Here is a 53,855-nt window from a genome sequence, read left to right as displayed (position 1 = left end):
TTCGGTACGCCCCGCGAGCGTGATCAACCCGAACAGCGCCCGGGTCGCTATTGCGGGCCTCACAGGCAGCTCCACCAGGTCCGGCGCGGCCGCGCGGATCGCGAACAGGATCGCATCGCTGTCGCGCACCACCTCGACCAGGCTCGACAGCTCGTTGCAGCGCAGGCTCACGCACTCGTCGGGATGCCCTTCGGGGCCGTAGGCATCGACCATCTCGCGCACCACTTCGTCGCCCAGCTTGGTCGAGGCGATCGGGTACTCGCGCACGGCATCGAAGCTGAGCGCGCCGCGCTTTCGCGCGAGCGGATGGCCGGCCCGGCACATGAAGGCTCCGCGCATCTCGGCCACCGTCTCCACGTGCAGGTCCGTCGCCGGCCTGAGCGATCGCACCTCCATGAGCACCGCATCCAGTTGGCGGTCGCGAAGTGCCTGCAAGAGCCGGCTGCCTTCGCCGCGCAGGATGTCCACGCGGATCGTCGCACCGCGCCGAGCCATGCCCGCCATCAGTGGCCTGGTCAGCAGCGTGCCGGGCCCGGAGCCCAGGCCGACGCGCAATGTGCCGGTGCGGCCTCCGAGCTTGCGTCCGCCGGACGCCACGAGTTCGTCGGCATCGAACACCAGCTGACGGGCCTGCTGCAGCACATCGCGGCCGAATTGGGTGAGCTCGCTGCGCCGCCCCACGCGATCGAACAGCTTGCGGCCCAACTCTTCCTCGAGTGCGTGGATGCTGCGGCTCAGCGCAGGCTGCGTGAGGAAGAGTGCTTCCGCCGATCGCGTGAAGGAGGCGGTCTCGGCCAGCGAGATCAGGTGCCGCAGTTGTACGAGCGTCATCGTCGAGGCCATGCAGTTGCCATGAGATCAAATTATGGCAACGCAAACAACAATGCATTGGACTTTGGATTGGCCGCTCTCTAGATTCCGGTTTCCGTGCGTCGGGACCGCATACGGCCATTCGAGTCCGCACGGCGTCGCAACCATTTCAAATCAACGAGACATCCGATGCCCCTGCCAACCTTCCGCCGACTTTCTCTTTCTGCTCTCGTCATGTGCGCCGTCGCGCCAGTCGCCTTCGCGGAGAAGCCCACGCCGCGCATCGATGCGCTCGTCGACGGCATGTACCCGCAGCTCGAGACGATCTACAAGGACATCCACGCCAACCCGGAGTTGAGTTTCAGGGAGACTCGCACGGCATCCAGGCTCGCGGCGGAGATGCGTGATCTGGGCTTCGAAGTGACCGAGAAGGTCGGCCGCACCGGTGTTGTCGCGATCTACAAGAACGGCTCGGGACCCACGGTGCTCGTGCGCACGGAGCTCGACGCGCTGCCGATGGAAGAGAAGACAGGCCTGCCTTATGCCAGCAAGGCCAAGGCCGACTGGAATGGCCGCGAGACCTTCGTCGCGCACAGCTGCGGGCATGACATCCACATGGCGAGCTGGGTCGGGACCGCGCGAACGCTGATTGCGCTCAAGGACCAGTGGAAGGGCACGCTGATGTTCATCGGCCAGCCGGCGGAGGAGGCCGGTGGCGGCGCCAAGGCCATGCTGGCCGACGGTCTGTTCAAGCGCTTCCCCAAGCCCGACTTCGCGTTCGCCCTGCACACGAGCCCCTCGCCATATGGTTTCGTGGGGTACCGCGTCGGCGCCATTACCTCCGCCGCCGATGGCCTCGAAATCACGTTCAAGGGGCGTGGTGGTCACGGCTCGGCACCCGACAAGACCATCGACCCCATCGTGATCGCCGCGCACTTCGTGACCGACGTGCAGACAGTGGTCAGTCGCGAGAAGGATCCGGCCGAGTTCGGCGTCGTGACCATCGGCGCGATCCAGGGCGGCACCGCGGGCAACATCATTCCCGACACGGTCTTGCTCCGGGGCACTGTTCGCAGCTACAAGCCCGAAGTGCGCGAGAAGATGCTGGCCGGAATCCGGCGCACCGCGAAGGCGGCAGCCGCGATGGCGGGGGCGCCCGAGCCTGCGATCGAGTTCGGGGACGGTGGCGCGGCGGTCATCAACGACGAGGCCGTTGTCCAGCGCACGGTCGCGGCACTCAAGGCACAACTGGGCGCAGCCAAGGTGGTGCAGGTGCCGCCCATCACGGCAAGCGAAGATTTCTCCGAGTACGTGAACGCAGGCGTGCCGTCGATGTTCTTCTTTGTCGGCGTGAGCGACCCGAAGGACGTCGCCGAATCGCTGAAGCCCGGTGGCAAGCCGCTGCCGTTCAATCACTCGCCCTTCTTCGCTCCGGTTCCGGAGCCTTCCATCAAGATGGGGATCCAGGCCATGACCACGGCCGTGTTGACCGCGATGAACAAGTGACGACTTGGCATCGCGACAGCAGGAGTGATTCACTGCACTCGAATCCGCGTTTGAAGTGAATCATCAATCGGAAGGAGGCTGATCGATGCTGAGAGGAAGCTGTCTCTGCCAAGGCGTGGCGTTCGAGATCGACGGCGCGCTGAAAGACCCGCTGTATTGCCATTGCTCGATGTGCCGCAAGGCGCACGGCACGGCCTTCCGCGCGCGAGCCAAGGCGCTCGCAAAGGAGTTTCGCTGGAGCAGGGGTGAAGAACTGGTCCGGTACTACGAGTCGTCGCCCGGCGAGCACCGTGGGTTCTGCTCGGTGTGCGGCTCCAGCCTCATCAGCAAGTTCGACGCGAAGCCGGCCGTCTATGGCCTTGCGCTCGGCGTGCTCGACGACGATCCGCAGGTCAGGCCTGTCTGCCATGTGTACGTCGGGTCGAAGGCGCCGTGGTTCGAGATCACCGACTCGTTGCCTCGATACGAGACGCTGCCTCCCCGTGTCGGCCAGGGCATCGGGCCTCGCGATCAGACCGACGGGTAAGTCCCCGTGCCCCCGGGCCATGGCGTAAGCACTGCGTAGCCATCCGGCGTCACGGCCACCATGTGTTCCCACTGGGCGGACAGCGACCTGTCCTTCGTCACCACCGTCCATCCATCGGGCAACTGCCTGGTCTCGAGCCTGCCTGCGTTCAGCATCGGTTCGATGGTGAAGATCATTCCCGGCACCAGCCTGAGCCCTTCGCCGCGCCGCCCGAAGTGCAGCACCTGCAGGTCCTCGTGATAGACCTGCCCGATGCCGTGTCCGCAGTATTCGCGCACCACGCTGAAATGCTCGCGGTGAGCGACCGACTGGATGGCATGGCCGACATCGCCCAGCGTCGCTCCGGGCCTGACCTCGCGAATGCCTGCCAGCATGGCTTCGTACGTGGTCTCCACAAGGCGACGGGCCAACACACTGGGCTCTCCCACGAAGAACATCCGGCTGGTGTCGCCGAACCAGCCGTCCTTGATGACGGCGACGTCGATGTTGACGATGTCGCCCTTCTTCAGGATCTTGTCGGGGGAGGGGATGCCGTGGCAGACCACCTGGTTGACGGATGTGAGGATGGTCTTGGGATAGCCGAGATAGCCCACGTTGGCCGGGATGGTGCCCTGCACGTTCACGATGTAGTCGTTGCAGATCCGGTCGAGCTCTTCCGTGCTCACCCCGGGCACGACATGGGGCTCGATCATGCCGAGGACCTCCGCCGCAAGCCTGCCGGCCCGCCGCGCCATCTCGATCTGCTCGGGGGACTTGATGACGATGCCGCGTGCCATCAGCGCTTTCCGGCGGAAGACGACCGGGGCGTCGCCGGTTGGGCTGTGGCAGCCGCGAGGATGTCCAGGCCCCCCGAAAGTTCGGCCTGTATCAGCAGCTGGCAGATTTCACGGTGATCCAGCTCCGGGTGCAGCTCGGTCAGCATGCCGACCCGCATCCAGTGCTCGGCCTGGCCGTTGATGGACCTGCCGAGCGCGTTGCCTGCCACGCGCAGGTTCTCGTGCATGAGGTCGGAGATTTTTACGATGCCCATTGGCAGACTCTGTATGAAATGTATGCGAAGTATATATGTTTCGTATAGACCAATGCCATTCGAGCAGACGAGGCTGATGAAGAAGAGCGAGCCGCGGGAAAGAGACTGCGGTTGGAGGGCAAAGGCTTCGATGCCGCGAGGACAGCCGGCTCGGGCGCTGCCACGCTGTATCTGCGATTGGCAGCTTCGGAGCGAGGCGCAAGACGGGTTCGAGTTTTTGCACTGACAGCCTGTCCGGCTACAGTCGACCAATTGCGGACATTCAAAGGAGCTTCATGTTCAGCTTGCTGACGGATTTCGTCGTCGGAATCTTCGAGTTCATCATTGACGTAGTGCTCTTCAGAGGGCAGCGCCGCAAGCGCGGTCACGACGACCGCGCATTCTCCGAGGACGCGCGCGAGATCGCGCGCTTTGACTTCATCACATTGACCTACATTAGTCTCGCATCGGTCGCGTTGATGCTCTTTCTGAGTTTCATCGCCGGTGTTTCGGTGGGCTGGAGCGTGGCAGCTGGTATCGCTGTGGGCGTGGTTTGGGGCGTCTGGCGATACATGCAGTTGGTCAATAGACTATGAGAGCATGGGCGCGACAACCAGCAATAGGATGACGGACTGCGGCCAGAACCGGCCGTTCGCCGAGCCGGCACAACGCGGCCACAAGCGGACATAGCCCTGAGCAAGCGAACTTGAATATCTCGTTCCACTTCAACTCATGAGTGCAACTCATCGCACCGATCAGATCCTCCTCCACGCAGCTGAGCCTCCCTCAGCGGGAAGCCATCGTGTTGTGTCAAGGGTGGAAGTGGAAACTGGGTCTGGCTATGTTCATGTCTTGCAGAACACGGTCGCATCCAAGCATGAACTCGACACCTTTTGGGCATCATGTCTCAGCGCTGATCAGTCCATTGAGCCCGTGCGAGCTCAAATAGAGGCGGCAGACCCGGCCCACCTGCAGGGGATTCTCGAATCCATTAGACGCGATCTTGCTCGAGTGGAAAGTGTCGCGACGATCAATTTGTTGACGCCGGTAGATGAGTGCTTTCACGTCATAAATGGATGCGAGCATTGTTTTGGGCATGTGTTACTGCTGAGCTCACGTGGCAACGCTGTGTTCATTCATTGGCATCGGGAGTCGTAGACTCCACTCGGCCACAACCAGACGATTGCAGATTGCGAAACCCCAACCTCATCAACGCGCTATGACTTTGCGTGCCGATCCTGAATTACTGGCTCTCTTCGAAAAGGTTCAAAAACTTTTGCCTCTTCAGTCGACTGACCTTCGCCAAGCAAACGTTCGCCCGGCTCCGCTTGATCTTGATGCACTAGTCGATCATTCCAACGAGTATTTGGCCGGAATGGCTGAAGCCGAGTTCGAAAGGAAGAAATCCTTTTGGACAGACGCACAACTGATACTTGAGCGCTGGGAGTCTGAATCATCCGCATCGGATCAGATCCTCTGTGAGGAGGGATTTGTTGCGGCCCTAACTGCGTTGGCCGCATTGCCTGAGCAAGCATTCCAAGGCTCGCTTGGAGTCAGTCGCCATCTGCCTACGAAGATCGATGATGCTGCCGCCTATGGGTGTCCGGCACTGCTCATGCTCATTAGCCTTCGTTCGATCTGCTTTGGAGAGCGCCGTGGACTCGATCAGGTTGCGGATTTCGTTGAACGTAAGGGATGGCGGTTCACAAGGCTACTGCCAGACCATGTCGGCGCTACTGTCAGCGGATTTCGGGTGCTCTATGGCTTCACGCATAGTCAAGAAGATGCGGGGGCGCTTCTGGATTGGTCTCGAAGTATTCTGGGCGCAAAACAGAATGAAAGCGCTCAAATCTCTCTGCTCGCTGCCATCTATTCGCTCTTGGCGACGGTTGGGAAAACTGCGCAGAAAAGCGATCCCGAAATCCTTCTGCGCTTTGCACAATAGTGCATTTTTGAGACGTTGTTTCTAGACAGGTGAGCTCACGTTTGAATGTCAGCTTCCGAATGAGTTCGATGACTGCAATGGGCCCCATGCCGACGTTCGACCTTGCCGTAAGCAGACTCTCAGCCTCCATCAGAAGTGCGCTCTTCATCACCGTTCCATTCATTCAGGACAAGGCCAAGCGCCCTTCGGGCCTCGGTCTTCAAGATTGCGCCATGACCAACCACCGGCGATCTGCGAAAACAAAGTCAAGCCGCAAGCTGCCCTCAGGCCTGATTGCATTGGCTGTTTTCGTTGCCTTCGCCTTGATGGGAGCGTTGTTTGGATTTGGCAGGAGTGGAAACTCCGGTGGCGCGATAGGGGCCGAAATTTGCCGGGCTACCTGTACTGCGCGAGGCTGGCGAGACGGTTCATTGGTTCCTCCAGAACGCGCTGCGACGGGAACCTCGCATGGCCCCAAGACCTGCCAGTGTCGATGATGGCGTCGCAGACGCTGGCCGCATGGGGCTGACTGCAGGCGGTACATCACTGTTGCAATCAGCGTTTGGTCTCAGCGAGTGCGCAATTCGCCGATTGGCCTGGTGAGTTCAGTGCGACGACCATCGCTTCCAGGCTTGACGGGCTCCATCGACACCGCTTACATTGCCCCCGCCTCGTGATGAGCGGGGCCGGGTTTGACAGCCCGCTGACATCCTGCGACGAAAGCCGCAGCTACCGCACTTGGTCTGCGGCTTTTTCGTTCGTGCCCCTTTTTGGCGGCTCGAACGGGAGGGCTCGCGCCCTGCCGGTTTCCGCAAGGATGTCCCGGTCTGTCAACCCGTTCGAGCTGCCGCCCTCGTTTGACAGCGGGTGCGTCGGTTTCTGCAAATCGACATCCTTGGGAGGCCCATGACGGCCAATGCTTCTTCAAACGGCGCGAGCACCAACGCTCGTTATCGCCCCTCAGCCCAGTTCAAGCCCTTCGAATGGGTGCAAGGCGACCGGCTCGATTCTTCCCGGCAAAGCCAGGCCGCATTCCTGAACGACGCGCGCGACATCGTGCAAGGCGCGCAGACGCTGGTCCAGCTGCTCGGCTGGGACGAAGACCGGCGCGACGCGGCAGCATCCGACGCAGACCCCGCGCCGCTCTTCGATACCTGCCAGCGCGAGTCGCTGCAGCGCCTTCTTTCCGCAACGCTGGGCCTGCTTCACGCCCGGATCGAAGTCCAGTGCGAGGCGCTGGCGGAGTAGGGCCGGTGCATCGGTAGCAGCTTGTCCTGGCCGGGCGACATGAATGACTTTCGTCAGATGGCGCGTCTTGCCTTTTCTTCCAGAATCGCGCGCCGGTGCCGCGGATGCCATCCGCGGACGCGAGCCTCGACGATGAAAGGGAAGCAATGGGTTACGACGTCAGCAACCTTGCCGTGGATGTCCGCCTGATCAGGGAGCGCCTTGTTCCGTACATGCGCCGAGCCACCTCTGACGGGCTGGAGGATCTCGTGCGGGACGCGGCCCGGCGGCAACTCGTGAGCTACCGTGCCAGCCGCTGGTGCGAGCGTGTCGTGAATCTGCAGCACGCCATCTATGCGGATCAGGCGAAGGCAGTGCGCGAGCACGCCGGCGCGCCGCCCGGGGAATTCTCTTCACAGCCGGTGCGCGGCGCCGGCATTCCCGGCTTCAACGCGTATCAGGCGCAGTGGGGGCGCCCCTATTTCATCGAAGCCGACGACGCGGAAGACGCCCTGCGCGAGCTGGCGGCCTACGAGGCTTGCGACATCACCGACGAGTCGGCGATCGATGCGGTCGCGTTGCGGATGCTCGCGAAGCTCGATGCGCGGCGCCATCTTGTCGGGCCCGAAGTCAGGCCCGAGGTTCGTGCCGTGCTGGACGGCTTCTATCCGTTGGCTGCGCACCTGCCGCCCGAGGAGAGCGTCCCGGACGAGGCGATGACTCCCGATGCCTTGATGGCCCGGATGCGGCGCCGCCTGGAACAGTGGCGGCACATCTGGGAATGCCGGGAAGACACCACGACCGAGATCGACGCCGAAGGCTTCATGTGGCCCGAGCCGGCGAGCGAACTCGTGGGCTCGATCTCCTACGAGATCCTCAACCTCGCGGCGCAGGTGCTGCCGAGCTGGCAGAACCGGGGGCGAGTCTGGCCCACCGCATTGTTCGAGCGCATCGGGGTCGACGTGTCGCACGTCTTCGAGACGCCCGCCTCACTGTTCGCCGATCTGCTTCGTGACTTCCCGATGCTTCAGGAGAAGATGCGGACCACCATCCATTTCAACTATTCGCTCGGCGGCTACGTGCCGCCCGAGAAGACAGGGCTGCTGGTTGAGCTGCTGCAGAAGCACCGCCGCGCGCTCATCTTCGCCTGGGACGAAGACCCCGGCGATGACGACATCGAGGCGTTCGCGTCCGACTACCAGATGATTCTCGAACCTGCGCTTCTGGCCGTGCGCAAGGGCTACGGCTTTGTAGAGGCCTCGGAGATCCAGCTGTGGCCTGCGAAGGAAGAGCCGAGCGAGGCAGGCTGACGAGAGCCGGATTCGGCCCGGTCCGATGCCTTGGACGCAGACAACGCGTGGCCTCAGCGCAGAGGGCCGTACTTGCGCTGGAATTCGTTCTTCAGGTCCCTGGCAGCCCTCTCCCTCGGGTCGGCTTCGATGCGCCGCTGCTCCTTCGCGTCCGTTTTCATCTGCTCCTTGAACGCTTGCATCTGCTGCTCCTTCTCTCGCTGACTGCTCTCGCGCCGGCTCTTGTATTCGTCATCCCTGCGCTTTTCCTCCTGCCACTTTTCACGCGCCTCCCTCTCGTTCCACTCGTCGCGCCGGGGACGATTCGCCGCCGATGCGTCGTCGTTCGAGGTACCTCTTGAAGATGCACACCCCGCGACGCTTGCAAGCAGCATCGTCAGCGACAGGGCGCCCAGGCATGCGCGCCTCGACGGCTCTCTGTCTGGATGCATGGCGATGAGTTCCTCCGGGGTCAGCCCCAGACTTGCCATGCCTTCGTTCGTCAAGGCGATGAACTGGGTCGGCGTGTCGAGCGTATAGGTCACCAGCAGGCCGCTGTCGCCGCCCCGTGCCTCGATCTCGTCGAGCATCGGCTCGACTGTCCGGAGAAAGTCCGCTGCCTTGATGCGAGGGTAGACAGACGATGGCGAGGGCGGGTTCGACGACATGGCGGTGCATTGTCGAAACGGCTTCCGCATCGCGATAAGTGCACAAAGTCATGGTGCCGCCGCACGACTGGCGCCTGCCAGGAGGGCCTGCCCTTGCTTACCCCGGCGGCATCCTGTCGAACTTCGTCAGCGCCGGATCCAGAAAATCCCACGCGTGCCCGCGCACGCCGTACGTGACCGCCTGCGGCTTGAACCTGCTCGGGTCGTCGAGGCTTGCGGCATGCACGGTGATGACGTCGGGCATCGCCGCATAGGTCATGTACACGGGCGAGCCGCAGGTCGGGCAGAAGGCGCGTGTCTTGACGTTGCCGCTGTCGCCAACCATGTCCCACAGCGTGGCATTGCCGCTTTGCTTTGTGCCGCCGCGCGGGAAGCTGAGGTACGAGCCGTGGCCGGTGCCGCTCTTGTGCTGGCACTGGAGGCACTGGCAATGGTTCTGGAAGATCGGCTCGGCCGGAATTTCGTAGCGGATTGCGCCGCACGCGCAGCCGCCGGTGTAGGCGTGGTTCATTTGTCCTGTCCTTTCGAGGTTGCATGGCCAGCGGGAAGGGCTGGCTGGAGGCAACAATCTATTTGGACAAGGGCGGGGCAGGTGAGTAACAAGTTCGTCGTGAATCGCGGGTCGGCATGAGCCTCACGCTGCTGCGAAGTCTGAGCTACTTGCCGGTGGTGGTTGCCAGTTCCTTGTTGAGCGCGTACTGCTCGGCAATGCTCACGGCCTTTCGGGCACTGGCTTGCACAGACCCTTCTTTCGTCCACAGGAAGGGGTAGAAGCTGAAACACTGGTCTGCCCCTACGCTTTTCATGTCGGCTTCCCAGCCGCTCCAGCGCAAGTCGGCGTAGAAAGCCTGCAGCCGGTCGGTCGATGCCCACCCTAGGAAGTCGCTGTAGCCGATCTCGAGCGATTCCCACGCCAGGGTATCGGGCGCCCAGTAGTACATGGCGCCGGCATCGTCCCCGAGCCCACCGCCGTTGAGAGCGAAGAAGCCTCCGACCACGTCGTCTGCAACGAGAAGGAAGCCGGAAGAGCGCCCCTTGTTCCAGTCGACGATGTTGCGGGCCAGCTTCGGATGTCCCGAGCCCAGCACCCGCAGCCACCCGTGGTCGATCAGCAGGCCGCCTGTCTCGTATGCAACAGCACCCATGGTCGAGCGCGTCGTGACCTGGAGCGCAAGCAGCACGCGGTTCTGGTCTTCGGAGGGGGCCAGAATCTCGAAGGGGTGGCTGGCGCCTTGCGCCCGTTCCCTGACGAGAGGACGTGCGGCGTCCTTGGTGTCGATCAGGTCTTCAAGCGTGCGCATAGGGGGTGGTTTGAAAAAATTGCTCGCATGTAACGCGAAAGAATTGTTATTTGAGCGGCTCCAGCGTTGAAGTTCTTACAACTTCGGTGCCGTTCATGCCGCTTTCAGACGGTAAAGTTCTCGCTTCCGGTTTCGGATTGTCTCCGCACCTTTTCTCCACCGCCTCCCGCTTCCGTCTCGCTTTCCTCCATGTCCAACCTCATCGTGCACGGCGGTACGCCGCTGCGTGGCCGCGTCACCCCCTCCGCCAACAAGAATGCCGTGCTGCCGGTGCTCTGTGCCACCTTGCTCACCTGGGAGCCGCTGCGCCTGCACGGTGTGCCCGACATCACCGACGTTCGCAAGATCCTCGACATCTTCCGCACCCTGGGCAGCGACGTGCGCATGGACCACGAGACGGGAACGCTCGAGCTGCACCACCGCGAGACGGCCTTCGACGCCTCGCGCCACCGGCTGCCCGAGGAGATGCGTTCGTCGATCATGCTGGTGCCGCCGCTTCTGGCGCGCTTCGGCGTGGCCCGGCTGGAGGACAACGTCAAGGGCTGCACGCTGGGCGTGCGCGAGATCGATCCGCACGTGGAGGTGTTCCAGCGCTTCGGCGGCGAGGTGGAGCGCACCGAAGGCTCGCTGCTGGTTCGCAGCAAGAGCAGGCTCACGCCGACCGACCACTGGCTGGACTACGCCTCGGTCACGACCACCGAGAACTTCGTGCTGTGCGCGGCCGCGACGGACGGCACCTCGACGCTGACCAACGCGGCCTCGGAGCCGCACGTGCAGGAGTTCTGCCGCTTCATGACCATGATCGGCGTGCGCATCGAGGGCATCGGTACCTCGCGGCTCACGGTGCACGGCGGCGGCACGCTCAAGGGCGGGGAGTTCCGCTTCGACGAGGACTTCCACGAGATCACCACCTTCCTTGCGTTGGGCGCCATTACCGGCGGCGACGTGATCGTGCGCAACAGCGCACCCGAAAACTTTCCGCTGCTGGACCGCACCTTCGCCAAGTTCGGCGTGCAGATCGTGCACGAGGACGGCTGGTCGCGCGCCATCCGCAGCGGCCCGCTGAAGGTGCAGACGCCTTTCACGAGCAACGTGCTCACCAAGGTGGAGGCGGCGCCGTGGCCGTACTTTCCGGTCGATCTGCTGCCGATCTTCATCGCGCTGGGCGTGCGCGCCCAGGGCAACGCGATGTTCTGGAACAAGGTGTACGACGGGGCGCTGGGCTGGACGGGCGAGCTGTCGAAGTTCGGCGCGCACGTGTTCTCGTCCGACCCGCACCGGCTCATCACCTTCGGCGGCAATCCGCTGACGCCCGCGGTGGTCGAGAGCCCCTACATCATCCGCGTGGCGATCGCGCTGTTCATGGTGGCGGCGAGCATCGAGGGCCGCTCCGAGATCCGCAACGCCGCGCCTATCCGCCGCGCGCATCCGCGCTTCGTGGAAAACCTGCGCAGCCTGGGCGTGCGCGTGGAGTGGACCAGCGAGGAGTGAGCTGAAGAGGAACGCGGGGCGATGACCCTGCTGCTGCGGCAGCCTCCGGCTTGGCCGGAGAATCACCGGCATTCGACATAAAAGGAGCGCTTTCGAATGACCACGCTGCAACAACTCCTCGGCACCGAACTCCCGCTCATCCAGGCCCCTATGGCCGGCGTGCAAGGCAGCGCGCTGGTCATCGCGGTCAGCAACGCCGGCGGCCTGGGTTCGCTGCCCGGTGCCATGCTGAGCCCCGACGTCATGCGCAGCGAGCTCGCCGCCATCCGCGCGGGCACAGGCAAGCCCTACAACGTCAACTTCTTCTGCCATACGCCGCCCGAGCCGAGTGCCGAACGCGAGGCAACGTGGCGCGCCGCGCTCGCGCCGTACTACGCCGAGTTCGGCATCGATGCGGCGAGCATCCCCGCCGGCCCGGGCCGCAACCCGTTCAGCGCCGAGGTGGCCGACCTGCTGGCCGAGTTCAAGCCGCCGGTGGTGAGCTTTCATTTCGGCCTGCCGCCCGAGGCGCTGATGGCGCGGGTGCACGGCTGGGGCGCGAAGGTGCTGGCCTCGGCCACCACGGTGGAAGAGGCGCAGTGGCTCGAGGCGCGCGGCGTGGATGCGGTCATCGCGCAGGGGCTCGAAGCAGGTGGACATCGGGGCCATTTCCTGTCGCACGACCTGACGAGGCAACTCGGCACCTTCGCGCTGTTGCCGCAGCTGGTGCATGCGGTCAAGGTGCCGGTGATCGCGGCCGGCGGCATCGCGGATGCCAACGGCGTGGCTGCTGCCATGGCGCTGGGTGCGGCGGGTGTGCAGGTCGGCACGGCCTACATGCTGACGCCAGAGGCGACCACCAGCGCGATCCACCGCGCGGCGCTCAAGGGCAAGGCGGCGCGGCACACGGCGCTCACCAATCTCTTTACCGGCCGGCCGGCGCGCGGCATCGTGAACCGCGTGATGCGCGAACTGGGCCCCATCGGCGCGGCGGCGCCGGAGTTTCCGCTGGCTACCTCGGGCATCGCACCCCTGCGTGCCAAGGCCGAGGCGCAGGGCAGCGGCGATTTTTCTCCGCTGTGGTCGGGGCAGAACGCCACGGGCTGCCGCGAGGTGCCTGCAGCCGAAGTCACGCGCGAGCTGGCGCGTGGGTTCCGTTGACGTTCAGCGGGACTTTTTCGAGCCTATCCATCCAGCCTGCTGAACCATGACCCAACTGCATCTGCCCCTGAAGTTCCTCGCGCACGGCGCGCAACCCGATGTCCGCGAGCCCTGGCTGCTGGTGCTGATGCACGGCGTGGGCAGCAACGAGCAAGATTTGTTCGGCCTGGCGAGGCTGATGCCACCGCAGTTCCATGTGCTGAGCCTGCGTGCGCCCTATGTGCTGTCGCCCGACTCCTACGCTTGGTTCGAATTCCAGATGCTGCCCGGTGGCGAGCGCCGCATCGACGAAGAGCAGGAGCGCGAAAGCCGCTTCCTGGTCGGCGAGATGATCGTCTCGGCAGCCAAGCAGCTCGGCGTGCCTGCGGAGCGCGTGGTGGTCGGCGGCTTCAGCCAGGGCGGGATCATGGCGCTGTCGCTGCTGCTGACCAGGCCCGACAGCGTGCGCGCGGCCATGGTGTGGCACAGCCGGCTGCTGCCGCAGGTGTTGCCGCATGTCGCGCAGCCCGAAGCCTTCGAAGGCAAGGCGCTCTGGGTGAGCCATGGCAGCGCCGACAACGTGATTCCGCCGAGCGCCGCGCAGGCCACGCGCGAGTTTGCGCGCACGTTGCCGCTGGCGTTGTCGGGCACCGACTTTCCGGGCGCGCACGAGATCCGTCCGGCAGAGCTGCAGGCCACGCTGGCCTGGCTGCAATCGCTCAGCGCGCAGCCAAGCGCGCCATGACCATCGCTTCCATCTCGGCCACCCATTCGGCGTTGCCCGATTCGGGCTGCACCAGCAGGCGATAGCGGCGGCCACCCCACGCCGCTGTCAGCAGCGCGTGGACCGTGGCGGGCGAGGGGGGCGGCTGCAGGTCGGTGCAGGCGGCAAAGGCCTTGAGCCATCTGTCGGCCAGTTCGTCGTACACGCGGCGGTGGTGCTTGGGCTCGGCCACGCGGTGTTCGAGCATCAGCATCTGGTGGTCGAAAGCGGGTAGTCCTTCGAGCCGGGTGTCGCAGGTGATGCGCACCAGGCGTTTTACGCGGGCCTGCCAGCCGATGTCAGAAGGTGCGACGACTTCCGCATCGAGCCGCGCGAGCAGCGCCTCGATGCAGTGGCGCACGTAGCCCGAGAGCAGGGCTTCCTTGTCGGGAAAGTAGTCGTAGAGCGTGCCGACGGCGATGCCGGTTTCCAGCGCTACGGCGCGGGTGGTCACGCCTTCCCAGCCGTGCGCGGACCAAATCCGAACAAAGGCGTCGTAGATCGCCTGCACGGTGAACTTGCTGCGTGCCTGCGTGGGGCGTTTCAGGGGCTTGGAGCGGGGGGCTTCCGGCATCGACGGTTTTCCGAACCCGCCGCGCGACGGGCCGCCATACAGTTTGCGAATGAACAACGCATTCACTTTAACCCGCCTCCAGACGCGCAAGAACGCCCTCGGAACCACCCGTGTCGTGACCGCGCAGGACAGCGGCGCGCTGCTGCCCGGCGAGGTGCTGATGAAGATCGGCCGCTTCTCGCTGACCACCAACAACATCACCTACGCGGCCTTCGGCGACGCGGTCATGAAGTACTGGCAGTTCTTCCCGACCGGCGACGCCGACTGGGGTCACATGCCGGCCTGGGGCTTCGCCGACGTGGCGGCGTCGAACGTCGAGGGCGTGTCGGTGGGCGAGCGCTTCTACGGCTACTTCCCGATCGCGAGCCACCTGCGCATGCAGCCGGTTCGCGTGACGGCGCGCGGCTTCTACGACGGTGCGCCGCATCGCAGCGAACTGGTGTCGGCCTACAACCAGTACATGCGCTGCAGCAATGACGCAGGCTACGTCGCTGCGCTGGAGGATTACCAGATGCTGGTGCGGCCGCTGTTCATCACCTCGTTCATGCTGGCCGATTTCCTGGAGGACAACGGCTTCTTCGGTGCGAAGCAGGTGGTGGTGTCGAGCGCGTCGAGCAAGACCGCGTTCGGCACGGCCTTCTGCCTGCGCCAGCGCGAAGGGCTGCAATTGATTGCGGCAACGTCCAACGCCAATCGCGCTTTCGTGGAAGGCCTCGGCTGCTACGACCGCACGCTGGCCTATGAGGAAGTGACGACGCTGCCGACCAACGTGCCCACGCTGTACGTCGACTTCTCGGGCAACGACGAGCTGCGCGCCACCATCCACCATCACTTCGGCGAATCGCTGGTGTACGACTGCTACGCGGGCTCCGCGCAGAAGACGGAATTTCTCGGCGACACCACCTCGCTGCCCGGGCCCACGCCACAGCTCTACTTCGCCCCCGTGCAGATCAGGAAGCGCAATGCCGACTGGGGCCCGCAGGAGGTCAACCGCCGCTTCAACGAGGCACAGGGCAGCTTCATTGCGGAACTCAGCAGGCCCGGCAACCGGTGGATGACGCTGGCGCAGGGCGAAGGCTTCGCGCATGCGCAGTCCGTGATCGCCGACCTGCATGCAGGCAAGGTCGATCCGCGACAGGCTCACGTTGTGCGGCTCGCGGATTGAACGGGCGGGTGAACTTCCGCGCCGCGGGCGCGTCACAGGGCGTTACGACGACAAGGCTGGCGTGCAGCCCGTTCTGGGGCACCATAGCCGTTCGCTTCCTCTGACCTTCCCGCACAAGGAGCCGCCCTCATGCCCGATACCGACACCCGCGAAGCCCCCGAGTTCAGACCCCGCCGCGAAGCGCCCATCGGAGCCATCGCCGCCGTCGTGCTGGTGCTGCTCGTGGCGGCCTTCTTCGGCTGGCGCTGGTATCAGGATCAGCAGAAGCCCGTCGAGCCCGTGCCGGTGGCAGCGGCGCCCAACGACGCGCCCGCGCCGCCGCCGCCTGCCGCCGCGCCCACCGGCCCGCAGAACCCGGTCGATGCGCTCGCGCCACCCGATGCAGCGTTGCCCAAGCTGGCCGATTCCGACGCGCGCGTGACGAAGGCGCTGACGGAGCTGATCGGCGGCAAGCACGTCGCCGAATTCCTGCGTTCCGACGGCATCGTGCGGCGCTTCGTCGCCACCGTCGACAACCTCGCGCGCGAACAGGCGCCCGCCAGTGCATGGCCGGTGCAGCCCACGGCGCAGCGCTTCATCACCGAAGGGCCGCAGGGCCAGGTGCAGACCATCGCGGCCAACAATGCCGCGCGCTACAACGGCATCGTGCTGCTGGCCCAGTCGGTCGATCCGGCCAAGGCCGCGGCCGTGTATGCAAAGCTCTATCCGCTGTTCCAGCAGGCGTATGAAGAGCTGGGCTATCCGGGCCGCTACTTCAACGACCGGCTCATCGCAGTCATCGACCACTTGCTGCAGGCTCCCGAGCCAGCGGGCCCGGTGCAAGTGCGGCTGGTCGAGGTGAAGGGCGACGTGCCCTCGACCCGGCCGTGGGTGCGCTACGAGTACGCCGATCCCAAGCTGGAGTCGATGTCTTCAGGCCAGAAGATCATGGTGCGCATGGGGCTGGAGAACGAACGCAAGGTGAAGGCCAGCCTGCGCGGGCTGCGCCAGCAGATCGCCACGGCGGACATCGCGAAGAAGAAGCAGCCGTAGCGGTTCTTGCCCGTGGCCATTGTTCCCGCCGGGACAATGCGCCGCCGCCTTCGTTCCTAGAGTCGCGTGCTTCGAGACACGCAACGAGGAACAGAGGCAATGAAGACGATCATCCGGGCCGCGGCCCTGGGCGCAGCGCTCGTGCTGGGCGCGGCGCAGGCTGCGACGGTGCAGCAACTCTCCGTGCAATCCGCCGTGCCCGACCCGCTGGCGGGCGCGGACGGCGCCGGCAAGGGCACACGCATCGCGTTCACGCTATTCCTGCCCGATCAGAAACCCGATGGCGGCTATCCACTGGTGCTGCATGCAAGCGGCTTCGGCTTGGGGCGCCTGCAGGCGATGCCGCCGCGCGATACCGATCCGGCCGTGAGCTACTGGTCGCGCGTCGACCGGCTCGTGCCGACGCTGGTGGAGCGTGGCTATGCGGTCATCAGCTTCGACCATCGCGGCCACGGCGACAGCGGAGGAGACAGCCGCATCATGGATCCGCAGGCCGAGATCGCCGACATCCGCAGCTTGATCGACTGGGCCGAGCGGGAGCTGCCCCTGCGCAAGGGCACCGACGGCCGCGCGCGCATCGGCAGCATCGGCGGCTCGTATGGCGGCGGCTACCAGATGCAGCTGGCGCAACTGGAGCCGCGAATCACCACCGCGGTTCCGTCGATGACCTGGTACGACCTGCAGCATTCGCTCGCGCCGCAAGGCGTGCTGAAGGGCGGCTATGTGCAGTTCGAATGCTTCATGGCCCAGCGAGGCAAGGTGCGCGATGGCAGCCTGCTGAAGCCCCTTTGCGACACGGCGCCCAGGCCGGGCGCATGGGCATGGAGCGACATCGGCGCCGACGCGCAGCGCCTGCGCGATGCCTACCAGGCGCACGGCCCCTCGGGCGCGAGCTGGGCCGGCCGGCCGGTGCGGCGTGTCGATGCGCTGGTCGTGCAGGCCAGCGAAGACGTGCTGTTCGACATGGGCGAGGGGCTGCGCAACTGGCGCTACCTGAAATCGGGCGGCGGCGATGTGCGGCTGATGGTGCTGCGCTCCGGCCATGTGAACCCGCGTGCGGGCCAGCGCGACAAGCCCGCACGTTGTGGCACCGTCGATGCGATGGACGCGATGCTGGCGTGGCTCGATGCCAAGTTGCGCGATCAGGAGACGGGGCTGGCGTCGGTGCCTTCGTTGTGCATCGCGCTCGATGACGGTACTGCCTATCAAGGGCCGGCACCGGTGCCAGCACAGGTCGGCACGTCGCTATCGTCGACGGAAGTGGCCGCAGGCGCGAAGGGCCTGCAGTTCGTTGCATTGCCTGCCGACGCACTGGCACGTCAGGGCGCGGGCGCGGTGCTGGCTGGCGTGCCCGAAGCGGAGCTGGAAGTGCGGGCCAAGGCTGGCCCCGGCGTGGCACTGGTGGGGCTGGCGCTGCGCCGTCGCGGCGGGGAGGTGACGCTTCTGTCCGACCAGGTCGTGCCAGTTCCTCCGGGCCGTCATCGCGTCGCGCTCGGCGGCGTGGCCGCGCGCATGCAGCCGGGCGATGAACTGGGTGTGGCGCTGTTCTCCACGCATCCGCAATACGTCTGGGCTCCGGCTTCGGGCGCACCCGTGGCCGGCATCACAGGCGACAACGCCTATGCCGTTTCGGGCCGCGTGTGGCTGCCGCTATCTACCGACGCGGCACCGCAGTAATCGCGTAGCGCGTCGAGCTGCAGCAGCGTGACGATCTGGTAGCCGAGTTCGAGCAACCCTTCGGCCTCGAGCCGCCGAAGCGCAGCGTTCAGGCGAGGCCGCGACATGTTGCAGTAGATCGCCAGCTCGGCCTGAGACACCTGCAGTTCCAGCGAGCGCGGCGGAAAGGCCGATGGACTGAACAGCGAGGCCAGGCTCTGCGCCACCTTGGCGACCGGGTCCAGCGTGCGGTCCGACAGCGTGATGGCCATCGACTGCGTGACCCGCTCGCTCATCAGGCGCATCACGAAGCGGTTGAACGCGGGGTTAGTGTCGAGCAGATGGAAGAACGCAGCCTTGGGCAGCTTGATGATCACCGCCTCAGACAGCGCCACCGCGTCGCAGACGCGCGGCCTGTCCTGGATCAGCTCGATCTCGCCGACCCAGCTGAAGGCCTGGCCCATGAAGGTCACCGGCTTGCCCGAGGCCGAGGTGGTGCACAGCTTCATGCTGCCGCGGCCCATGCCGATCCAGTGCTCGGCCGGGTCGCCGCGGTGCCAGATGGACTGGCCCGCCGACAGTTCGGCAAAGCGCAGCTGCGGCAGCAGGGCCGCGCCTTCATCGTCGCTCAGCGTGTGGGCCCAGACGCAGCCGCGCCAGCGGGCCTTGAGCGATTCGACTTCTTCCTGGTTCATGCGCCGCGACGCAGGCGGGCGGCCTCAGGCTTCTTCGGCTTCCTCGTACTCGCTCACGGGCACGCAGCTGCAGAACAGGTTGCGGTCGCCGTACACGTTGTCGACGCGGCCGACCGGCGGCCAGTACTTGGCGCTCTTGAGCGTGGCCAGCGGGAACGCGCCGAGTTCGCGCGAGTAGGGGTGGCTCCACTCGGTGCCGAGCAGGCTGGCGGCCGTGTGCGGCGCGTGCTTGAGCGGGTTGTCCTCCTTCGGCCAGACGCCTTCCTCGATGCGGCGGATCTCGCCGCGGATGGCGATCATCGCGTCGATGAAGCGGTCGAGCTCGGCCAGCGGCTCGCTCTCGGTGGGCTCCACCATCAGCGTGCCGGGCACGGGGAAGCTCAGCGTAGGAGCGTGGAAGCCGTAGTCGATGAGGCGCTTGGCCACGTCTTCGGCGGTGACGCCGCTGGTGTCCTTGAGCGGGCGCAGATCGAGGATGCACTCGTGCGCGACGTGGCCGTTGGGGCTCGCGTACAGCGTGGGGTAGTGGTCCTTCAGGCGTGCGCTGATGTAGTTGGCGCTGAGGATGGCCGTCTCGGTCGCGGCCTGCAGGCCCTTGGCGCCCATCATGCGGCAGTACATCCAGCTGATCGGCAGCACGGCCGCGTTGCCCAGCGGCGCGGCCGACACGGCGCCCACGCCGTTCGACGGCACGCCGGCCGTCGCGTGGCCCGGCAGGTAGGGAACGAGGTCTTCCACCACGCAGACAGGGCCCACGCCCGGGCCGCCACCGCCGTGCGGAATGCAGAAGGTCTTGTGCAGGTTCAGGTGGCTCACGTCGCCGCCGAACTCGCCCGGCGCGGCCACGCCGACCAGCGCGTTCATGTTGGCGCCGTCCACATACACGCGGCCGCCGTGCTCGTGCACCAGCTCGCACAGCTCCTTCACGCGGGTTTCGAACACGCCGTGGGTGCTGGGGTAGGTGATCATCACGGCGGCCAGGTTGGCGCTGTGCTTCTCGCAGGCGCGCTTCAGGTCGTCCATGTCGACGTTGCCCTGCGCGTCGCAGGCCGTCACCACCACCTGCAGGCCCACCATCTGCGCGCTCGCCGGGTTGGTGCCGTGCGCGGAAGACGGGATCAGGCAGATGTTGCGGTGGCCCTGGCCCTTGGCTTCATGGAAGGACTTGATGGCCAGCAGGCCCGCGTACTCGCCCTGCGAGCCCGCGTTGGGCTGCAGGCTGATGCCCGCGTAGCCGGTGGCCTCGCACAGCCATGCGCGCAGCTGCGCGTCGAGCTGGGCGTAGCCCTGCAGCTGGTCGGCCGGTGCGAAGGGGTGGATGTCGGCGAACTCGGGCCAGGTGATGGGGATCATCTCGCTGGTCGCGTTGAGCTTCATGGTGCAGCTGCCCAGCGGGATCATGCTGCGGTCGAGCGCGAGGTCCTTGTCCGACAGGCTGCGGATGTAGCGCAGCATCGCCGTCTCGCTCTTGTGGGTGTTGAACACCGGGTGCGTGAGAAAGGCGCTGGTGCGGCGCAGTTCTTCGGGAATCAGCGGCGTGGTGCTGCCCGAGAGATCGTCGAAGCGCGGCGCCTGCGTGCCGGCGGGCGCGAACAGGCCCCACAGGGTTTCGACGTCGGCGCGGGTGCTGGTCTCGTCCAGCGAGATGCCCAGGTGCTGCTGCAGGCGCTGGCGCAGGTTGACGCCGGCGGCTTGTGCGCGCTCGATGATCGCCTGCGTGTCTTCTGCGGTGCGGATGGTCAGCGAGTCGAAGGCGGTGGCGTTCACCGGCTCGCGGCCCATCTGCGCGAGGCCTTTCGCCAGCACGGCGGTGAGCGCCGCCACGCGCTGCGCGATGCGCGTGAGGCCGTCGGGCCCGTGGTACACGGCGTACATGCTGGCAATCACGGCCGGCAGCACCTGCGCGGTACAGATGTTGGAAGTGGCCTTCTCGCGGCGGATGTGCTGCTCGCGCGTCTGCAGCGCGAGGCGGTAGGCGGGCTGGCCGTGCGTGTCGACGCTCACGCCCACCAGGCGGCCCGGCAGCGAGCGCTTGAACTCGTCGCGGCAGGCCAGGTAGGCGGCGTGCGGGCCGCCGTTGCACAGCGGCATGCCGAAGCGCTGCGTGGTGCCGCAGACGATGTCGGCGCCCCATTCGCCGGGCGGCGCGAGCAGCGTCAGCGCCAGCAGGTCGGCCGCGACGATGAAGGCGGCGTCGCACTGGTGCGCATGACCCGCGAGCGGGCGCAGGTCGTGCACGTGGCCGGTGGTGGCGGGGTATTGCGCGAGCACGCCGAAGAAGGCGCCGCTCACCATCAGGTGCGGCAGCGTTTCCGACACGGTGCTCACCTTGACCTCGATACCCAGCGGCGCGGCGCGCGTCTTGATGACTTCGATGGTCTGCGGATGGCAGTCGCCCGAGACCAGGAACACGTTGCTCTTGCTCTTCACGCTGCGCTTGGCGAGCGTCATGGCCTCGGCGGCGGCCGTGGCTTCGTCGAGCATCGATGCGTTGGCGATGGCCATGCCCGTGAGGTCGCACACCATCGTCTGGAAGTTGAGCAGGGCTTCCATGCGGCCCTGCGAGATCTCGGCCTGGTAGGGCGTGTAGGCGGTGTACCAGGCGGGGTTCTCGAGGATGTTGCGCAAGATCACGCCCGGCGTGTGGTTGCCGTAGTAGCCCTGGCCGATGAAGTTGCGGAACACCTTGTTCTTCGACGCCATTGCCTTCAGTTCGGCCAGCGCGTCGGCTTCGGTCACTGGCGCCGGCAGGCGCATCGGCTTCGCGCGGCGAATGGCCGCCGGCACGATGCCGTCGATGAGCTCGGCGCGCGTCTCCGAGCCGATCGCCGGCAGCATGCGCGCCTCGTCCGCCGCATCGATGCCGATGTGGCGGGCGAGGAATTCCTCGGCGTTCTCGAGTTCTTGCAAAGAAGGAAGGGCGGGCGTCGGCATGGCGGTGAAGGCTCGGAGGGAAAGAACAAAGGTGCTGCTGAAAAATTCAGCGGATCAGGATTCGGCGGCGAACTTGTCGTAGGAGGCCGCGTCCAGCAGGGCGTCGAGCTGGGCAGGTTCGCTCAGCTTGACCTTGAAGAACCAGCCGGCGGCCAGCGGGTCGCTGTTGGCGAGCGATGGGTCGGCGCGCAGGGCTTCGTTCACCTCGGTGATCTCGCCCGACACGGGCATGAACACGTCGGCCGCGGCCTTGACCGATTCGACGACGCCGGCGACTTCGCCCTGGGCGAAGGTCTTGCCGACTTCAGGCAGGTCGACGAAGACCACGTCGCCCAGCGCGTCCTGTGCATGCACGGTGATGCCGACGGTGGCTGCGTCGCCCTCGGCCGACACCCATTCGTGGTCCTTGGTGTACTTGATGCTCATGGTGAAAAACTCCTCGTGGAAAAAGTGGATCGGGGTGCAGAGCCTAGCCGTTCGATACGGGCTCAGCCCCGGTAGTAGCGAGTGGGCACGAAAGGCATCGTCGAAACCTCCATCGGCACCGGCTTGCCGCGCACGATGGCCTGCACGCGCGTGCCCGGCTCGGCGAAGGCGGTGGCCACGTAGCCCATGGCGATGCAGCGGTCGGCCGTGGGGCCGAGCAGTCCGCTGGTGACGACGCCGATGTCATGGCCCTCGAAAGACTGGAGCACCGTGCCGTCGCGCACCGGAATGCGTTCGAGGGCGACGAGGCCCACGCGCTTGCGCTTCAGCGTGTCGTGGTCGGTGTGGCCGGCCGCGCCTGCGGTGGCGGCGGCGAGCTGGGCGAGGATCTTCGCGGCACCCGGAAAGCCGCCTTCGCGTGCCCCGCCCGTGCGGCGCACTTTCTGCATCGCCCAGTTGAGCGAGGCCTCGACCGGCGTGGTGGTGGTGTCGATGTCGTTGCCGTAGAGGCACAGGCCCGCTTCGAGCCGCAGCGAATTGCGCGCACCCAGGCCGATGGGTTTGACCTCTGGCTGTGCCAGCAGCAGGCGGGCGAGGCGTTCGGCGTCGGATGCGGCCACGGAGATCTCGAAGCCGTCTTCGCCGGTGTAGCCGCTGCGGGTGACGAAAGCGGGAATGCCGCCGATCTGCACCGCCCCGCCCGTCATGAACACGAAGCGCTCGATGCCGGGTGACAGCCGCGCCAGCGTGGCGGCGGCCTGCGGGCCCTGCAGCGCGAGCAGCGCGTGGTCTGGCAGGGGGCGCACTTCGCAGCGCGTGCCGATCTTCTGCTGGATGTGGGCGATGTCGGCCACCTTGCAGGCGCCGTTGACGATCACGAAGATCGAGCCGTTGCCCTCGTTGAAGAACATCAGGTCGTCGAGGATGCAGCCTTCATCGTTCAGCAGCAGGCCGTAGCGCTGCTTGCCGGCGGGCAGGTCGACGACGTCGACGGGCATCAGGGTCTCGAAGGCGGCCGCCGCGTCGGGCCCGACCAGGCGCAACTGGCCCATGTGGGAAATGTCGAAGAGGCCGGCCGCGTCGCGCGTGTGCTTGTGCTCGGCCATCAGGCCGGCGGGGTACTGGACCGGCATCGAGTAGCCGGCAAAGGGCACCATGCGGGCGCCGAGCTCCACGTGGAGGTCGTATAGCGGCGTCTTGAGAAGCGGGGCGTCGGAAGCGGAGGAAGAAGCAGCCACGGGGCACTCCAAAGGGGCAGTCGAAATCCATGACGCAAGCCATGGGCCACCCCTGCTGTCCGCTTTACCTGAGAGATTCGCCCCACGATCGGGGTTTGCTCCTTCGGTGGGCCGCCGCCTGCGGGCAACGACCTCTCTCCAGCAAGGAAACGCCGGTGTTCACCGGCGCCTCGTCAGTCCTTTTGCCTGAGCGTTCGGGAAACCCCTGCGCCTTCGGCGGCCCCGGCGTGCGGGGCTCTCTCCTGACCCCGGGGAGTGTAGTGGATAGCGCAGGCCGTTCGCGCTATCCCGACCAAAGACGCCAGGCTGCGAGGCAGGCTGCGGCCCATGCCGCCACGACGAGGGCCGCGCCCCACCGGCTGGTGGGCTTGGCGCCGCGTTCGCGCAGCCAGTCGTCGGCCTTGCTGCGGCACTCCGCGAGAACCGCTTGCGGAATCAGCCGGATCGTCAGCCAGATCAGCCCCGGCAGCAGCAGCACGTCGTCGACGTAGCCCAGGACCGGAATGAAGTCGGGGATGAGGTCGATCGGGCTGAGCGCGTAGGCGACCACGAATGCTCCCAGCGCCTTGGCATGCCACGGTGTGGCCGGGTGCCTGCCGGCGAACCAGAGCGTGACGCCGTCGCGCTTGAGCCGCCCGGCCCAATTGCGAAGGCGTTCGGAGAAAGGGGGTGCGGGGAGCCGGGCGCTCATCCGGCGATGGTGTCACAGGCCCGGCCGGGCGCTTTTTCTTTCTTCTTCTTCTTCTTCTTTAATGAACGATCTCGGCCGGCGGCAGCAGTCGGTCGATGCGCTCGCGCAGCGATTCGGCGCGCTCGGGTCCGGCCGTCTTCTCGATCTCGGTGAGCATCAGCGCGGCGATGGTCAGCATCGCCTGGCGGTCGCGGGCTTCGCGCAGGGCGTCGCGCATCTGCAGCGCGAACTTGGGGTCGCGGCGCACGAACATGCGCTCGCAGATGTCGAACAGGAACATGCGCGTGGTGGCCAGCGAACGCTTGCCGTCGAATGTGTCGGCCGAGGTGGCGACGCTGATCGGCTCGGCGGCGGGAATGGGCGCGGGGGCGGAGGGCGCTGCAGCGGGCGGCGTTGCGGGCGCGGCCGCAGTTGCAGCCTTCGGGGTCTGCAGATAACCCTTGTCGATCAGCCCCTGGATCGCGAGTTCGGCCTCACCCCGGTTGGCGAACAGCGGACTGAAATCGGTCAGGGAGCGCCGGCCGTCGGCCATCAGGAGCAGGGCGCGTTCGCGCTGGCTGAGCGTGCGCTGTCCGCCCTGGAGTTCGTCGCGCGCCTTGTCGGTCTTGGTGGGAAACATGGCAGCCACAGCTTTCGGGAATCGAGGGCTGCAGCATCGTTGCAAGTGGTGACATCTCTGTGAACCGTTTGCCTTACAGGGGCAATTCCTGCGGCGGTTTTCAGCCCGCGCTTTCCTTGCGTATGAGCCAGCGGTTGCCCACGCGCTGCAGCTCCAGTGTCTTGCGGCCTTTTTCGCGCAGCTTGTCCGCGCTGTAGGTCTGCTGGAAGGTGGCGGTGGCCGACTGCCCCTGAACGCTGATGACGAGGCTGTCGATTCCCACGCTGATGACGGCCTTGTCCTCGATGCGCGCGCGGCGGTCTGCCTCCCAGGCCTTGCGGTCCTGGCCGCGTGGCGGTGCGAAGTCGGGTGCATAGGCGGCCAGGTAGCGCGCCACGTCCCGCGCGGACCATGCCGCGGCCCATGCGCGCACCGCGGCTTCGACTTCGCGGATGCCGGCTGCGGGATCGGCTGGTGCGGCTGCCACCGATGCAGGGGCTGCCGGTGCGGCAGGCGCTGCGGGCGGGGCGCCGAAGGCCGCCGGTGCCAGCAATGCGCTACCCAGCAGGCAGCTCAGGAATCGATTCATGGCGCAGTCCCCTCCTTGTCGGTTGTCGGCCCTTGGCCCTTCGCCCGATTCTGGCAGCGAACATGCGCCGGGCCGGTCAGGCCCCCGGAGCCGCCAGGGTTCAGGCGGCGGCCCCTTCGGCTTCGGCCGGCACGGCCTGCACCGTGCGGTTGCGCAGCCGCAGTGCCATCACCGCCGCGGCGCACAGCACGCACAGCACCGCCGTCAGCGTGACGCCGAGTCCGCGCGCGTCCGACAGCATGCCGAACAGCGGCGACACCAGCCCGCCCACCGACAGCGCCAATCCGAGCGCGATGCCGCTCGCCGTGGCCGGGTTGCGCGGCAGATAGTCCTGCGCCAGCGTCACCTGCGCGGCGAAGGGCAGGAACATGCACATGCCGAGCAGCGCGGTGCAGGCGAGCGCCCAGCCGGCGGTCGGCGCGAGCACGAGACCCGCGAGCGACGGCAGCGCGAGCAGGTAGCCGGCGCGGATCGTGCCCATGCGCCCGATGCGGTCGCCCAGCCAGCCGCCGAGCAGCGTGCCCACCGCGCCTGCGGCAGTGAATGCCGTGAGCGCAGCCGCACCCTGGAAGGCCGAGCCCTGCAGGTCGCGCGTGATGCGCAGCGACAGCATCGACAGCACCGTGACGTACGGAATCGACCAGCCCACGATGGTCGCGACCAGCAGCCCGAAGGCGCGCCAGTCGTTGTGCGGCTTCAGCACCTGCGCGCCTGGCTTCGGGGCAGACGCGGCTGCCGCGCCCGGGGCCGCGCCGCGCCGCGCGTTCGCGATGAACCAGACCGCGCCCATCGCCATTGCCGGCAGGCCCAGCAAATAGCTGCGCGACAGGCTCCCGCCGCCGACCGCCGTGGCGGCCAGCACCGGCGCGAACGAGGCGCCGATGGTGCCGCCCACCGAGAACACGCTCATCGCCTTCTGCGAGGCGCCGCCGGCCGCGCGTGCCGCCACGGTGGCCGGCGGGTGGTAGGCCGCGATGCCCAGCCCGCACAGCACCATGGCGATCCAGGTCAGCAGGTAGCTCTGGCTGAGGCCCGCGAGCACCACGCCCAGCGCGGCCACGAGAAAGCCGGTGGGCACCAGCCAGCTGCGCGGGTGGCGGTCGGCGTAAAGGCCGAACAGCGGCTGCACCACGCTCGACAGGCCTGTGGCCGCCAGCATCAGCCCGCTGACGGCCGTGTAGCTGTAGCCGCGCTCCAGCACCATGAAGGGCAGCAGCGCGGGCACGAGGCCCTGGTAGAGGTCGTTGACGGCATGGGTGCCGGTGAGCAGCCCGAGTCGGCGCTTGTTCATGACGTTTGCTTCTTTCGTTTGCAGGGGGAGGTGAAAAAAGCATCGTAGGAAGCCGTGAGAAGATGTTCTTGCTACGAATCCTCAAGCGTCGTCGAGAAATGGACAACCCGATCAACCTGCGCCCGGAAGAGGGCGAGTCGACCCCGCGAGCCGTCGCGGTGCTGGCGACCGACCCGGCCGGCGACGCCTTCATCCCGCCGCACACGCACCGGCGCGGGCAGCTCATCCATGCGATCTCGGGCGTGATGCTGGTGAGCGCCGCGGCCGGCAGCTGGGTGGTGCCGACCGGGCGGGGCGTGTGGGTGCCGGGCGGCATGGAGCACCAGATCCGCATGGCGGGCGAGGTGCGGATGCGCACCGTGTTCGTCGAACCCGGCATGCGCGCCGATCTGGGCGGCGAGTGCCGGGTGATCCAGGTGAGCGAACTGCTGCGCGCGCTGATCGTCGCGGCCGTGTCGCTGCCGCTGGACTATGCGCCGGGCGGCCGCGACGAGCGCGTGATGGAACTGCTGCTCGACGAGATGGAGGCCGCGCCTGCGCTTTCGCTGCATGTTCCGATGCCGCGCCATGCACGGCTGGCCGCGTTGTGCGAGGAGCTGGTGCGCGATCCGTCGTTGCCCGCCACGCTGGACGACTGGGCCGGGCGCCTGCACATGAACACCCGCACCCTCGCGCGCCTGTTCCAGCGCGAGACGGGCATCAACTTCGGTGCCTGGTGCCGGCAGGCCCGGCTGCTGCTGAGCCTGCCCCGGCTCGCGGCGGGTGCGTCGATCCTCGAGGTGGCGCTGGCGCACGGCTACGAGAGCCCGAGCGCCTTCACCGCCATGTTCCGGCGCACGCTGGGCGTGCCGCCCAGCGTGTACCTGCGCCGTACGCCCTGAAGCAGCGTGCCGGCTACCTGGCGTAGACCAGGTCGCGCAGCGCCAGCGAGACCCAGGGCACGTAGGTGATCACCATCAGGCACGCCAGGATCACCAGCACGAAAGGCACCAGGTGCTTCACGATGCGATCCAGCGATATCCGCGCCACGGTACAGGCCGCGAACAGGTTCACGCCGAAGGGCGGCGTGATCATGCCCAGCGCGAGGTTCACCACCATGATCAGGCCGAAGTGCACCGGGTCGATGCCGAAGTGCACCGCGACAGGTGCCAGGATCGGCGCGAGCACGATGATCGCCGCGCTGGTCTCGATGAACATGCCGATCACGAAGAGCGCCGCGTTCACCCCCAGCAGGAACATCGCCGGCGACTTCAGCACCTCCTGCAGCCAGTGGCCGATGGCGTCGGGAACGCCCGCACGGGTGATCAGGAACGCGAACAGCCCCGCGTTGGCGATGATGAACATGATCACCGCCGACGACATCACCGACTTGCGCAGGATGACGTACAGATCCTTCGGCCTGATCTCGCGGTAGATCACCATGCCCACCACCAGCGCGTAGAACACCGCCACGGCGGAGGCTTCGGTCGGCGTGAAGATACCGCCGTAGATGCCGCCGAGGATGATCACCGGCATCAGCAGCGCCCAGCCCGCCTGCCACAGCGCGCGGCCGAAGGGCATGCGGCCCTCGCCGTCGTTCTTGCCCCAGCCCTTCCACTTGCAGTAGACCCACACGAAGAGCATCAGCGCCAGGCTGATCAGGATGCCGGGGCCGAAGCCCGCGATGAACAGCTCGCCGATGGACACTTCGGCGCTCACGCCGTACAGGATCATCGGGATCGACGGCGGAATGATCACGCCCAGCTCCGCGCTGGTGGCCTGCAGGGCCGCCGCGTACGAAGTGGGATAGCCGTGCTTGATGAGCGCGGGGATCAGGATGGCGCCGATAGCGAAGGTGGTTGCCACCGACGAGCCCGACACCGCCGCGAAGATCATGCAGGTGAGCACGCAGGTCATCGGCAGGCCGCCCTGCACGCCGCCCACGATGCTCTTGGCGAACTCCACCAGCCGGCGCGAGATGCCGCCGGTTTCCATCAGGTTGCCCGCCAGGATGAAGAACGGGATGGCAGCCAGCGGAAACTTGTTGATCGAGTTGAACATCTCCTTCACGGAGATCAGCATGTTGGCGTTGGTCACCTGGATGCCCAGGATCGACGCCAGCCCGATGGACACCGCCACCGAAATCGACAGTGCGAAGCACAGCACCATCGTCGCGACCATCACGGTGCTCATGATGTAGCCCCCACGCTCGGCACTTCGTGTCCTCGCCGCCCCCCGAGGGGGCCGTTCGCTTGCTTGGGGCGGCCCGGCGCGGCGCTCATTGCGCGGTCTCCAGTTCGAGCCGCTTGGGATCGAGAAAATTGCCGACGATGCCGAACAGGCAGAAAAGCGAGCCGACGGGCAGCGCCAGGTATGACCACAGCATCGAGACGCTCTCGAGCCCGGCCATCGACTGCACGCGCCCGCGTATCGCGTAGTCCCAGCCCCACCACAGCACGACCAGCATCAGCGCCAGCGCGGCGAGGCTCACCACGGCGTCGAGCACGCGGCGGATGCGCGGCGGGCTCCAGCGATAGAGGACGTCCACGCTCACCATCGCGCCCTGGCGGAACGCGGTGGGGATGCCGAGGAACACCATCCAGATGAGGCTCACGCGGATGAGGATCTCGCTCCACTCGGCCGGCTGCTCCAGCACGAAGCGGGTGATGATCTGGAACATGCCCAGGCTCGCCGCGACGACCAGCATCGCGCAGGCCATCAGCATCGAGAAGCCGGTGGTCAGGCGCTCGATGCTCAGGAATTTATCTTTCACTTGTAGTCGCGGATCTTGTCGAGGTTGGCCTTGCCGAATTCCTTCTCGAACTGGGCATTGACCGGCGCGAGCGCGGCCACGAACTTCGCCTTGTCGACGTTGTCGATCACCGTCATGCCCTTGGCGCGCAGGTCGGCCACGCCCTTGGCGTCGTCCTCGTCGACGCGCGCGCGGTTGGCCTTGGTGCCTTCCTTGGCGGCATCGATGAAGGCCTGCTTGTCGGCCGCGCTGAGCTTGTCGAAGCTCGCCTTGTTCATCAGGAAGATGCAGGGCGAGTAGACGTGGCCCGTGAGCGACAGGTGCTTCTGCACCTGGTCGAACTTGGCCGAGATGATGACCGGCAGCGGGTTCTCCTGGCCATCGACCGTGCCCTGCTGCAGCGCGGTGAACACCTCGGGGAAGGCCATGGGCGTGGTGATGATGCCGAAGCCCTTGTAGGCCGCGATGTGCACCGGGTTCTCCATCGTGCGCATCTTCAAGCCCTTGAGGTCTTCAGGTGCCTTCACGTCGCGCTTGCTGTTGGTCATGTGGCGGAAGCCGTTCTCGGCCCATGCCAGCGCCTTGAAGCCCTTGGCGTCGAACTTGGTCAGCAGGTCCTGCCCGATGGGGCCGTCGAGCACCGCGCGCGCATGGGCCTTGTCGCGGAACAGGAAGGGCACGTCGAGGATCTTCGTTTCGGGCACGAAGTTCGGCACCGGGCCGGTCGAGGAGAACGCGAGCTCCTGCGTGCCCAGCTGCACGGCCTCGATCGACTCGCGTTCCCCGCCGAGAGCGCCGTTGTAGAAGGTTTGCACCTTGTACCGGCCGCCGGTGCGCTTCTCGACTTCCTTGGCGAAGGTGTCGATGGCAACGCCCTGGTGCGAGTTCTGCGCGGTCGAGATGCTGATCTTCATGGTCGTCTGCGCGAAGGCGACCGAGCTCAGGGCGAGCGAAAGGCAAGCGGCGGCGATGGGGCCGAATTTCATGGTGTCTCCGGGGAGTTTGGTTCAGGAGCGCGTCAGGCGCGCTTGGTCCGACTATGCCGTAACCGGAAGCTTCACCGCGTCGGGATTTTCACGGACGTACTCTCGAATGACGGCCTCGAAGCTCTCGTCGGCCGACAGGCCCAGCGCCTCCGCGCGCGCGGTCTCGATATGGCCGGGCCATGTCTTCACGATGCGCATGATCGTCGGGTCGGGCGTGCGGTCGAGCAGGGCGGTGGCCGCCTTGCCGGCCACGCGCTCCAGCGCTGCGGCCATCTCGCCCACCGTGGTGGCCAGGGAGGGCAGGTTGAGCGCGGTGCGCGGACCCCACTGCGCATCGCTCGCCTCGGCGGCGCGGACGATGCCTTCGATGGTGCGCGCGGGTGACGCAATGGCGACAGGCGTCGCATCGGGCACGGGGCAGGCGGCAGGCAGTCCGGCCAGCGGCTCGCGGATCATTCCGCTGAAGAAGCCCGAAGCCGCGCCGTTGGGCTTGCCCGGGCGCACGCTCACCGTCATGAGCCGCACGCTGCGCCCGCGCACGAAGCCTTTGCGGGTGAAATCGGCCACCAGCTGTTCACCAATGAATTTCTGGATGCCGTAGCTGGTCTGCGGCGTGGGCAGCGTGTGGTCCTCGATCACCTTCGGCAACGGCTGCTCGGGCGAGTCGCCGAACACCGCGAGCGAGCTGGCGAACACCAGCACGGGTTTTGTCCCCAGCGCGCGCACCCGTTCGAGCAGCGCATGCGTGGCAGCGAAGTTGCTGCGCATGCCGAGGTCGAAGTCGGCCTCGCATTCGCCGCTCACCGCCGCGGCCAGGTGGAAGATGGCGTCGGCTTCGCGCCAGGGCCTGGCATCGGCCTCGGCCGCGAGCTGCGCGTTCAGGTCGCCGGTGATGGCGGCGATGCGCGCATCGGCCGCGAGGTCGGCCGGCGGGGCCGCGCGGTCGACCAGCGTGATGCGTTCGATGGGCCGGGCCGGCTCACCGGCCAGCGAGAGGCTGCCTTGCTTCAGCAGCGTGCGCGCGAGTCGCGCGCCCAGAAAACCGGCGCCGCCGGTGATGACGATCTGCATGGGTCTTGTCTCCTGTGAGTCGCAAGAATAAGCGAGGCCCACCGGATCGCAAGGAGCGATGGAGGATCACCAGAGCTTGGCGCAGGCCCCGCTCAGCACCACGTCGGCGCTCGGCATCGCCGGCGAATCGCCTCGCTCGCGCGTCACGACCAGGCGCGAGACCTTCGACAGCAGCTTCTCGGAAGTGTCGGGCAGCGTCAGCGTGCCGGCGCCGTTCGCCGGCACCGTGCCGATGGCGAAAGGCGCCGCGTCGGCGGGCATGGCCCACAGCACGAGCCGTTCATCGCCCGAGACGGGCAGCGCCGTCGCGCCCAGCACCTTCAGCGTGACCGTGCGACCGTAGCGCAGCGAACTCACCAGCAGCCCGCCCCGTCCCTCGGCGTCGGTGAGCACGCCCACATAGCTTTGCGGCAGTCGTTCGCCGGACCGCATCGCGAGCTGGTCGCTCGTGATGAAGATGCCGGGCACCGTGAGGAACAGGGCGCTCGCGGCGATGAGGCCCGCAACCAGTCCGCCGAAGCCGAAGCCCGCGGGCCGCAGCCAGCCGGTCCAGCGCGAGGGCCGGGCCTGCGGGGCTCGTCGTGATGCATCGACGGGCTGCGTGCGCGCCGCGATCGCGCGCCACAGCTCGGGCGAAGGCTTGCGCTGCGGCACCGAGAGGGCCAGTTGCCCGAGCCGCTGCTCCCAGTGCGCCACCACGTCGCGCACGTCCGCGCGATCGCGCATCAGCCGCACGAAGCGCCGCCGCGCGCCGCCGTCGAGCGTGCCCAGCGCATAGGACGATGCCAGCGCATCCAGCAGGCGAGGGTCGGTGTACCTCATGGCGCCACCCCCTGCGCGCCCAGGCAGGCGCGCAGCTTGTCGAGCCCGCGCCGTATCCAGGCCTTGACCGTGCCGAGCGGCGCGTTCATCTGTGCTGCGACCTCGGTGTGCGACAGGCCCTGGTAGTAGGCCAGCGCCAGGCTCTGGCGGAAGCTGCCGTCGAGGGCCGACATGCAGCCTTCGATGCGCAGTGCCTGCATGGCCTGGTCGAAGAGGTGTGCAGCGCTGGGGGCGGGGTCGGCCGTGGTGTCCGCTTCGTCGTCCGCGTCGGAATCGGCGGCCCGCGGTTGCTCGTGGGCACGGCGCCGCGTGCGCGCGCGCAGCGCATCGAGCGCCTTGTTGCGCACGATCGCGATCAGCCAGGTGATCGGCTGGATCTCCTGCCCGTCGACGCTCGAGCGATAGCCGCCCGCGTTCTTCCAGATGCTCACATAGGCCTCTTGCAGCACGTCCTCGGCCGCCTGTTCGTTGCCCAACATACGAACCGCGACGCCGAACAGATGCATGTGCGTGCGTTCGTAGATCTGGGCAAAGCAGGCGTGGTCGCCGCGGGCCGCGCCGGCGATCAGCTCCTGCAGGCTCATCAGAATATTTCTATTCATGCGATCAAGTATTGCATCCGTTCCTGCCTGCGTGTCGTTTCTGGGGGAGGGCCGGGTGGTCCGGCTCGCATCCATCTGCTTTTCTTTCTATCTTTTCTTCCAGAACCGGGAAATGCCATGACATTGAACTCGACGCGAATCCTTCCCTTCGGCCCGGCCCTGCTGGGCGCTGCCTTGCTCGCCGCCTGCGCATCGCCAGCCACGGAGCTGCCAGCCGCCATCAAGGCGCCCGCCGGCGAACGCGCCGCCTTCACCTGGCACGCCGTGGGCGTGCAGATCTACGAATGCAAGGTGGGCGACAAGGGCGCGCTGGCCTGGCAGTTCGTCGCGCCCGAAGCGGAGCTGTACGGCTCCGGCGGCGCGAAGGCCGGCACGCACGGTGCCGGCCCCCACTGGACTGCGCTCGACGGCAGCAAGACGCTCGGCACGGTGAAGGCCCGTGCCAACGGGCAGCGCGAAGCCGACATCCCCTGGCTGCTGCTGTCCGCCAAGTCGGCGGGCGGCCCGGGCAAGCTGGCCGACGTCACCGGTGTGCAGCGCATCAACACGGCCGGCGGCAATGCCCCGGCGAAAGGCTGCGAGGCGCCGGCCGACGCGGGCAAGCGCATCAGGCAGGACTACAGCGCGGACTACGTCTTCCTGGTTGCCCGATAGAAATGGCCGCATGAAGCGGGCCGGCCGGCCCGCTTCATCATGCTCAGCTCTTCTTGCCGCCACTGGCCTTGAAGCTCTCGACGGAAGCCTTCAGGTCCTTGTACTCGGGGCAGGCCATGTTGCAGGCCTGTCCCAGAGCGGCCAGGCGTTGTTCTGCCTTGGGCAGGTCGCCCATCGAGATGTACAGCTCGCCCGAGTATTCGAGCGCGCCGACGTGCTTCGGATCGATCTTCAGCGCTGCGTCGTAGTACTTCTCCGAGGCGCTCCACTTGCCCGCGCCGGACTTGCGAAGCGTGTAGCCCATGAGGTTGTTCCAGTCGGCGTTGCCGGTGTCGTTGACGCGTTCGAGTTCGCTGATGGCCTCGGTCCACTTGCTGTTGGCGATCAGCGCGCGGGCGGCGGCCAGCTTGTTGGCGGGCGCAGCCTTGGCGACCGGCGCGGGTGCTGGCGCCGGGTCCGCGGCGAGTGCGTGACCGGCGGCGACGGTAAGAGCGGCGGCGATGGCGATGCGGTGGAGCAGGGTGTTCATGGCGAAAGATCCTCTTCGAGAAGTTGAATGGGTTGGCGGCGGACGGCGAGTTGAATCGCTGTCCTGAACCCACTTACGCCACCGGTTGCGCAACGGACGCATCGACGCGAAAAAAAGCCCTCCGAGGAGGGCTTTCCGTTTCCATGCAGGCGTGGCGCGCGCCTTACATCCCCACGTAGTTCGGTCCGCCGCCGCCTTCGGGCGTGACCCACACGATGTTCTGCGTAGGGTCCTTGATGTCGCAGGTCTTGCAGTGCACGCAGTTCTGCGCGTTGATCTGCAGGCGCTGCTTGCCATCTTCGGTGCCGACGAACTCGTACACGCCGGCCGGGCAGTAGCGGCTCTCGGGGCCCGCGAACTTGGCGAGGTTGACGTTCACCGGCACGGTCGCGTCCTTGAGCGTCAGGTGGGCCGGCTGCTGCTCTTCATGGTTGGTGTTGCTGATGAACACGCTGGAGAGGCGATCGAAGGTGAGCTTGCCGTCGGGCTTGGGATAGACGATGGGCTTGCATTCCGCAGCGGGCTTCAGGTACAGGTGGTCGGGCTTGTTGCGGCGCAACGTCCATGGGATGTGGCCCTTGAGCAGCCATTGCTCGACGCCGTTCATGAAGGTCGCGATGCCCAGGCCCTTCTTGAACCAGGCCTTGAAGTTGCGGGCCTTGTTCAGCTCGGCGTGCAGCCAGCTCTTCTCGAAGGCGGCCGGGTAGGCCGTGAGCTCGTCGTGCTGGCGGCCGGCCACGACCGCGTCGAAGGCGGCCTCGGCGCACAGCATGCCGGTCTTGATGGCGGCATGGCTGCCCTTGATACGGCTCACGTTGAGGTAGCCGGCCTCGCAGCCGACCAGCGCGCCGCCCGGGAACACCGTCTTGGGCAGCGACATCAGGCCGCCGGCCGTGATGGCGCGCGCGCCGTAGCCGATGCGCTTGGCGGGCTTGATGCCCTTGGCTTCGTCGCCTTCCAAGTACCAGCGGATGTTGGGGTGCAGCTTCCAGCGCTGCATTTCCTCGAAGGGGCTCAGGTAGGGGTTGCTGTAGTCCAGGCCCGTGATGAAGCCCATGGTGACCTTGTTGTCCTCCATGTGATAGAGGAAGGCGCCGCCGTAGGTGTCGCTCTTCATCGGCCAGCCGGCGGTGTGCAGCACGAAGCCGGGCTGGTGGCGCTTGGGGTCGATTTCCCAGACTTCCTTCACGCCGAGGCCGTAGGTCTGCGGGTCCTTGCCCGCGTCGAGCTTGTACTTGGCGATGAGCTGGCGGCCCAGGTGGCCGCGCGCGCCTTCGGCGAAAACGGTGTACTTGCCCAGCAGCTCCATGCCGAGCTGGAAGTTCTCGGTGGGCTCGCCGTCCTTGCCGACACCCATGTTGCCGGTGGCCACGCCGCGCACCGAGCCGTCTTCGTTGTAGAGCACCTCGGCGGCCGGGAAGCCCGGGAAGATCTCCACGCCCAGGTTCTCGGCCTGCTGCGCCAGCCACTTGGTGAAGGCGCCCAGGCTGATGATGTAGTTGCCGTGGTTCTGGAAGCAGGCCGGCAGGAAGAGGTTGGGGGTGCGCAGGCCCGACTTCTCGCCCAGGAACACCATCGCGTCGTCGGTCACGGGCTGGTTCAGCGGGGCGCCGAGTTCCTCCCAGTCGGGCAGCAGCTCGTTGAGCGCGCGCGGGTCCATGATTGCGCCCGAGAGGATGTGCGCGCCGGGCTCCGAGCCCTTTTCGAGCACCACGACCGAAATCTCCTTCTCGTGCTGCGCGGCGAGCTGCTTGAGCCGGATTGCGGTCGAGAGGCCGGCCGGGCCGCCGCCGACCACGACCACGTCGTATTCCATGGCTTCGCGAGGGCCGAACTGGGCGAGGATTTCGTCGTGCGTCATGTGGGTTGGGTCGATAATGATTTTTCGAGGCGCGGGGAGCTTCCCGGAATTTGCGGGGCATTTTATGCGGCGTCCATGTGGGCTCCCTGTCGCCCACGATCGGGCGCCCCGCGTCACCTGCGCGACTCCACAGGATCCAGTTCATGGCTTACAGCATCGATCTCTCCGGCCGCGTGGCCTTCGTCACCGGCGCCTCCAGCGGGCTCGGCGCCCAGTTCGCGAAAACGCTGGCGCGCGCCGGCGCCGCGGTGGTGCTTGCGAGCCGCCGCGTCGAGAAGCTGAAGGAGCTGCGCGCGCGCATCGAAGGCGAGGGCGGCGATGCCCACGTGGTCGAGCTCGACGTGACCGACATCGACAGCATCAAGGCCGCCGTGGCGCGCGCCGAAACCGAGGTCGGCCCCATCGACATCCTGGTCAACAACTCGGGCGTGAGCACCACGCATCGCCTGCAGGACGTGACGCCCGACGACTACGACTACATCTTCGACACCAACGTGAAGGGCTCCTTCTTCGTGGCGCAGGAAGTCGGCAAGCGCATGCTGGCGCGCGCCAGGGGCACGGCGCCGGGCACCTACATCGGCGGGCGCATCATCAACATCGCGTCGGCCGCGGCGCTCAAGGTCATGCCGCAGATCGGCACCTACTGCATGAGCAAGATCGCGGTGGTGCAGATGACGAAGGCCATGGCGCTCGAGTGGGGCCGCTTCGGCATCAACGTGAACGCGCTGTGCCCGGGCTACATCACGACCGAGCTCAACGAGGAGCACTGGAGCACCGAGGGCGGCGCCAAGCTGGTCAACATGCTGCCGCGCAAGCGCGTGGGCAAGCCCGAGGACCTCGACGGCCTGATCGTGCTGCTGGCCAGCGGCCAGAGCCACTTCGTGAACGGCGCCGTCATCGCGGCCGACGACGGGTTCGCGCTCTGAGCCCGCGGGCGTGGGTCGGCATCGCGGCCGGGTTGGCCGCGGGTGCGCTCTGGGGCCTGACCTTCGTGGCGCCGCGCATGGTGGGCCACTTCGGCATGGTGGACATCACTGCCGCACGCTTCGCCGTGTTCGGCGCCGTCTCGGCACTGGCGGTGTGCGGGCGGCCGGCCGCCGTGCGCTGGCCGAACGGGCGGCAGGCGCTCGCGGCGCTGGGGCTCAGCGTGCTGGGCTTCACTGGCTACTACCTGTTGCTGGCCTTCGGCATCCAGGCAGCGGGCACCGAGGTGCCGAGCCTCATCATCGGCACCATTCCCGTCTGGATGATGCTGCTGGGCCGGCCAGCGGGCCTGCGCATGCGCGCGCTGCTGCCGGGGCTGCTGCTCACGGGGGCGGGCATCGCGCTGATGATCTATGGCGCCTGGTCCGCGCAGCACGGCGCAGGCGACACGGGCAGCGGCGGCGCCCGCTTCGGCTGGGGCATCGCGCTGGCGCTGGCCGCAATGGCGAGCTGGACCGTGTACGGCCTGCTCAATGCCGCCTGGCTGCAGCGCCACACCGAGCTCAACGCGACCGACTGGGCCAACTGGCTCGGCGTGGCGACCGGCCTGGGGGCCCTGTTGCTGTGGGCCGTCGCGGGCAGCGACGTGGCCACGCTCCAGGCGCAGCCCGACGGAATGCTCTTCGTGTGGATCGCGCTGGCGAGCGGCTTCGGCTCTTCGTGGCTGGCCACCATCCTCTGGAACGTTGCGAGCCAGCGGCTGTCCGCCAGCCTGTGCGGGCAGCTGATCGTCAGCGAGACGCTGTTCGCGCTGTTCTATTCCTTCGTCTGGGACGGCCGCTGGCCCCAGGCCGCCGAGTGGGCGGCGGCGCTGCTGTTCGTGCTGGGCATCCTCGCATCCATCAAGGCGCACCGATGAGAATCGAAATCCCCGAAAAGAAGAAGCTCGTGTACGAAACGTCCATTCCCATCCGCTGGGGCGACATGGACGCGATGGGCCACCTGAACAACGGCACCTACTTCCGCTACCTCGAGACCGCGCGCATCGACTGGATGCATTCCATCGGCTTCGAGCCACAGCCGAACGGCGAGGGCATGGTGATCGTCAATGCCTTCTGCAACTTCTACCGGCAGATCGAATACCCGGGCAACGTGCTGCTCAAGATGTACGTGAGCGACCCGGGCCGCACCACCTTCGAGAGCTGGGCCACCATGGCCCGCGAGGCCGAGCCCGATGTGATCTGCGCGGCCGGCGGCGCCACCACCATCTGGGTCGATTTTCCGAAGCAGAAGGCGCTGACCTTGCCCGACTGGCTGCGCGCGCTGGTGAGCGAGTGAAGGGGCGTCGGGCACTCATGAAGCGGAAGCTCCTGGCGTTCGCACTGCTGGCGCTGTCCTGCGCCGGTATTCACGCCCAGGCCAGGCTGGGCAGGAACGAGTGCGCTGCCGATGAGCCATATCTGCGCGCCGGGGCGCTTGCCCAGGCCGGGTTCGAGCTCCCCGTGTTCAAGCGCTATTGCTATACCGACAAGTCGGGCAGCCACGTCCTGCTGCTCGGCGAAAAGCAGGACCGGCCATTTCCCGAGGAGCAGCTCTCCTCGGCCATACAGGCCTCGCTCTACAAGGTGGGCGGCGACAACGCGTCGCTGACGCGCGAGTGGTCGATCCGCGATTTCGCCGGCAAGGACGAAGCCGGCGTCAATTTCCGATCGAAGCTCATCGAGCTTTCGGACATCGACGGCGACGGGCTGGTCGATCCCGTTCTCGTCTACCGCTTCTTCGATCCCGACGGCGCCGATCACATCGACAACGACGACTTCGTGGGGCGCATCAAGATCATCGTGTTCCACCAGGGCCGCAAGGCGACGATACAGGCCATCACCGGCCATCTGGACGGCGATCGCAAGACCGTCGCCAATGCCGGCTACTTTGCGCTGCCGAAGCCGGTGCAGCAGCACCTGGTGAGGAAGATGGCGGCGATGTATGCAGCCAGGCAGTTCGGTTTCGACAATTCCTACGGCTTCGTGCCGAGGAAGGAAACCGCGCGCCGTTGATGTCGCTGATGCCGTCGGTGCCGCTCGTTCAGGCCGGCTGCAGCGCGATGCGCGCCTCGAAGCCCTGCGCCGCACCCGCCGGCGGCGACGAGAGCTCCAGCGTCGCATCGTGCTTCTCGACGATGGTGCCCACGATCGAGATGCCCAGGCCGTAGCCCGCGCGGTCGGAGCTGTGGCGCACGTGGCGCTCGCGCAGCGTGGCGAGCTGCTCGGGAGTGACGCCGGGGCCTGAGTCGCGCACGGCCAGCGTGCAGGGCGCCATCACTTCGATGACGACGCGGCCGCCGCTGTAGCGCAGCGCGTTTTCCACCAGGTTGCGCAGCGCGATCGCGAGCGCGTCGACATCGCCCAGCGCCAGCGGTGCGTTGCTGTCGGGCACCTTGAGCGCAAGGCGCTCGATGTTCTGCGGGTCGTGCCAGAAGTCCTGTGCCACTGTGGCGGCCAGTTGCACGAGGTCGACCCGCGTCTGCGTGAACGAGGCCCCCGACTCCGCACGCGAGAGTTGCAGCAGCTTCTCGGTGCGATGGCTGAGCGTGCGCAGCGCGTCCAGCGCGGCCTGCACGTCGTTGCGGCGCAGGTCGTGCTCGAGTGCGGTCTGCAGCCGCAGCCGGACGGCCGCGAGCGGCGTGCGCAGTTCGTGCGCGGCATTGGCGGCCAGCGCGCGCTCCACGTCGAGCGCGTGCGAGAGGCGCTGCAGCAGCCGGTTGACGTGGTCGCCGACGATTCGCAGCTCCTTCGGCAGCCCGGGCAGGGTGATCGGACTCAGGTCGGCGCCGCTGCGCTTCTCGATCTCGCTGGCCAGCTGCTGCAACACCCGCAGCTCGGCGCGCGCCACGTTGCGCAGCACCAGCGCGAGCAGGGGCAGCACCGCGCCGAGCGGAATGATCAGGCCGAAGAGCGTCCGGTTGAGCGCGTGGCGGCGTTCATCCAGCGGGTCGGCCACCTGGAAGAAGAGGCCCAGCGTGGGGTGGCGCACGGTGTAGATGCGCCAGGTCGAACTGTTCGCGAAGCCGGCGACCAGCGGCACGTCGAAGGTGTCGGGGGGCGCTTCGGCGGAGCGCAGCAGCACGTGTTCGTGCAGGTCGACGATCTGGTAGATCACCGCGTCTTCGGAGAAGAGCTGCTTGGGCGCGATCAGCGGCTCGCGCGGCGTCTGTCCGCCGGTGTGCTGCAGCTTCTCGAGCTCCTGCACGGCCATGGCGAACATGCGGTGCGAGACCTCCACCAGTTCGTTGTCGAAGTTGTGGTTGATCTCGCGGTCCACGTACCAGACCACGGCGAGCACGCAAAGCAGCCATACGCCGCCGACCCACACGATCAGCGTTCGCGTCAGGCGGCCGGCGAGCGAGTCGCGGCCGGTCGCGAAGCTGCTGGCGCTCATTCGTCGTCGTCCGTGGAGAACGACAACCGGTAGCCGAGGCCGCGCAGCGTCTGGATGTGGCTGCGTCCGAGCTTGCGCCGCAGGCGGCTGATGAAGACTTCGAGCGTGTTGCTGTCGGCTTCGTCGCCGAAGCCGTAGAGCGCGTCGGCGAGGTTCTCGCGCGTGTGGATGCGCTCGGGCCGGGTGGCCATCACGCGCAGCAGCGCCCATTCCTTCTGCGTGAGGGTGATCGGCGAGCCGTTCTTGCGCACCATGTCGTGCGCGAGGTCGATTTCCAGCGTGCCGAGCTGCAGCACCGGCGAGCTGCTGGCGCTGCGGCGCCGCTCGACCGCGCGCAGGCGCGCCAGCAGTTCGGCCGGATCGTAGGGCTTGATGAGGTAGTCGTCGGCGCCGGCATCCAGGCCGCGGATGCGGTCGGTGACCTGGTCGCGGGCGGTCAGCACGATGACGATGGGGCGTTCGGGCAGGGCGCGCACCTGCGGCAGGAGCGAGAGTCCGTCCCCGTCGCCCAGGTGCAGGTCGAGCAGTACTGCCGCGTACTGCACCGAGAGCAGGGCGCCGCGCGCGTCGGCCAGGCTCGGGGCCACGTCGACCACGAAGGCCTTGGCCAGAAGGTAGCTGCAGACGGCATCTGCCAGAGCACTGTCATCTTCGACCAGCAATATGCGCACGCATGTCTTTCCAAGAAAAATTGAAGTCTAGCGTCACCGGGTTGCGACGGGTCTTTCAGTCAGGTTCGGTTCATCTTGCTTCAGGCTCGGTTCATTCCGCAAACGTAGGCTCGCGGCTGGTTTCCAGCCCCGCCTTCGTTCATGACACGCTTTCCCGATCTCCGCCTGGGGGTTCTGACCCTTGCTGCACTGATTGCATTGATGGCGTGGGACGCAACGGGCGCCGACCTGCTGCTGGCGCGGATGGCGGGTTCGCACTTCGGTTTTCCCCTGCGCGACAACCCCTTCATGGTTCACGTCATGCATGAGGGCGCGCGAAATCTCAGCTGGGCGCTCGTGACCCTGCTGTTCGCCGCGATCCGCTGGCCTTTCGGCCTGTTGCGCCGCCTGGATACAGCCGGCCGCGTGCAGCTGGCCCTGACCGTGCTGGGCTCGGTGATCGCGGTCAGCGCGCTCAAGCACGCGAGCCATACCAGCTGCCCCTGGGACCTGCAGGAGTTCGGCGGCGTGGCGCGCTATGTGTCGCACTGGTCGTGGGGCGTCAGCGACGGCGGTCCTGGCGGGTGCTTCCCGGCCGGTCATGCGTCGGCGGCTTTTGCCTACGTTGGCGGGTACTTCGTCCTGCGGCGGGTATCTTCCCGCGCCGCAGCAATCTGGCTGTGGACGGCCATGGCTGCGGGGCTGGTGCTGGGCGTGTCGCAGCAGCTGCGCGGCGCTCACTATATGAGCCACACTCTCTGGACGGCCTGGGTCTGCTGGACGGTGGGCTTCGCCATCGATGCGGCGGTCACGCGCTTCGGTTCGCGCGCATCGAGGCCGGCGGTGACCGCACATGCAGGATCTTGATTTCGCGCTTTTCAGGCTGGTCAACGCGGGGCCCGGGGTGCCGCCGTGGAGCCTGGGTTTCGCCGAGTTCTGCTCCGACCTCCTGCCGGCCCTGCTGACCCTGAGCATCGGGGTCTGCGCGCTGTTCAGCCGGCGCTGGCGCTATGCGCTGTTCACGGTGCTTCTGAGCGTTCTGGCCGCATGGCTGATCGTGAACACGATCCGTACACTGGTGCCGGTTCCCCGGCCCGCGTTCTACGGCCTGGGCATCCAGTGGGTGCCGCAGGGCGTGAGGCCGGGGTTCCCGAGCATGCATGCGGCCGGCACCTTTGCCGCGGCCTTCGCGCTCTGGTGCCTGCCTTCGCGCGTGCCCATGCTGGCGGCGCTGGTGGTTGCCACACTCGTGGCCTGGAGCCGGTTGTACCTGGGGCTGCATTTCCCGTCGGACATCGTGGTGGCCGCCATGCTGGGAGGGCTGGTGGCGATCGTGGTGGAGCGCGGCGTAAGCCGTCCACTGAGCCAGGCGGCGTCCGGGGCTCTGCTGGCGCGGCGGCGCTCGACGAGGCTGCGGCTGCGCAGGGCGAGCATGAACACGGACTGAAGGGGTAATTCAGCCTCGCTTCAGGCGGGGTCGTTACATTCGCCGCATGTCTGTTTCGCGAATTGAGCCCGCGCCATTGCAGCGGGCGGGTGCTTCTGAGTCCAAAACGCCGCAGTTGCCGCCTTCCGGCTCCCCCTGGACACGATTCAATCTCTGGTTGCAGCGGCCGCGCTCGGCCGCCATGGTCGTCCTCTGGCTCAGCCTCTACCTCGTATTGACCGCCAACTGGCCGTTGTGGAACGAGCTGGCCCGGATCGGCGGCGGGGCGCCCAGCAACTACATGTCCACCGTCCTGGCCATGAGCCTGCTCACGCTGTCCGGGTCGGCAGCCATGCTGTCGTTCACCGCCTGGTCGCGCTGGATGAAGCCGCTGTGGTTGCTGGTGGTCGTGCTGGCCGCAGTGGTCCAGCACTACATGCTCGAGTACCGCGTGGTGATGGACCCCACCATGATCGCCAACGCGCTGCAGACCGACCCGAACGAGGCGCGCGACCTGATGAGCTGGCGCATGGCTTTCAACGTGGCGATCGTGGTGCTGCCCGCGGCCTGGCTGCTGTGGCGGGTGCGGGTGACGCCGATGCGCCTTTTGCCCAAGCTCCTGCGCAACGTCGGCCTGCTGCTGCTGGCGGTGGTCGTGGCGGTGGGCACGATCGTGTCCATGAACCGCGAGCTGGCGCCGCTGATGCGCAACAACGTCCATCTGCGCTACATGATGAACCCGATCGCCTCCCTCTACTCGACGGGAGCCGTGTTCATCAGGCCGCTGTTCAAGCACAGCGGCAAGCTGATTTCCATCACCGCCGGCACGACGCTGGGTGCGAGCTACGCCTCGCAGGCCAAGCCGCCGCTCTTCGTGGTGGTAGTGGGCGAGACGGCGCGCGCCGATCACTTCGCGCTCAACGGCTATGCACGCGACACTACGCCCGAGCTGGCCAAGCGTGGCGTGCTGAGCTACCGCGAGGTGCGCTCCTGCGGCACCAACACGCTGGCTTCGGTTCCCTGCATGTTCTCGCCGCTGGGCAAGGATGGCTACGAATCGCGCAAGGACGACTACGAGAACCTGGTCGACGTGCTGCAGGCCGCCGGGCTCGCCGTGTTCTGGCTCGACAACCAGGCCGGCTGCAAGGGCGTGTGCGCGCGCATCCCGAACGCCTCGGCCTTCGACGGCCTAGATGCCACCACCAAGAAGGCGCTGTGCGACGGCGACGAGTGCCTCGACGACGTGATGCTCAAGGGCATCGACGAGCGCATCGCCGCGCTGCCGGCTGAGCGCCGTGCCAAGGGCGTCGTGCTGGTGATGCACCAGATGGGCAGCCACGGCCCCGCGTACTACAAGCGCTCGGCGCCCGATGTGAAGCGCTTCCTGCCCGAGTGCAAGACCAATGCGCTGGCCGAGTGCGGCCACGCCGAGCTGATGAACGTGTACGACAACTCGATCGTGCAGACCGACCGCTTCCTCGGCCAGACCATCGACTGGCTCAAGACCCAGTCGAAGCAGTACGACCCGGCGATGCTGTACGTGAGCGACCATGGCGAATCGCTCGGCGAGTACGGCCTGTTCCTGCACGGCGTGCCCTACAGCTTCGCGCCAGACGCGCAGAAGCACGTGCCCATGGTCACCTGGTTCAGCGAAGGCATGAGCGAGCGCCGCAAGCTCTCGCGCTCGTGCATGGAGGCTGGGCTCGACGCACCGCTCACGCACGACAACCTCTATCACACGGTGCTCGGCGTGATGGACGTGGCCACGCCGACCTACAAGCCGGCGCTGGACGCCCTCGCGTCCTGCCGGGCCAAGGGCTGAGGCAGGGCTGAGGCGGCTTTACTTCTTCTCGCGGGGCAACCGCCCCATGAGGAAGAATTCGTTGTTCGGCTGCATGCCGCTGAAACTGGCCAGCCGGTTGCTCAGGCCGAAAAAGGCGGTGATGGCCGCGATGTCCCAGATGTCCTCGTCGTCGAAGCCGTGGGCGTGCAGCGGCGGGAAGTCGCTGTCGTCGATCTCGTGCGAACGCTCGCAGACCTTCATCGCAAAGTCGAGCATCGCGCGCTGGCGCGGCGTGATGTCGGCCTTGAGGTAGTTCACCGCCACCTGGTCGGCCACCAGTGGCTTCTTCTCGTAGATGCGCAGCAGCGCACCGTGCGCCACCACGCAGTACAGGCACTTGTTGGCCGCGCTGGTGGTGGTCACGATCATCTCGCGGTCGCCCTTGGTGAGCGAGCCTTCCTCCTTGAGCATGAGCGCATCGTGGTACGCGAAGAAGGCGCGCCACTCGGTGGGGCGGCGCGCGAGGCCGAGGAACACGTTCGGCACGAAGCCGGCCTTTTCCTGCACGGCGAGGATCGCGGTGCGGATGTCCTCGGGCAGGTCTTTCAGTTCGGCGAGGGGATAGCGGTCTGTGGCCATGTCTGTCTCCGTTGTGGTTTGCCTTGATGGGGCCATCATAGGCAAGCCGGGCGGGAGGCCGCGCAACCGCTCTCTTTCTCTTACTTGAGCGCTTTACCCTGCGTTGCGCCCAGTGGCGTGTGCAGCTGCGAGCTCACCCACGAGCCGGTGTTGTCGTCGCGCCCCTGCAGCAGGTAGCGCGTGTCGGCTTTGCCGTAGTTCTGCACCGCCATGGCAGAGAACTTGCCGATGTCGGTCTTCGGATCGCGCAGGCGGTTGACGATCAGCACCTTCTTCGTGTCGGCGAAGTCGGCCATCATGTTCTGGTCGCCCTCGCTGTCGCCAGCCACGAAGCTCGGGCCGTAGCCGTACTTGCTGACCAGGAAGCGCCGGATGTTCTTCGTCTTGCCCGGCCCCTGCGTCTGGTCGTAGCCGCGGCGGAACTCGGGCTGGATCACACCGTTGGCGTCACGCTCCAGCTCCATCGCGAGCACGCGCTCGGGCGGGTTGTTGTAGCCGAAGGCGGGGTTCGACGAGATTTCCTTGATGACGTCGACGAACGACGCCGAGCACACCCACACGTCGAAGCCCGCGTTGCGGAAGGCGGCATACAGCTGCTGCATCTCGGGCTGCAGGCGCAGGCCGTTCTTCCAGCTCACCGAGACCACGCCCGCGCGGCCCGGCAGTGCGGCGGGCGAAGTCCACTTGACCTTGGTCACGGGTTCCTTCAGCTGCCATGCCACCGTGTCGGCCGTGAGCTTGCGCACCTGTGCCTCGGTCATGCCGGCGAAGAGGTAGGTGACCCACGGGTAGGCCGTGTCGTGATCGAAGGTGTCGCCGATGGCCTCGTAGAGGTAGCGCACCTTGGTGGTGAAGGCGCCGTAGTGCGGACTCAGCGCCACCACGGCCAGCGACTGGTCACCCTTCAGGCCCTTGTAGTTCTGGTAGAGCCACGTGTAGCTCGCGACGATGTCGGGCACCACGCTGTCGATGTTCACCGGCTGGCCGGCGGCGTTGTTGTACGCGGGCAGGAAGTCCTTCTTCGGGATGTTCCTGCGCAGCGCCACTTCGAGCTGCGCGGGCGTGGCGCCGAAGACCAGGTTCTCCAGCTGGTAGATGAGCGCGGCCTCTTCGATGTCGAGGAAGACGCTGGTGTTGTCCCAGTCGAACACCACGTAAGGCGGCTTCGCGGCGTTGTAGCCCGGGCTGCTCTTGCCCTGGCTGGCGATCAGTTCCTCGACCTGTGCGCGGTTGAAGGCGTCCCAGTTGCCGGGCGCCACGGCTGGGCCCTTGGCGGCCGAGAGGCTGGCGCAACCGGTTGCGGCGAGTGCCGCGGCCAACGGCGTGAGAAGGACGAGGCGACGTTGCATTGCTTTTTTCCTTTTTGAGTGAATGCAGTGGACGAAAAGAAGACGAAAGACAAGATGACGAGCGTACGAAACGCTCGTGACAGTTCCGGCTGTGCCGGCTGTCCGTCAGCGCCCGAGCGAAGGCGCCTGGCGCTGCTCGTCGAGCACAGCGAGATCGCTCTCGTCCTTGAGCCCGATGCCCGTCAGCCCCCTGCGCAGCGACTCTCGCATCAGCCATGCCAGCTTGAACGCGGCCACCTCGCAGGCCAGGCCCTCGGGACGCACGTTCGAGATGCAGTTGCGCTCGGCGTCGTGCCGGCCGCGCTTGGGCGTGTGGGTCAGGTAGATGCCGAGGCTGTCGGGCGAGCTGAGGCCGGGGCGCTCGCCGATCAGCATGACCGACAGCACGGCGCCGAACAGCTCTCCCACCTCGTCGGCCAGTGCCACGCGTGCCTGCGTGGCGGTCACCACGGGTGCGAAGCGGGTGTCGGGCGGCAGGTGCGAGCGCAGCGCGGCCAGCAGCGGCACTGCATGGCGGGCGACGGCGAGGGAGGAGAGTCCGTCGCCGATCACCACGCAGACGTCGCAGCCGTAGCGGTGCTCGCCGAGCAGGCGCGTGGCGTCGTCCTCATCGAGCTGGCGGCCCAGGTCGGGCCGGCGCAGGTATTCGGTGCGGTCCGCGGCCCGGCTGCGTACGCGTGCAACCTCCCAGCGCTGCGCGATGAGCGCGGTTTCGAGTGCATTCACGTCGAGCGCGGCATGGATCGCGTCGCGTGCCATCGCGTGCGCCCAGCCGAAGCGCAGCGTTTCGTCGGTGGGCATGCCCGCGCCGGCACGGCCCAGCGCCAGCCGGGCCGGGGTGGCCGAGCGCCACTGCGCCCACGGATTCGGGGTGACGGGCGATTCGTGGTCGCTCATGGCGCGAGTGCGGAAAGCCCGCTCATGTCGGCCAGCAGCCGGTTCGACGAAGGCGGCGCAATCCGGCCGGCCGTGTCGGTGATCTGCATGCGCTGCAGCCACGCCTCGAATTCCGGCGCGCGCTTCAGGCCCAGCGTCTGGCGCAGGAAGAGGGCGTCGTGGAAGGAGGTGCTCTGGTAGTTGAGCATCACGTCGTCCGCGCCCGGGATGCCCATGATGAAGTTGATGCCCGCCGTGCCCAGCAGCACGAGCAGCGTGTCCATGTCGTCCTGGTCGGCCTCGGCGTGGTTGGTGTAGCAGACGTCGCAGCCGATGGGCAGGCCCAGCAGCTTGCCGCAGAAGTGATCTTCGAGCCCGGCGCGGATGATCTGCTTGCCGTCGTACAGGTACTCCGGCCCGATGAAGCCGACGACAGTGTTGATGAGGAAGGGCTTGTAGCGCCGCGCCAGCGCATAGGCGCGTGCCTCGCATGTCTGCTGGTCGACGCCGAAGTTGGCGTTGGCGGAGAGCGCGCTGCCCTGGCCGGTCTCGAAGTACATGACGTTGTTGCCGATGGTGCCGCGCTTGAGCGACAGCGCGGCCGCGTAGGCCTCGTCGAGCAGTTCGGGCGTCACGCCGAAGGAGAGATTCGCCTTCTCCGTGCCCGCGATCGACTGGAACACCAGGTCCACCGGCGCACCGGCCTCGGCGAGCTTGAGCGTGTTGGTCACGTGCGTGAGCACGCAGCTCTGCGTGGGAATCTCGAAGCGCTGGATCACCTCGTCGAGCATGTGCAGCAGCCGGCCGAGCACGGGCATGCTGTCCGATGCCGGGTTGAGGCCGATCACCGCGTCGCCCGCGCCGTAGAGCAGCCCGTCGAGCGTGGACGCCGCCACGCCGCGCAGGTCGTCGGTCGGGTGGTTGGGCTGCAGGCGCACGGCAAGATGGCCGGGCAGGCCGATGGTGTCGCGAAAGCGCGTGACCACGCTGCATTTCTTGGCGACCGACACCAGGTCCTGGTTGCGCATGAGCTTGGACACGGCCGCGACCATCTCGGGCGTGAGGCCCGGCGCCAGCGCGGTGAGCGTCGCGGTAGTGGCCGCATCGGACAGCAGCCAGTTGCGGAAGTCGCCGACCGTGAGATGCGACACCGGTGCGAAGGCCTGCGCGTCGTGGCTGTCGATGATGAGGCGCGTGATGTTGTCGCTCTCGTACGGAATCAGCGCTTCGGCGAGGAACTGCTTGAGCGGTGTTTCGGCCAGCACATGCCGCGCGGCCATGCGCTGCTGGGCGGTGGCCGCGCCGATGCCCGCGAGGTAGTCGCCCGAACGCGCGGGGCTGGCGAAGGCCATGACCTGCCGCAGGTCTTCGAAGGCGAAGACCTGGCCGGCGATGGTGGTGCGATAGAGCATCTTTCTCTGTATGCCGGTGTCAGGCGGAGGTCGTCGGGGAAGACAGCATTTCGTCGGGCGCGGCCGCCTTGCGCTGTCCCGATGTCAGCAGGAAGTAGCCGTACGCCGCCGCCATCAGCACGATGAACAGCAGCGTGAGCATGCCGTTGAACCAAACCATCGCGCCCAGGCACACCACGCCGAGGCCGAGCGCGATGGCCGGGAACACCGGGTAGAAGGGCGCGCGATAGGTGCGCAGAAGGTCGGGCTCGCTGCGGCGCAGCTTGAAGAGCGCCGCCATCGAGATCAGATACATCACGATGGCGCCGAGCACCGCCATGGTCACGATGTTGGCGGTGAGCGTCTGGCCGCCGAACTGCACCCACTCGTCGCTGAAGATGGCGATGACGCCGATCACGCCGCCGGCCAGCAGCGCGCGGTGCGGCGTGTCGAAGCGCGGGCTCAGCCCGGCGAAGTAGCGCGGCAGGTAGCCCGCGCGCGCCAGCGCGAAGATCTGTCGCGAGTAGCCCATGATGATCCCGTGGAACGAGGCGATCAGCCCGAAGAGGCCGATCCACACCAGCATGTGCAGCCAGCCGCTGTTGTCGCCCACCACCGCCTTCATGGCCTGCGGCAGCGGGTCGTTGATGTTGGCGAGCTTGCGCCAGTCGCCCACGCCGCCCGCGAAGATCATCACGCCGAAGGCCAGCACCACCAGCGTGACGATGCCCGTGGTGTAGGCGATGGGAATGGTGCGGTGCGGATCGCGCGCTTCCTCGGCAGCCATGGCCGCGCCCTCGATCGCGAGGAAGAACCAGATGGCGAAGGGAATGGAGGCGAAGATGCCCGCGACGGCCGCGCCGTTCAGCACGCTGCCTCCGGCCCAGCCGTTGGCCACGAAGTTGGCCATGGTCCAGCCCGGCGTGACCACGCCCATGAACACCAGCAACTCGACGATGGCCAGCACCGTCACGAAGAGCTCGAAGGCCGCGGCGATGCCCACGCCGATCCAGTTGAGCCCGATGAAGATCACGTACGCGCCAAGCGCGAACCACTTCGGGTTGATGCCGGGAAACTGCACGTTGAGATACGCGCCGATGGCCAATGCGATGGCCGGCGGCGCGAACACGAATTCGATCAGCGTCGCAAAGCCCGCGACGAAACCGCCGGTGGGCCCGAAGGCGCGTCGCGCGTAGGCAAAAGGACCTCCCGCGTGCGGTATGGCGGTCGAGAGTTCGGTGAAGCTGAAGATGAAGGTCGTGTACATCGTGGCCACCAGCACAGTGGCAACCAGGAAGCCGAGCGTGCCGGCCGTGTTCCAGCCGTAGCTCCAACCAAAGTATTCACCCGAGATGACGAGGCCCACCGCGATGCCCCAGAGCTGGACGGGACCGAGCACTTTCTTGAGGTGGCCTGTGCCCGTGTGGGCCGGCGATGCGCTCGTGCTGGCTGCGGTGGTGGAGTTCATGCGACTTCCTCTCTTCGTGAATGTTGACAGTGCACATTCGCCAAAGCAAGGGCCGTTCCAACAGCGCTGGCAAGGTACGACCGGGCCGACATGGGCTGCTGGCCATAATCGGGGTCTCTCAACCTTCGAGGTGTTCTGTGAAGTCTCTTTTCTGTGCCGCTCTCGTGTCCGTCCTTGCAGTACCCGCCGCGTTCGCGCAGTCCGCGCCCGTGACCACGCCCAGCGGCCTGATCTACCAGTCGATCAAGGAAGGCACCGGCGCTTCGCCCGCGGCCACCGACGTGGTCAAGGTGCACTACCGCGGCACCTTCCCCGACAGCGGCAAGGAATTCGACAGCTCCTACAAGCGCGGCGAACCCACCGAGTTCCCGCTCAATGGCGTGATCCCGTGCTGGACCGAAGGCGTGCAGAAGATGAAGCCGGGCGGCAAGGCCAAGCTGACCTGCCCGCCCTCGATCGCCTACGGTTCGCGTGGCGCGGGCGGCGTGATTCCGCCGAACGCCACGCTCAACTTCGAAGTCGAGCTGGTCTCCGTCACGAAGCGCTGAGGCTTCGATTCGACAAGCTCACCCTGGCTGGTACTGGTACAGCCAGGTCTCGGTGAGCGTCCGGTCGCCGTTCTTCAGGTAGAGCCGCATGTCGATCGGCTCGTTGCCTTCGGGCGTGAAGTCGAACTGCGCACGCCAGTGGCCAGGCACGCCGTTGGGCACGGCCTCGGCGAAGACGTACGAGAACTTGCCCCGTGCCGCCGTCAGCACCACCTCGGGCTTCACGCCGAAGGGCACGGTCGTCAGCGGCTGGCCGATGAACTCCACCATGAACTTGCGTACGCCCTGCGGACGCGGCTGGCCCGGCTGGCCGCCGCGCCCGATGCGCGTGGCGATGCACTGCGCGAGCGGTGAGGGAAAGGGTTCCTGGTCGGTCCAGTGCAGCCGGTATTGCAGGCTGTAGCTGGCCCCGGCCTTCGCATCGGCCTTGGGCACCCAGAAGGCGACGATGTTGTCGTGGATCTCGTCGTCGGTCGGAATCTCGATGAGCTGCACCGAGCCCTCGCCCCAGTCGCCCAGCGGCTCGATCCACAGGCTCGGGCGCTTCTCGTAGTTCACGCCGTCCTGGTAATGGTCGAAGGCGCGGTCGCGCTGCAGCAGGCCGAAGCCGCGCGGCTTCGTGTCGGCGAAGGCAGAGGCGCGCGTCTGCGTCGGGTTGTTGAGCGGGCGCCAGATGCGCTCGCCCGCGCCGTTCCAGATGGCAAGCCCGTCGGAGTCGTGCACTTCGGGGCGCCAGTCGATGGCTGTGGGCTTGATGGTTTCCGAATACCAGTACATCGACGTGAGCGGCACCAGCCCCAGGCGCGCCACGTCGCGGCGCAGGAACATGCGCGCGTCGATGTCCATGATGACGGCCTTGGTGCGCTGCATGACGAACTTGAACACGCCTGTCACGCTCGGCCCTTCGAGCAGCGCGTAGACCGTCATCGAGGTAGTGTTGCCTGCCGCCGGCGTCTCGAAGTAGAAGCGCGTGAAACTGGGGAACTCCTCGGGCTTGTCGGGCACCGCCACGTCGAGCGCGATGCCGCGCGCCGACAGGCCGTACTGGTAGAGCTCGCCGATGGCGCGGAAGTACGAGGCGCCGAGGAAGGCGACCCAGTCGTTCTTCTGCCAGTCGAGCTTGCCCTGGTCGCCCAGGCGGCTTTCCTGAAGGCGGAAACCCGCGAAGCCCGCGCCCGGCGGCAGCGAGCGCGCGGGGCTGTCGGGCGGCATCGAGAAGTAGGAGGGGTTGTAGAGCACCTCGCGCGAGAACGCGTCGCCGTCGGAGTTCTCGAGCACGTTCATGCGCACCGGCGTCTGGAAGAAGCGGCCGAGGTGGAAGAAGGTGACGGGGAACGCGCCGGGGCCGTCGCGGAAGAGGGCGTTGGCGGGGTCGAATCTGATCTTGCCGTGCGCGTCGTAGTCGATGCGGTCGAGTACTTCGGGCGCCAGCGGCGCGGCAGCGGCGTACGGCTTTGCGGCGAGAGACTTCGCTTCCGCGACCAGCGCGTCGAAGGAGAAGGGAGTGGGCTGGCTCAGTTGCAGGCCGTTGGCGGCAAGCGCCTCTTCGGGCAGTCCGAGAGCGGCGAGTGCGGCGGCGGCACCACCGGCGGCAAGGAAGGATCGGCGATCAAGCATGTGGTTCTTGAGGGTTGCGAATCTTCGGGAGAAGAGAGAAAGGGAAGAAGGGGGAAGCGGAAACGATAGAGCATTCTCCGCTCCGCGACCGGGAACATCCCCGAGCTTGACCCGGCCCGGTTCGGCGCGGCGTCAGCCAATCCGCGCGGCGCACGCCGGACAAAGCCGTCAATCCACACGATCGCCGGAAAATTGTGCGTTTATGTATCGGCGGCCCCGTCCGTCGCCTTCAGCGCGTAGAGCGCATACAGCGGCACGCCGAGAAACAGCATGACCATCGGCGCGAACAGCGTGTAGGGCAGGCCGATGCCCTCCAGCACGCGGTAGGTGCCGCTCAACTGCAGGCGCGGATGGGGCTGCGTCAGTTCGGCCGCGCGGCGGATGCCCCACTTGAACTCGGCGCCGGTCACTCGCACGGAAGGGTGCTGCTTGCCGCGTCCCACCGCGAGCCAGCACATGGCGTCGAAGGCCAGCACGGAGCCGGCGGGCGCTCGCTCGCCGAAGGTGGCGAGCACCGCCTGCACCTGCGCGGGCTCGAGGTACATCAGCACGCCCTCCGTGAACAGGAACACCGGCTGGGCATTGCGCTTGCGCGGCAGGCCCAGCTGCTCCCACCAGTTGGGAGACGTGAGGTCGAGTTCGCGCACGTCGTGGCGCTCGTTGGTCTCGGGGATCAGCTGGCGGCGCAGTTCGAGCACCTCGGGCAGGTCGGCATCGGTCATGCGCGACTTGTCGTCGTCCAGCCACTGGAAGTAGTGGCTCAGGCCGCAGCCCATGTTCACCACGCGCGCCCCGGGGTACAGCTTGAGGAAGTCCTGTGCCAGGCTGCGGAAGCGCCGCGTGCGCGAGAGGATGCTGTAGATGGTGGCCCGGTCTTCCGGCAGCGCATGGCCGTCGTCGCGGATCTGCTCGAGGATGCTCGCCGCGTACGCGTCGCGCACGGCCATCTGCGGGAACATCGCGTCGCCCGAGGCCCGCGCGGCCAGGGGAATCCGCAAGGTGGACGGGACTGCCGACAGCCGGCGTACGGATTTGCTGGTGGTCATGAATGCTGGAGCTGCGCCAGCACAAAGTCTGGCCGCTCCGGCACCCCGGGGCAAGTCAGTCTTTGGTTACGTCGCGCGGTGGATGGCGCGCATCGACATAGGCCCAGGCTCGCACGCCCGACGCCAGCACGACCCGGTCGCGGCGGTAGTCGTCGACTTCGTAGCCGTCGGCATGCACCAGCTCGGCGGGCGTGATGGCGAAGACCGCGCCGTCGACGCCGTCGCCTGGCGTGGCACTGGGCGAGACGATGGGGTGGTGGGTCTTGCCGCTGGTCGCGACCACGGCTGCGTCCCGGATGGCGAGCTGTTCGAGCCGGTAGCCCGGCAGGCGATCGGCGTGGCCGTCGAGCAGGCGACCGAAGGTGGCGATCTGCACGGCGGGCAACTGCAGCGTGCCATAAGAGAAAAGTTGCTCGGTGGCTTCGTCTTTCATGGGTTCCCTGTTCAGCCCGCTACGAGTTCGGCGGCAGCGGCCGCGCCATTGTCGGGCTGGGCGTCGTCCTCCATCAGCAGGTCTTCGTAGAAGGCGCCGAAGGGGCGGGTGGGATGCGCGATCTGGATCTCCAGGATCCAGATGCCGGTCGTCGGGCAGAGGCCGAAGTCGCCCAGCCTGCCGGCCTGGTAGATCGCATGCGGAAAGTCGCAGACGCGGTGGCCTTTGATGTCGAGGTTGAGGCGCCAGCCGATGGCTTCGGCGCGCTGGGCCGCCCAGGCGTAGAGCGCCTGGCCGCTGAGCCGGTCGGCGCGCCAGCGGTCGGCCACCTCGTGCCACAGCGTGCGCGCGGCCTCGGCGCAGGCTTGCATCTGCGGATCGTCGCCGGTCACGAAGGTGTCGCCGGCATCGCCCTCGTGGCCTTCCCAGACGGGGCCGATGTCGACGAAGAAGATGTCCTGTTCGCCGAGCACGCGCGCGGGGTCGGACTGT

Annotated in this window: 56 protein-coding genes and 2 riboswitches (2 of these 58 cut by a window edge); of the genes, 22 read left to right on the top strand and 34 right to left on the bottom strand. The window is 66.9% G+C overall.

What is annotated here, in order from left to right; translation table 11 throughout:
- Window positions 1-831: the 5' portion of a LysR family transcriptional regulator gene (locus EJO71_RS28940; protein WP_125952105.1), read on the bottom strand. The gene continues 54 nt to the left of window position 1, outside the view; only the first 831 of its 885 coding nucleotides appear in the window; it begins with the start codon at window positions 829-831; its stop codon lies beyond the left edge, outside the window.
- Between the two features lie 213 nt (window positions 832-1,044).
- Between EJO71_RS28940 and EJO71_RS28935 the strand changes: the two genes are divergently transcribed.
- Window positions 1,045-2,316: an amidohydrolase gene (locus tag EJO71_RS28935; RefSeq protein ID WP_240651553.1), complete on the top strand. Its 1,272-nt coding sequence runs from the start codon at window positions 1,045-1,047 to the stop codon at window positions 2,314-2,316.
- 85 nt (window positions 2,317-2,401) lie between these two features.
- Window positions 2,402-2,842 carry a GFA family protein gene (locus EJO71_RS28930; protein ID WP_125952103.1) on the top strand — a complete coding sequence of 147 codons (441 nt, stop codon included), beginning with the start codon at window positions 2,402-2,404 and terminating at the stop codon, window positions 2,840-2,842.
- On the opposite strand, the gene map is transcribed toward EJO71_RS28930, so the two are convergent.
- Together map and EJO71_RS28920 are read right to left on the bottom strand one after the other, a co-directional pair.
- Complete coding sequence (map, locus tag EJO71_RS28925; protein ID WP_125952102.1) at window positions 2,827-3,618, bottom strand: type I methionyl aminopeptidase; 792 nt, start codon at window positions 3,616-3,618, stop codon at window positions 2,827-2,829. The genes EJO71_RS28930 and map overlap by 16 nt on opposite strands.
- Window positions 3,618-3,872: a ParD-like family protein gene (locus EJO71_RS28920; RefSeq protein WP_125952101.1), complete on the bottom strand. Its 255-nt coding sequence runs from the start codon at window positions 3,870-3,872 to the stop codon at window positions 3,618-3,620. The genes map and EJO71_RS28920 overlap by 1 nt, the downstream gene beginning before the upstream one ends.
- A 275-nt stretch (window positions 3,873-4,147) precedes the next feature.
- Here EJO71_RS28920 and EJO71_RS28915 point away from each other — a divergent pair, with 275 nt between their 5' ends.
- The 4 genes from EJO71_RS28915 (at window position 4,148) to EJO71_RS28900 (ending at window position 8,312) form a co-directional block, all read left to right on the top strand.
- Window positions 4,148-4,447 (top strand): hypothetical protein, encoded by a 300-nt coding sequence (locus EJO71_RS28915; RefSeq protein WP_125952100.1) that lies wholly within the window; start codon window positions 4,148-4,150, stop codon window positions 4,445-4,447.
- Between the two features lie 623 nt (window positions 4,448-5,070).
- The gene (locus EJO71_RS28910; RefSeq protein WP_125952099.1) at window positions 5,071-5,796 is read left to right on the top strand and encodes a hypothetical protein; all 726 of its coding nucleotides are present in this window, start codon (window positions 5,071-5,073) and stop codon (window positions 5,794-5,796) included.
- A gap of 885 nt (window positions 5,797-6,681) precedes the next feature.
- On the top strand, window positions 6,682-7,023 hold the full coding sequence (locus tag EJO71_RS28905; protein WP_125952098.1) for a hypothetical protein: 342 nt from the start codon (window positions 6,682-6,684) through the stop codon (window positions 7,021-7,023).
- 146 nt (window positions 7,024-7,169) lie between these two features.
- On the top strand, window positions 7,170-8,312 hold the full coding sequence (locus EJO71_RS28900) for a hypothetical protein (RefSeq protein WP_125952097.1): 1,143 nt from the start codon (window positions 7,170-7,172) through the stop codon (window positions 8,310-8,312).
- Window positions 8,313-8,365: 53 nt separating this feature from the next.
- Here the strand turns inward: EJO71_RS28900 and EJO71_RS28895 are convergent, their stop codons facing one another.
- From EJO71_RS28895 to EJO71_RS28885, 3 genes are all read right to left on the bottom strand, one after another.
- The gene (locus tag EJO71_RS28895; protein WP_125952096.1) at window positions 8,366-8,881 is read right to left on the bottom strand and encodes a hypothetical protein; all 516 of its coding nucleotides are present in this window, start codon (window positions 8,879-8,881) and stop codon (window positions 8,366-8,368) included.
- A gap of 175 nt (window positions 8,882-9,056) precedes the next feature.
- Window positions 9,057-9,470, bottom strand: coding sequence for a GFA family protein (locus tag EJO71_RS28890; protein WP_125952095.1), 414 nt, complete (start codon window positions 9,468-9,470; stop codon window positions 9,057-9,059).
- Window positions 9,471-9,615: 145 nt separating this feature from the next.
- Window positions 9,616-10,260, bottom strand: coding sequence for a DUF2625 domain-containing protein (locus EJO71_RS28885; RefSeq protein ID WP_125952094.1), 645 nt, complete (start codon window positions 10,258-10,260; stop codon window positions 9,616-9,618).
- A 189-nt stretch (window positions 10,261-10,449) separates the two neighbouring features.
- On the opposite strand from EJO71_RS28885, the gene EJO71_RS28880 reads away from it, so the two are divergent.
- From EJO71_RS28880 to EJO71_RS28870, 3 genes are all read left to right on the top strand, one after another.
- A complete protein-coding gene (locus EJO71_RS28880) occupies window positions 10,450-11,751 on the top strand; it encodes a UDP-N-acetylglucosamine 1-carboxyvinyltransferase (protein WP_125952093.1) in 1,302 nt (433 codons plus the stop codon).
- A 96-nt stretch (window positions 11,752-11,847) separates the two neighbouring features.
- Window positions 11,848-12,891, top strand: coding sequence for a nitronate monooxygenase (locus tag EJO71_RS28875; protein ID WP_125952092.1), 1,044 nt, complete (start codon window positions 11,848-11,850; stop codon window positions 12,889-12,891).
- A 46-nt stretch (window positions 12,892-12,937) separates the two neighbouring features.
- Window positions 12,938-13,615, top strand: coding sequence for a dienelactone hydrolase family protein (locus EJO71_RS28870; RefSeq protein WP_125952091.1), 678 nt, complete (start codon window positions 12,938-12,940; stop codon window positions 13,613-13,615).
- On the opposite strand, the gene EJO71_RS28865 is transcribed toward EJO71_RS28870, so the two are convergent.
- Window positions 13,590-14,207, bottom strand: a complete 618-nt coding sequence (locus EJO71_RS28865) for a TetR/AcrR family transcriptional regulator (protein ID WP_125952090.1) — start codon at window positions 14,205-14,207, stop codon at window positions 13,590-13,592. The genes EJO71_RS28870 and EJO71_RS28865 overlap by 26 nt on opposite strands.
- A 49-nt stretch (window positions 14,208-14,256) precedes the next feature.
- Between EJO71_RS28865 and EJO71_RS28860 the strand changes: the two genes are divergently transcribed.
- The 3 genes from EJO71_RS28860 to EJO71_RS28850 all read left to right on the top strand — a co-directional run bounded on the left by EJO71_RS28860 (window position 14,257) and on the right by EJO71_RS28850 (window position 18,081).
- Window positions 14,257-15,372: a DUF2855 family protein gene (locus EJO71_RS28860; RefSeq protein WP_125952089.1), complete on the top strand. Its 1,116-nt coding sequence runs from the start codon at window positions 14,257-14,259 to the stop codon at window positions 15,370-15,372.
- A 129-nt stretch (window positions 15,373-15,501) separates the two neighbouring features.
- The gene (locus EJO71_RS28855; RefSeq protein ID WP_125952088.1) at window positions 15,502-16,404 is read left to right on the top strand and encodes a DUF3014 domain-containing protein; all 903 of its coding nucleotides are present in this window, start codon (window positions 15,502-15,504) and stop codon (window positions 16,402-16,404) included.
- Window positions 16,405-16,503: 99 nt separating this feature from the next.
- Window positions 16,504-18,081: an alpha/beta fold hydrolase gene (locus tag EJO71_RS28850; RefSeq protein WP_125952087.1), complete on the top strand. Its 1,578-nt coding sequence runs from the start codon at window positions 16,504-16,506 to the stop codon at window positions 18,079-18,081.
- Here the strand turns inward: EJO71_RS28850 and EJO71_RS28845 are convergent.
- The 8 genes from EJO71_RS28845 to EJO71_RS28810 form a co-directional block, all read right to left on the bottom strand.
- The gene (locus EJO71_RS28845) at window positions 18,024-18,755 is read right to left on the bottom strand and encodes a Crp/Fnr family transcriptional regulator (RefSeq protein WP_125952086.1); all 732 of its coding nucleotides are present in this window, start codon (window positions 18,753-18,755) and stop codon (window positions 18,024-18,026) included. The two genes, EJO71_RS28850 and EJO71_RS28845, sit on opposite strands and share 58 nt — an antisense overlap.
- Window positions 18,756-18,779: 24 nt before the next feature.
- Window positions 18,780-21,689 (bottom strand): aminomethyl-transferring glycine dehydrogenase, encoded by a 2,910-nt coding sequence (gene gcvP / locus EJO71_RS28840; protein WP_125952085.1) that lies wholly within the window; start codon window positions 21,687-21,689, stop codon window positions 18,780-18,782.
- Window positions 21,690-21,743: 54 nt separating this feature from the next.
- Entirely contained in the window at window positions 21,744-22,115 is a 372-nt protein-coding gene (gene gcvH, locus EJO71_RS28835) for a glycine cleavage system protein GcvH (RefSeq protein ID WP_093055555.1), read from the bottom strand.
- A 62-nt stretch (window positions 22,116-22,177) separates the two neighbouring features.
- Window positions 22,178-23,353, bottom strand: coding sequence for a glycine cleavage system aminomethyltransferase GcvT (gene gcvT, locus EJO71_RS28830; RefSeq protein WP_125952084.1), 1,176 nt, complete (start codon window positions 23,351-23,353; stop codon window positions 22,178-22,180).
- Between the two features lie 45 nt (window positions 23,354-23,398).
- Window positions 23,399-23,505, bottom strand: a riboswitch (glycine riboswitch).
- Between the two features lie 20 nt (window positions 23,506-23,525).
- Window positions 23,526-23,600: riboswitch (glycine riboswitch) on the bottom strand.
- 36 nt (window positions 23,601-23,636) lie between these two features.
- The gene (locus EJO71_RS28825) at window positions 23,637-24,044 is read right to left on the bottom strand and encodes a YkvA family protein (protein WP_125952083.1); all 408 of its coding nucleotides are present in this window, start codon (window positions 24,042-24,044) and stop codon (window positions 23,637-23,639) included.
- A 58-nt stretch (window positions 24,045-24,102) separates the two neighbouring features.
- Window positions 24,103-24,663, bottom strand: a complete 561-nt coding sequence (locus EJO71_RS28820; RefSeq protein ID WP_125952082.1) for a hypothetical protein — start codon at window positions 24,661-24,663, stop codon at window positions 24,103-24,105.
- 100 nt (window positions 24,664-24,763) lie between these two features.
- Window positions 24,764-25,231: a DUF4440 domain-containing protein gene (locus tag EJO71_RS28815; protein WP_125952081.1), complete on the bottom strand. Its 468-nt coding sequence runs from the start codon at window positions 25,229-25,231 to the stop codon at window positions 24,764-24,766.
- A gap of 100 nt (window positions 25,232-25,331) precedes the next feature.
- Entirely contained in the window at window positions 25,332-26,522 is a 1,191-nt protein-coding gene (locus EJO71_RS28810; protein WP_125952080.1) for an MFS transporter, read from the bottom strand.
- A 98-nt stretch (window positions 26,523-26,620) separates the two neighbouring features.
- On the opposite strand from EJO71_RS28810, the gene EJO71_RS28805 reads away from it, so the two are divergent.
- The gene (locus EJO71_RS28805) at window positions 26,621-27,403 is read left to right on the top strand and encodes a helix-turn-helix transcriptional regulator (RefSeq protein ID WP_125952079.1); all 783 of its coding nucleotides are present in this window, start codon (window positions 26,621-26,623) and stop codon (window positions 27,401-27,403) included.
- A gap of 13 nt (window positions 27,404-27,416) precedes the next feature.
- Here the strand turns inward: EJO71_RS28805 and EJO71_RS28800 are convergent, their stop codons facing one another.
- From EJO71_RS28800 to EJO71_RS28775, 6 genes are all read right to left on the bottom strand, one after another.
- Window positions 27,417-28,694, bottom strand: coding sequence for a TRAP transporter large permease (locus tag EJO71_RS28800; protein WP_125952078.1), 1,278 nt, complete (start codon window positions 28,692-28,694; stop codon window positions 27,417-27,419).
- A gap of 85 nt (window positions 28,695-28,779) precedes the next feature.
- The gene (locus EJO71_RS28795; RefSeq protein WP_125952077.1) at window positions 28,780-29,274 is read right to left on the bottom strand and encodes a TRAP transporter small permease; all 495 of its coding nucleotides are present in this window, start codon (window positions 29,272-29,274) and stop codon (window positions 28,780-28,782) included.
- Window positions 29,271-30,239: a TRAP transporter substrate-binding protein gene (locus EJO71_RS28790; protein ID WP_125952076.1), complete on the bottom strand. Its 969-nt coding sequence runs from the start codon at window positions 30,237-30,239 to the stop codon at window positions 29,271-29,273. The genes EJO71_RS28795 and EJO71_RS28790 overlap by 4 nt, the downstream gene beginning before the upstream one ends.
- A gap of 51 nt (window positions 30,240-30,290) precedes the next feature.
- Window positions 30,291-31,310, bottom strand: a complete 1,020-nt coding sequence (denD, locus tag EJO71_RS28785; protein ID WP_125952075.1) for a D-erythronate dehydrogenase — start codon at window positions 31,308-31,310, stop codon at window positions 30,291-30,293.
- A 66-nt stretch (window positions 31,311-31,376) separates the two neighbouring features.
- Entirely contained in the window at window positions 31,377-32,132 is a 756-nt protein-coding gene (locus tag EJO71_RS28780; RefSeq protein ID WP_125952074.1) for an anti-sigma factor, read from the bottom strand.
- Window positions 32,129-32,734, bottom strand: a complete 606-nt coding sequence (locus EJO71_RS28775; protein ID WP_125952073.1) for a sigma-70 family RNA polymerase sigma factor — start codon at window positions 32,732-32,734, stop codon at window positions 32,129-32,131. The genes EJO71_RS28780 and EJO71_RS28775 overlap by 4 nt, the downstream gene beginning before the upstream one ends.
- 117 nt (window positions 32,735-32,851) lie before the next feature.
- Between EJO71_RS28775 and EJO71_RS28770 the strand changes: the two genes are divergently transcribed.
- Window positions 32,852-33,388: a DUF3455 domain-containing protein gene (locus EJO71_RS28770; RefSeq protein WP_125952072.1), complete on the top strand. Its 537-nt coding sequence runs from the start codon at window positions 32,852-32,854 to the stop codon at window positions 33,386-33,388.
- 43 nt (window positions 33,389-33,431) lie between these two features.
- Here the strand turns inward: EJO71_RS28770 and EJO71_RS28765 are convergent, their stop codons facing one another.
- A complete protein-coding gene (locus EJO71_RS28765; protein WP_125952071.1) occupies window positions 33,432-33,917 on the bottom strand; it encodes a tetratricopeptide repeat protein in 486 nt (161 codons plus the stop codon).
- A 163-nt stretch (window positions 33,918-34,080) separates the two neighbouring features.
- Complete coding sequence (locus EJO71_RS28760) at window positions 34,081-35,778, bottom strand: electron transfer flavoprotein-ubiquinone oxidoreductase (protein ID WP_125952070.1); 1,698 nt, start codon at window positions 35,776-35,778, stop codon at window positions 34,081-34,083.
- Between the two features lie 143 nt (window positions 35,779-35,921).
- Between EJO71_RS28760 and EJO71_RS28755 the strand changes: the two genes are divergently transcribed.
- From EJO71_RS28755 to EJO71_RS28740, 4 genes are read left to right on the top strand one after another with little or no spacing between them, the layout of a single operon-like run.
- Window positions 35,922-36,704 (top strand): SDR family oxidoreductase, encoded by a 783-nt coding sequence (locus tag EJO71_RS28755; protein ID WP_125952069.1) that lies wholly within the window; start codon window positions 35,922-35,924, stop codon window positions 36,702-36,704.
- Window positions 36,705-36,724: 20 nt separating this feature from the next.
- Window positions 36,725-37,621 (top strand): DMT family transporter, encoded by an 897-nt coding sequence (locus EJO71_RS28750; RefSeq protein WP_276311710.1) that lies wholly within the window; start codon window positions 36,725-36,727, stop codon window positions 37,619-37,621.
- Entirely contained in the window at window positions 37,618-38,040 is a 423-nt protein-coding gene (locus EJO71_RS28745; RefSeq protein WP_093201030.1) for an acyl-CoA thioesterase, read from the top strand. The genes EJO71_RS28750 and EJO71_RS28745 overlap by 4 nt, the downstream gene beginning before the upstream one ends.
- A 17-nt stretch (window positions 38,041-38,057) precedes the next feature.
- Window positions 38,058-38,756 carry a hypothetical protein gene (locus tag EJO71_RS28740; protein WP_125952067.1) on the top strand — a complete coding sequence of 233 codons (699 nt, stop codon included), beginning with the start codon at window positions 38,058-38,060 and terminating at the stop codon, window positions 38,754-38,756.
- Window positions 38,757-38,784: 28 nt separating this feature from the next.
- Here EJO71_RS28740 and EJO71_RS28735 read toward each other — a convergent pair whose 3' ends face one another.
- Both EJO71_RS28735 and EJO71_RS28730 read right to left on the bottom strand, forming a co-directional pair.
- Window positions 38,785-40,137 (bottom strand): ATP-binding protein, encoded by a 1,353-nt coding sequence (locus EJO71_RS28735; protein WP_125952066.1) that lies wholly within the window; start codon window positions 40,135-40,137, stop codon window positions 38,785-38,787.
- Entirely contained in the window at window positions 40,134-40,808 is a 675-nt protein-coding gene (locus EJO71_RS28730; protein ID WP_125952065.1) for a response regulator transcription factor, read from the bottom strand. Before EJO71_RS28730 ends, EJO71_RS28735 begins: the two co-directional genes overlap by 4 nt.
- A 141-nt stretch (window positions 40,809-40,949) precedes the next feature.
- On the opposite strand from EJO71_RS28730, the gene EJO71_RS28725 reads away from it, so the two are divergent.
- Genes EJO71_RS28725 through EJO71_RS28715 form a run of 3 tightly spaced genes read left to right on the top strand, consistent with a single transcriptional unit; the run spans window position 40,950 to window position 44,035 of the window.
- Complete coding sequence (locus EJO71_RS28725; RefSeq protein ID WP_125952064.1) at window positions 40,950-41,654, top strand: phosphatase PAP2 family protein; 705 nt, start codon at window positions 40,950-40,952, stop codon at window positions 41,652-41,654.
- Window positions 41,641-42,234, top strand: a complete 594-nt coding sequence (locus tag EJO71_RS28720; RefSeq protein ID WP_125952063.1) for a phosphatase PAP2 family protein — start codon at window positions 41,641-41,643, stop codon at window positions 42,232-42,234. The genes EJO71_RS28725 and EJO71_RS28720 overlap by 14 nt, the downstream gene beginning before the upstream one ends.
- 46 nt (window positions 42,235-42,280) lie before the next feature.
- Window positions 42,281-44,035 carry a phosphoethanolamine--lipid A transferase gene (locus tag EJO71_RS28715; RefSeq protein ID WP_125952062.1) on the top strand — a complete coding sequence of 585 codons (1,755 nt, stop codon included), beginning with the start codon at window positions 42,281-42,283 and terminating at the stop codon, window positions 44,033-44,035.
- Window positions 44,036-44,053: 18 nt separating this feature from the next.
- Here the strand turns inward: EJO71_RS28715 and EJO71_RS28710 are convergent, their stop codons facing one another.
- From EJO71_RS28710 to eat, 5 genes are all read right to left on the bottom strand, one after another.
- On the bottom strand, window positions 44,054-44,635 hold the full coding sequence (locus EJO71_RS28710; RefSeq protein ID WP_125952061.1) for a peroxidase-related enzyme: 582 nt from the start codon (window positions 44,633-44,635) through the stop codon (window positions 44,054-44,056).
- Between the two features lie 80 nt (window positions 44,636-44,715).
- Window positions 44,716-45,984: an HAD family hydrolase gene (locus tag EJO71_RS28705; protein ID WP_125952060.1), complete on the bottom strand. Its 1,269-nt coding sequence runs from the start codon at window positions 45,982-45,984 to the stop codon at window positions 44,716-44,718.
- Between the two features lie 105 nt (window positions 45,985-46,089).
- Window positions 46,090-46,881 (bottom strand): ethanolamine ammonia-lyase subunit EutC, encoded by a 792-nt coding sequence (gene eutC / locus EJO71_RS28700; RefSeq protein WP_125952059.1) that lies wholly within the window; start codon window positions 46,879-46,881, stop codon window positions 46,090-46,092.
- On the bottom strand, window positions 46,878-48,272 hold the full coding sequence (locus EJO71_RS28695) for an ethanolamine ammonia-lyase subunit EutB (protein WP_125952058.1): 1,395 nt from the start codon (window positions 48,270-48,272) through the stop codon (window positions 46,878-46,880). Before EJO71_RS28695 ends, eutC begins: the two co-directional genes overlap by 4 nt.
- Window positions 48,273-48,291: 19 nt before the next feature.
- Window positions 48,292-49,719, bottom strand: a complete 1,428-nt coding sequence (gene eat, locus EJO71_RS28690) for an ethanolamine permease (protein WP_125952057.1) — start codon at window positions 49,717-49,719, stop codon at window positions 48,292-48,294.
- Window positions 49,720-49,856: 137 nt separating this feature from the next.
- Here eat and EJO71_RS28685 point away from each other — a divergent pair, with 137 nt between their 5' ends.
- Window positions 49,857-50,267, top strand: coding sequence for an FKBP-type peptidyl-prolyl cis-trans isomerase (locus EJO71_RS28685; RefSeq protein WP_125952056.1), 411 nt, complete (start codon window positions 49,857-49,859; stop codon window positions 50,265-50,267).
- Window positions 50,268-50,285: 18 nt separating this feature from the next.
- Here EJO71_RS28685 and EJO71_RS28680 read toward each other — a convergent pair whose 3' ends face one another.
- The 4 genes from EJO71_RS28680 to EJO71_RS28665 all read right to left on the bottom strand — a co-directional run.
- Window positions 50,286-51,884: a glucan biosynthesis protein D gene (locus EJO71_RS28680; protein ID WP_125952055.1), complete on the bottom strand. Its 1,599-nt coding sequence runs from the start codon at window positions 51,882-51,884 to the stop codon at window positions 50,286-50,288.
- A 200-nt stretch (window positions 51,885-52,084) separates the two neighbouring features.
- Window positions 52,085-52,930: a class I SAM-dependent methyltransferase gene (locus EJO71_RS28675; RefSeq protein WP_125952054.1), complete on the bottom strand. Its 846-nt coding sequence runs from the start codon at window positions 52,928-52,930 to the stop codon at window positions 52,085-52,087.
- A 55-nt stretch (window positions 52,931-52,985) separates the two neighbouring features.
- Window positions 52,986-53,363: a gamma-glutamylcyclotransferase family protein gene (locus EJO71_RS28670; protein WP_125952053.1), complete on the bottom strand. Its 378-nt coding sequence runs from the start codon at window positions 53,361-53,363 to the stop codon at window positions 52,986-52,988.
- Between the two features lie 11 nt (window positions 53,364-53,374).
- On the bottom strand, window positions 53,375-53,855 hold the 3' portion of the coding sequence (locus tag EJO71_RS28665; RefSeq protein WP_125952052.1) for a M24 family metallopeptidase. Its footprint extends 245 nt past the window's final position; only the last 481 of its 726 coding nucleotides appear in the window; the start codon falls outside the window, past its right edge; it ends in the stop codon at window positions 53,375-53,377.

Origin of the sequence: Variovorax sp. 679 (assembly GCF_003952185.1) — a bacterium.
Taxonomy (GTDB): Bacteria; Pseudomonadota; Gammaproteobacteria; order Burkholderiales; family Burkholderiaceae_C; genus Variovorax.
This window is presented reverse-complemented; position numbering and strand designations above follow the sequence as displayed.

Excerpts from the sequence above, each read along its gene's own strand:
- EJO71_RS28905 (WP_125952098.1), top strand. The coding sequence starts at position 6,682 with ATGACGGCCAATGCTTCTTCAAACGGCGCGAGCACCAACGCTCGTTAT.
- eat (WP_125952057.1), bottom strand. The coding sequence starts at position 49,719 with ATGAACTCCACCACCGCAGCCAGCACGAGCGCATCGCCGGCCCACACG.
- EJO71_RS28880 (WP_125952093.1), top strand. The coding sequence starts at position 10,450 with ATGTCCAACCTCATCGTGCACGGCGGTACGCCGCTGCGTGGCCGCGTC.
- EJO71_RS28800 (WP_125952078.1), bottom strand. The coding sequence starts at position 28,694 with ATGAGCACCGTGATGGTCGCGACGATGGTGCTGTGCTTCGCACTGTCG.
- EJO71_RS28780 (WP_125952074.1), bottom strand. The coding sequence starts at position 32,132 with ATGAGGTACACCGACCCTCGCCTGCTGGATGCGCTGGCATCGTCCTAT.
- EJO71_RS28760 (WP_125952070.1), bottom strand. The coding sequence starts at position 35,778 with ATGACGCACGACGAAATCCTCGCCCAGTTCGGCCCTCGCGAAGCCATG.
- EJO71_RS28770 (WP_125952072.1), top strand. The coding sequence starts at position 32,852 with ATGACATTGAACTCGACGCGAATCCTTCCCTTCGGCCCGGCCCTGCTG.
- EJO71_RS28675 (WP_125952054.1), bottom strand. The coding sequence starts at position 52,930 with ATGACCACCAGCAAATCCGTACGCCGGCTGTCGGCAGTCCCGTCCACC.
- EJO71_RS28710 (WP_125952061.1), bottom strand. The coding sequence starts at position 44,635 with ATGGCCACAGACCGCTATCCCCTCGCCGAACTGAAAGACCTGCCCGAG.
- eutC (WP_125952059.1), bottom strand. The coding sequence starts at position 46,881 with ATGAGCGACCACGAATCGCCCGTCACCCCGAATCCGTGGGCGCAGTGG.
- EJO71_RS28735 (WP_125952066.1), bottom strand. The coding sequence starts at position 40,137 with ATGAGCGCCAGCAGCTTCGCGACCGGCCGCGACTCGCTCGCCGGCCGC.
- EJO71_RS28850 (WP_125952087.1), top strand. The coding sequence starts at position 16,504 with ATGAAGACGATCATCCGGGCCGCGGCCCTGGGCGCAGCGCTCGTGCTG.
- EJO71_RS28755 (WP_125952069.1), top strand. The coding sequence starts at position 35,922 with ATGGCTTACAGCATCGATCTCTCCGGCCGCGTGGCCTTCGTCACCGGC.
- EJO71_RS28865 (WP_125952090.1), bottom strand. The coding sequence starts at position 14,207 with ATGCCGGAAGCCCCCCGCTCCAAGCCCCTGAAACGCCCCACGCAGGCA.
- EJO71_RS28920 (WP_125952101.1), bottom strand. The coding sequence starts at position 3,872 with ATGGGCATCGTAAAAATCTCCGACCTCATGCACGAGAACCTGCGCGTG.
- EJO71_RS28845 (WP_125952086.1), bottom strand. The coding sequence starts at position 18,755 with ATGAACCAGGAAGAAGTCGAATCGCTCAAGGCCCGCTGGCGCGGCTGC.
- denD (WP_125952075.1), bottom strand. The coding sequence starts at position 31,310 with ATGCAGATCGTCATCACCGGCGGCGCCGGTTTTCTGGGCGCGCGACTC.
- EJO71_RS28875 (WP_125952092.1), top strand. The coding sequence starts at position 11,848 with ATGACCACGCTGCAACAACTCCTCGGCACCGAACTCCCGCTCATCCAG.
- EJO71_RS28855 (WP_125952088.1), top strand. The coding sequence starts at position 15,502 with ATGCCCGATACCGACACCCGCGAAGCCCCCGAGTTCAGACCCCGCCGC.
- EJO71_RS28915 (WP_125952100.1), top strand. The coding sequence starts at position 4,148 with ATGTTCAGCTTGCTGACGGATTTCGTCGTCGGAATCTTCGAGTTCATC.
- map (WP_125952102.1), bottom strand. The coding sequence starts at position 3,618 with ATGGCACGCGGCATCGTCATCAAGTCCCCCGAGCAGATCGAGATGGCG.
- EJO71_RS28720 (WP_125952063.1), top strand. The coding sequence starts at position 41,641 with ATGCAGGATCTTGATTTCGCGCTTTTCAGGCTGGTCAACGCGGGGCCC.
- gcvH (WP_093055555.1), bottom strand. The coding sequence starts at position 22,115 with ATGAGCATCAAGTACACCAAGGACCACGAATGGGTGTCGGCCGAGGGC.
- EJO71_RS28820 (WP_125952082.1), bottom strand. The coding sequence starts at position 24,663 with ATGTTTCCCACCAAGACCGACAAGGCGCGCGACGAACTCCAGGGCGGA.
- EJO71_RS28810 (WP_125952080.1), bottom strand. The coding sequence starts at position 26,522 with ATGAACAAGCGCCGACTCGGGCTGCTCACCGGCACCCATGCCGTCAAC.
- EJO71_RS28695 (WP_125952058.1), bottom strand. The coding sequence starts at position 48,272 with ATGCTCTATCGCACCACCATCGCCGGCCAGGTCTTCGCCTTCGAAGAC.
- EJO71_RS28935 (WP_240651553.1), top strand. The coding sequence starts at position 1,045 with ATGTGCGCCGTCGCGCCAGTCGCCTTCGCGGAGAAGCCCACGCCGCGC.
- EJO71_RS28670 (WP_125952053.1), bottom strand. The coding sequence starts at position 53,363 with ATGAAAGACGAAGCCACCGAGCAACTTTTCTCTTATGGCACGCTGCAG.
- EJO71_RS28705 (WP_125952060.1), bottom strand. The coding sequence starts at position 45,984 with ATGCAACGTCGCCTCGTCCTTCTCACGCCGTTGGCCGCGGCACTCGCC.
- EJO71_RS28815 (WP_125952081.1), bottom strand. The coding sequence starts at position 25,231 with ATGAATCGATTCCTGAGCTGCCTGCTGGGTAGCGCATTGCTGGCACCG.
- EJO71_RS28895 (WP_125952096.1), bottom strand. The coding sequence starts at position 8,881 with ATGCTCGACGAGATCGAGGCACGGGGCGGCGACAGCGGCCTGCTGGTG.
- EJO71_RS28825 (WP_125952083.1), bottom strand. The coding sequence starts at position 24,044 with ATGAGCGCCCGGCTCCCCGCACCCCCTTTCTCCGAACGCCTTCGCAAT.
- EJO71_RS28745 (WP_093201030.1), top strand. The coding sequence starts at position 37,618 with ATGAGAATCGAAATCCCCGAAAAGAAGAAGCTCGTGTACGAAACGTCC.
- EJO71_RS28930 (WP_125952103.1), top strand. The coding sequence starts at position 2,402 with ATGCTGAGAGGAAGCTGTCTCTGCCAAGGCGTGGCGTTCGAGATCGAC.
- EJO71_RS28680 (WP_125952055.1), bottom strand. The coding sequence starts at position 51,884 with ATGCTTGATCGCCGATCCTTCCTTGCCGCCGGTGGTGCCGCCGCCGCA.
- EJO71_RS28910 (WP_125952099.1), top strand. The coding sequence starts at position 5,071 with ATGACTTTGCGTGCCGATCCTGAATTACTGGCTCTCTTCGAAAAGGTT.
- gcvP (WP_125952085.1), bottom strand. The coding sequence starts at position 21,689 with ATGCCGACGCCCGCCCTTCCTTCTTTGCAAGAACTCGAGAACGCCGAG.
- EJO71_RS28725 (WP_125952064.1), top strand. The coding sequence starts at position 40,950 with ATGACACGCTTTCCCGATCTCCGCCTGGGGGTTCTGACCCTTGCTGCA.
- EJO71_RS28805 (WP_125952079.1), top strand. The coding sequence starts at position 26,621 with ATGGACAACCCGATCAACCTGCGCCCGGAAGAGGGCGAGTCGACCCCG.
- EJO71_RS28860 (WP_125952089.1), top strand. The coding sequence starts at position 14,257 with ATGAACAACGCATTCACTTTAACCCGCCTCCAGACGCGCAAGAACGCC.
- EJO71_RS28900 (WP_125952097.1), top strand. The coding sequence starts at position 7,170 with ATGGGTTACGACGTCAGCAACCTTGCCGTGGATGTCCGCCTGATCAGG.
- EJO71_RS28885 (WP_125952094.1), bottom strand. The coding sequence starts at position 10,260 with ATGCGCACGCTTGAAGACCTGATCGACACCAAGGACGCCGCACGTCCT.
- EJO71_RS28765 (WP_125952071.1), bottom strand. The coding sequence starts at position 33,917 with ATGAACACCCTGCTCCACCGCATCGCCATCGCCGCCGCTCTTACCGTC.
- EJO71_RS28790 (WP_125952076.1), bottom strand. The coding sequence starts at position 30,239 with ATGAAATTCGGCCCCATCGCCGCCGCTTGCCTTTCGCTCGCCCTGAGC.
- EJO71_RS28775 (WP_125952073.1), bottom strand. The coding sequence starts at position 32,734 with ATGAATAGAAATATTCTGATGAGCCTGCAGGAGCTGATCGCCGGCGCG.
- EJO71_RS28715 (WP_125952062.1), top strand. The coding sequence starts at position 42,281 with ATGTCTGTTTCGCGAATTGAGCCCGCGCCATTGCAGCGGGCGGGTGCT.
- EJO71_RS28890 (WP_125952095.1), bottom strand. The coding sequence starts at position 9,470 with ATGAACCACGCCTACACCGGCGGCTGCGCGTGCGGCGCAATCCGCTAC.
- EJO71_RS28740 (WP_125952067.1), top strand. The coding sequence starts at position 38,058 with ATGAAGCGGAAGCTCCTGGCGTTCGCACTGCTGGCGCTGTCCTGCGCC.
- EJO71_RS28870 (WP_125952091.1), top strand. The coding sequence starts at position 12,938 with ATGACCCAACTGCATCTGCCCCTGAAGTTCCTCGCGCACGGCGCGCAA.